Raw genomic sequence first — 57,671 nt, 5'->3', positions numbered from 1 at the left:
CAGCGGAGGCAACGCTGAAAATGGGCGCGCTGGTGGATGTCGAATTCTCTGGAACCACCAATGTGAATGCTACTGGCGATGACATCACGGGCAGCGATGATGAAGACGGTGTGGTGCTGCCTTCGCTGGCTGCTGGGGCTTCTTACACCATCCCAGTCACGGTAACAAACAACCGGGGAAGCAGTGCCTTCCTCAATGCCTGGATCGACTTCAACAACAACGGTTCCCTGACGGACGCGGGCGAACAGATTGCCAGCAACACCCTGGTGGCCACCGGGAGCACGAACGTCACCCTGAACCTGACTGGTACAGTTCCATTCACGGCGACAACAGGGACAAATCTGGGCGTGCGTTTTCGTCTTTCCTCCATCAGTTCGCCTGGGCCCATCGGGACTGCCGGGCAGGGCGAAGTAGAAGACTATGTGGTGAACATCATTGCCCCAACCCATGACTTTGGCGACTGGAGTGGCATCGGCGACGCCTCCAATGGGATGAGCGCTAACCTGAAACTGGGCGCCTTGGTGGATGCAGAAATGACCTCCACCCGAAATGCCACGGCCACAGGGGATGACCTGACGAACGTGGACGATGAAGACGGCGTCTTGTTGCCCTCCATGACCGCAGGCGAACTGGTCGTGCTGCCAGTTACCGTCACCAACCTGACGGGTGCGGATGCTTTCTTGAATGCCTGGATGGACTTTAATAACAACGGAGTGCTGACGGATGCAGGGGAGCAGTTTGTGGTTAATCGGCCAGTAGCCACGGCCAGCAACGGAGTGACCCTCAGCCTGAATCTCCAGGTGCCTGCAACGGCAGTGACTGGAAGCAATCTAGGCTTGCGGTTTCGCTTGACCTCAGCCGCCTCTCCTGGAGTGACGGGATCGGCGGGCGGAGTGGGTGAGGTGGAGGACTATGTGGTGAATGTCCAGGTGCCAACCACGGACTTTGGAGATCATTCCGGACTGGGTTCTGCGGCAAGTACTCGCAATGCAAACTTGCGGTTAGGTGCACTGACAGATACGGAATTCAGTGCGGTGACAAACGCGGCTGCCAATGGAGATGATATCAACGGAGTGGATGATGAAGATGGCGTGACGATGCCATCCCTGATGGCGGGCGCTCCTGCCAGCATCCCTGTCAAAGTAACCAACAATCGTGGATCAGCTGCCTATCTGAATGCCTGGATTGATTTCAACGGCAATGGTGTGTTGACGGATGCCGGGGAGCAAATCGCCACCAATGTGCTGGTGGCCACCGGCATTACGGATGGGACGCAAAATCTCAGTTTCACGGTGCCGGCTTCGGCCTCCACCTCGGTGAACCTCGCGGTTCGTTTTCGCCTCACGGATGGGCAAAATCCGGGGGCCACGGGTGTGGTAGGTATTGGCGAGGTGGAGGACTATGTTGCTCTCATCTCTGTGCCACCTTCAGATTTCGGGGACTGGAGCGGCACAGCAGATGCCTATTCAACCGTGAGCGAAAATATTCGTCTTGGTTTGCTGACGGACACAGAGTTTGTTTCCACCCTGAATGCGACGGCGACGGGGGATGACAACACGGGTGGTGATGATGAAGACGCCGTGACACTGCCAGGTTTCATTGCAGGCGCACCCTCGACGATTCCTGTGGTGGTGAGCAACCTGTCCGGTGCCAATGCCTATCTCAATGTGTGGATGGATTTCAATAATAACGGGAGTTTTGCCGATGCGGGAGAACAGGTGGCTACCAATGTGGTCGTGGCAACTGGCCAGACTAACGCCACCCGAAACGTGACACTGAACGCGCCCGCCAATGCGGTTACTGGATCCACCATCGGCCTCCGTTTCCGCCTGACGGACATGCTGAATGCTCCGGCTACTGGCAGTGCAGGCAATGGAGAGGTGGAAGATTACACCACCACGATTGCGGTGCCGGTGAATGACTTTGGCGACTGGGACGGAGCGGGAGATGCCTCCAGCATTGCGAGCAGCAACCTGCGCCTGGGGGCTCTGGCCGATACAGAATATGTGTCCACACGCAATGCAGCCGCTACGGGCGATGATGCGACTGGCAGTGACGATGAAGATGGGGTGACTGTCCCTGGCAGTCTCAATCAAGGGCAGGCAGGCACGGTCACGGCCATGCTGACCAACAATCTGGGTGCCAGCGCTTACCTGAATGCATGGATTGATTTTAATGGCAACGGCAGCTTTGCTGATGTCGGGGAGCAGATCGCCACCAACACTCTCATCGCTTCCGGCTCCAACGGAGTGGTCAGAAACTTGAGCTTCACGACTCCGGCTGCTGCCAAACCTGGTCTGCGCGGCGTGCGTGTGAGGCTGACCAATGTGCAAAATCCGGGCGCCACAGGTGCTGCGGGAATTGGTGAGGTGGAGGACACCCTTGTGACGGTCAATTGCCCGACGCTGACCCTGAGTCCGACGAGCCTGGCTGTGCCTGTGGTCGGTGTAACTTATGCGCAAACGGTCACGGTTTCTGGCGGCACGGCCCCTTACGCATTCAGTCTCTCTGCAGGGGCTCTGCCTGCGGGCATTGTCCTCGCCGAAGGGGGGGTGCTGCAAGGGCGTGCCACGGGCACATCGTCGGCTACATTCACATTGTCAGTCACAGATGCGAACGGCTGCGCAGTCACCCGCGAGTATGTGCTGGCCCCTGTCTGCCCGACGATTGTGATCGGGCCTACTACGTTGCCTGTTCCCACCGTGGGCAGCCCTTACAGCCAGACCATCACCGCATCTGGCGGCAGCGCAGGTTACAACTTCGCCGTGATTAGCGGCACTCTGCCGCAGGGTTTGAACCTGGCGGCAGACACAGGTGTTCTTAGCGGCACCGTGACCCAGGCTGGCTCTGTGACTTTCACGATCAGGGCCACAGATCTTTACGGTTGCCTTGCCACCCAGAGCTACACCGTGACGCCCGCTTGTCCGGCGGTGACGATCACGCCTTCGTCGCTTCCTGCCCCTGTTGTGGGCACTTTTTACAATCAGAGTGTCGTCGCTTCGGGTGGTGTGGCAGGTTACACTTACTCCATCGGTTCAGGGGCGTTGCCTCAGGGCCTGGGCCTGAGTGCCGGGGGCATCATCAGTGGCACGCCGGTTTCGAATGCCTCGGCAGCTTTCATTGTGCGGGCTGTGGATTCGCGCGGCTGTGCAGGCACACGTGCCTTCTCTTTGACACCGGCTTGCCCAGCGGTGGTGGTCAATACCGCCAGCCTGCCCTTTGGTTATCAGGGTACGTCTTACAATGTCACATTGAGTGCGGGTGCAGGTACTGCCCCATACCAGTGGTCGCTATTGTCGGGCTCCTTGCCTGCTGGCATCAGTCTGAGCCCCGAAGGGATATTGTCCGGCATCCCGACGGGCCAGACGAGCAGCAGCTTCACCGTGCAGGCACGTGATGCCAATGGTTGCACGGCATCCCGCCTTCTCACCTATGTGCCCGGCAGCCTGTCTCTGGGTAATCGGGTCTGGCTGGATAATGACAATGATGGTGTCCAGGACAGCGGAGAAAATGGTGTCGCCGGTGCCACGGTACAGTTGTTTGCGACGGGCACGGACAATGCCATCGGCGGCACGGGCGGTGCGGCGGACAGTCAAGTGGGAGCCAGCCTCATCACCGCTGCCAACGGTGCCTATAACTTTGCCAATCTGGCACCAGGAAACTATTATGTGAGGGTGACTCCGCCCGCAGGCCACACGCACAGCAGTGGCACGCCTGCCCTGGTGGATAACAATGTGGATGGCAATAACGATGGTTCCCAACCGGGTGGTCTGGGCACGGCTCTTTTAAGCCCCGTCATTGCCCTACAGCCGGGAACAGAATCCACCACCGATGGTGATGCGGATGCTGATACAAACTTCACTGTGGACTTTGGCTTGTGGGCGCCTTTGGCGGTTGGAAACCGTGTGTTCATGGACATCAACGGAGATGGCCGGATGAATCCGAATGAGGGCGTAGAGTATGCTTTCGTTCAGATCTTCAAGGCTGGGGCCAATGTGAACACAGATGAAGCCGTGGGGGCAGCGATCTCGGATGAAGGCGGTCGTTATCTCATCACAGATCTGAATCCGGGCTCCTACTTCCTGCACCTGGCTTCCGTTCAGTTTGAATACGGCGGTGTCCTGCAGTGGGCCAAGCCGATGACCAGTGTGACTGCTGGAGACGATGATGCTGGGCAGGATCTGATCTACAATGACACGCCGATCGTCAATGGGGCAAGCTCGGCGGTGTTTACGATTTTGCCGGGTCAGCTCGCCGCAGGCGGTGCCGAGTCTGGCGCTGAGGGCGTGGCGGATGATGAAGGTCTGGATGTGAACACAGACCTGACTTACGACCTGGGATTGGAGTGCGTTGACTGTAACGGTTTCAATCTGTCCATGAGCGAGACAGCGCCGCCACCAGAACAGGAACTGCTGCGGCCACTGCCCGAAACTGGCGTGTTCCCGGTCACGTTTGCCTCCTGGCAGGCACTGCATTCCTTGGGAGATGATAGCCTAGCTCTGGACAATCCGGATGCCGATCTGTATCCAAACCTGCTGGAGTACGCCCTGGGGACAGATCCTTGGAGCGGAGCCAGCGGGGCCGGACGTTTTATACTGGAAACCCAATCTGCTACTGGTGCAGTGGATGCTGTGGTGAACGTGCCAACGACAGGCCGCCGTGACATCACGCTGAATCTGGAGACGAGCACCGATGGTCTAACTTGGAGTGCTGCAAAGGTGGCTGCGCAAAGTCTCTTCGGCACAGATGGCAGTCAGACTCTTCGTTATGCCCAGGTGGATGGTTCTCTCTTCGCCGGGGCCGCGCGGGGCATCGTTCGCCTGAAGGTATCACTTGATGCAAATTTGGACGGCCAGACGGAAGCTGTGGCGACGACCCCCGCATGGATGTTCAGCCGTGAGACCTTTGCCAAAGGCACACGCAGTTTCTCCATGCCGCTGGAGCAGCCCGAACTTTATGTCGGAACCATCCGGCAGGTGGAAGGTGGGCAAAGCCTGCGTTTGGCGGCAGCCTCTGATTTGTCATTCGATGGAGCGGCTGTTCTGGAAGTTTTGAACGGTGTTCATGAGGGGGATCACTTCGAAGTGATCTCTGCTGGAGACAGCGTGGTGAGGGCTGCCTCGACGGTTCCTGCGGATCTCTCAGGGGCACGTGTGGCTCTACGTCGAGTCTGGCGTCTGGACCAATTGCTGCCGGTGGATGTGTTTACCGGGGGAACTTCGGAAAGCACCTCAGACCGGGTCTTGCGTTATGATGTGGCAGCGAATGATTTTGTCCCAGCCTGGCCACAAGCTGAGGGGTGGACGGGTGAGGATGGTCAGCAGCTCATGCTGCGCAGCGGGGAAGCCCTGCTGGTGCAGACGCGAACGCAGGACGTCAGCATCGTCTTGTCAGGGCAGTTGCCTTTGTCTGGTGTGGCTTTGAAACCTGTCGCCGGGACTCGCTTTATCGGCAGCCGTTGTGCTTTGGATGGTTCACCAGTTGGGTTGGGATTGTTGCCTGAAGCTGGATTCACGGCTGCTGCGGATCCTGTATCGGCGACCCGGCTTCGTCTATGGAAGGCTGACTCAGGCGGCTCGGAGTCGGGTTACGACAGCTACTATCTGCACCTCTCGCCGACTGGCTCCCTGTGGCTGGGTGAAGGAACTGCAGCGGGTGCTGATCTCGGTGAAGCTGGATTCCTCCTTCCCTTCCACGGATTCTTCCTGGTGGAGCCGTGAGTTAGGCACCCTTGTTTGAACTGACGTCTTCATTTGGACTTTGCCGCAGCCTGGGGCACGGCAAAGCGGACTTCGACTCCAGGAATCGTCTTGGCCAGGGCGGTACCCTTTTCGATTCCCAGGACGCACATGGCCGTGGCCAGAGCATCGCTGGTGGTACAGTCATCGGCGATGACGGCGCAGGCGATGCTTTGTGTTAGGCCGAGACCGGTCTTCAATGAGAGGATGTGCGAGTAACGTGTGCCGTCGATTTCGATGAACTGATACAGATCTCCGGATGTGGAGACGGCGCGGTTGGCCAAAGTGATGGCGGTGAGGTCGTCCTCAGCTTCAGACCGCGCGAAGGTGCGCAGTTTGATTTCCCAGCCTGCCTTTCCAGGTGGGGCATCGCCGACGGCGGTATCGCCCCCGGCGATGACCACTGCCCGTGACAGGCCGTGCTGGCGAAGAACGCGCAGGCAGTCATCGGCGGCATAACCTTTCGCAATGCCCCCCAGGTCTAGCAGGGTGCCGGGTTTGAGGGTGATCTGCTGGTTCGGGGGATCAATCTGGATGCGGTGCCAATCGGTGGCCGCAATCGCAGCCTGGAGGCGGGGTGGGGTGGGCAGCTTTCCTTGCCTGCGGGTGCGCCGCCAAAGCTGAGTGAGATGCCCGCAGGTGGGGTCAAAGGCACCGTCTGTGAGCTTCGCGAAATGTAAGGAACGCTCCAGGAGTTCCAGCATCGGCGGACTGACCTTCACCGGGTAGGCGGCCTCCGGCGCGCAAAGGCGCATGAGCTCGCTGGTGGGATCGTAGTCGGTGAAAATCTGGTTCAGTTCGGCGATGCGGACGAAGCAGGCGGAGGTGGCTTTTTCGGCTTGCTCCCGGCTTTCGGCATAACAAGAAATGCGGAAAGTTGTGGCCATGCCAGGACCGCTGAAGTCGAAACGCTGCGGAGTGGCGGCTGAACATGAAAGCGCCCCGAATGCCAGGAGGCAGACGGGGCGCAGAAGGTTCATGAAGAACGTGCAGTTAGGCCACCAGGGTCTGGTCGCGAGAGGGGCCGACACCGAGAAGGCTGACACGGGCACCGGTGAGTTCTTCGAGACGCTTGAGGTAGGCCTTGGCCAGATCCGGCAGATCCGCAAAGTTTTTGATCTGGCTGAGATCCTGTTTCCAACCCTGGTGGGTTTCATAGACAGGTTCGCAGGCCTCGATGTCTTCGATGGTGCTCGGTGGGTAGTGGATGGTCTCCCCACGCAGCTTGTAGGCGGTGCAGATCTGGATGGTTTCCAGACCGTCCAGGCCGTCGAGGTTGGTGATGGCCAGTTCGTCGGCACCGTTGATCATCACGGCGTAGCGCACCAGCACCGCATCCAGCCAGCCGCAGCGGCGGGCACGGCCAGTGGTGGCACCGTATTCACGGCCCATGTTGTGCAGCATGTCGCCGATGTCTTCGTTCTCGGTGATGAAAGGGCCGGAGCCCACGCGGGTGGTGTAGGCCTTGGCGACTGCGACCACTTTATCAATCATGCGCGGAGGCACGCCGGAACCTGTGCAAGCACCGCCGGAGGTGGTGTTGGAACTGGTGACGAAGGGGTAGGTACCGTGGTCGATGTCCAGGTAAGTACCCTGGGCACCTTCAAAGAGCAGGCTCTTGCCGGCACGGATGGCTTCGTGGCAATAGACGGCGGTGTTGGTGATGTGCGGGGCCAGCACCTTGGCGGCAGCCAGCACGCTGGTAATGGTTTCTTCCAGAGGAACCTCAGCCACGCCAGCGGCGCGGAAGGTATCGTTGTGCATGAGGATGCGGGAACGCAGTTCTTTTTCGAGCTGCTCCGGACGGGTCAGTAGGATGGCACGCAGGCCACCACGCTCGACTTTATCCGCATAGGCGGGGCCGATGCCGCGACCGGTGGTGCCGATCTTCTTGTCGCCCAGCTTGGCTTCGCGGGCCTGGTCCAGGCCTTTGTGATAAGGCAGAACGAGGTGGGCGGTTTCGCTGATCTTGAGATTTTCAGGGGTAATCTTCACGCCCTGGGCGCGCAGCTTGGCCATCTCTTCCAGCAGGCCCAGGATGTCCATGACCACACCGTTGCCGATGACGCACATCTTGTCTTCCCAGAGGATGCCGCTGGGAATGAGGTGCAGGATGTATTTGGTGCCGTTGTTGATGACGGTATGCCCAGCGTTGTTCCCGCCTGCGGCGCGGACGACGACATCTGTGTGTTCTGTGAGGTAATCAACGATCTTACCTTTTCCTTCATCGCCCCACTGGGCACCGACAACAATGGTATTGGACATTACTTGAGCTTTTTCGCGGCGCATGGAGGCCGCATCCTTGTTTGGTTGTTTATGACAAAAATCCATTATGGCGGCAGGTCATGCCGCCAGGGATCGCGATTGAGCGATCACCGGACCGTGGATTATGCGGTCATCTGATTAAAGGAAAACGCCGCGTAGGCGCAGACGAGGAGGGCAAACACGCCCAGGGCGTAAAGGGGGCCGTAACCGTGGCTCTTGGGCTTCGCCTTCGGGCCAAAACCAGTGCGGCGACCACTGTCAATCTGCGTGGCACCGTAGCCGCTGCTGGACATGGTGCGGGAAGGGGCGGAGTAGGCCGGAGCTTCTTCGAAGTCGCCGACGAACACGCAATCCACGTGACCCAGCGTGAAGCTGCCGCCGTGGCCGAGCTCCAGGCGTTCGACACGCTGGCCATCGATCTTGGTGCCGTTGGTGGAACCCAGGTCGGTGAAAACCCACGCATCGCCCTCGATGGCGACTTCACCATGATGGCTGGAAACGGAGTCATGAGAGATGACGATCTGATTGTCATCTGCGCGGCCCAGCGTCATACGCTCAGCGGTCAGCTCAACTTCGCCAGTGGTGCCTTCGGGGGTGGTGTACTGAATTTTTGCCATAGCGTGGGAGGATTTAGCAGGCTAGCGCCCGACTGGCAAGCCGCAATCCTCAGGGTGGGGCAGGGGAATTTGGGCGGAAATGGGGCCGAGAGGCATCCGGCAGACCGTGTGTCGGTGACTTTGCGGCCTGGGTTCGCACTCGCGCAGGGGGCCGGAGTGTGCCAAAGAGGGCGTTGTGATACCCCCGACCTTCGTTTTTGCCACCTGCCGTCCCGGCGCTGAAGCCTCTCTAAAAAGGGAGGTGGCTGCTCGCCACGGGGGGCTGCTGACCCCGGCTTTCATGCGGCCGCAGCTCATCACCTGGAAAGTTCAGGGGGAGCTGCCCGGAAATTTCCGGTTGGGGGCGCAGTTTGCCCAGGTTTCCGGTGTTTCCCTGGGGATGGCCAAAACGGTGTTAGAAGTGGCGGAACGCGCTGCCCCGGCCCAGGCGGCTGTTTGGCACATTTTGCCTCGGGAAGTCCCGGAAGATGGGTCGGCTGCCGAAACCTGGGCACGGGTGGATGGGATAGAGACAGAAATCCGTGCCCTGCCCGATGGGCCCCAGAGGTGCCAGCCCAAGCCCGGGGACACCGTGGTGAGTGTGATCGTGGGAGCAGAGGGGGAACCGATGCTGGTGGGCTGCCACCGCCATCAGCCGGGCGATTTGGGCGATCCGGCAGCCTTGCTGCGTCTGGCCTTGCCTCCAGAGGCTCCCTCCCGGGCCTGGATGAAGATGGAGCAGGCCCTGGACTGGCTGGGGATTCAGGAAGACTTGAAGGGGCGGACCGTGCTAGAGCTGGGCTCTGCACCGGGCGGTGCATCGCTGTCCCTTCTCTCGCGCGGTGCCACGGTTTACGGCGTGGACACGGGTGCGATGGATGCGCGGGTGCTGGCGCATCCCTCCTTTCATCATCTGAAAGTCGCCGCTGGGGATCTAAGGCCAGGCATGGTGCCGGATCAGGTGGACCTGCTGGTTTCCGACATGAATCTGGAGCCCCGTGTGGTCTGCCAGTATGTGGAGAAATTTGCCTCTCGTTTGCGTCCGCTGGGGCTCATTTTGACCCTGAAAATCAACTCGGCCAAAGTCGAGGCCGAGCTTCCAGATCTCATCCACCGCATCCGTGACTGGGCCCCGGGCCCGGTCTATGTGCGCCAGCTCCCGGCCAATCGGCAAGAGGTCACGCTCGTTTCCTGGCAATAAAAAGCCCCGGGCATGTTTGGACACACCCAGGGCTGAAGTCAGAGGCTCGAAATCAGCCGAAGAGCTGCGTCAGCGGTTTGCCCTTGTCGGCAATGGTGAAGGGGCGCTTCGTTGACGAATAAAGCACCTGATCCAAAGGCAGACCTAGGGCATAGCCGATGGTGGCATTCAGATCTGGGATGGTGGTGGAGCCATCCACCACTTTGTCGCCTTTTTCATCGGTGGCTCCATAGACTTGGCCACCCCGGATGCCGCCCCCAGCCAGTACGCAACTGAACCCGGCAGGGTGGTGGTCGCGGCCATCGTTGGTATTGATTTCCGGCGTGCGGCCAAATTCCGTGGCCAGCACAATGAGGGTGTCATTCAGCATGCCACGGGCTTCCAGATCGCTGATGAGAGTGCTCATGGCGGAGTCCAGTTCGTCGCAGAGTTCCGGAACACGGGTGAAGTTGGCATTGTGAGTGTCCCAACTGCCAAAGCTGACTTCCACGTGGCGCACGCCATGCTCCACCAGACGGCGGGCCAGAAGGCAGCCCTGGCCGAAGCGGTCGCGCCCGTATTTTTCGCGGAGGGCATCGGGTTCGGCATCCAGGTCGAAGGCTTTCAGCTCCTCGCTTTTCATCATCTTCACGGCATCGTCGTACATATCGCTGTAGGCACGCACGTTTTTGACATCGTAGGTGGCGGCGAATTTTTTATCGAGTTGCTTTGCGATGTTCAGGCGGCTGGCAAAGCGTTCCTCGGTGAACCATTCGTTAGGCCGCACATTGGAGATGCCGCTTTCCGGATCATTGATCATCAGCGGGGCAAAGCGGGATTCAAAGAAGCCTGCGCCGGGGTGGCGGCTGTCATTGCCGATCATCACACTGCCGGGTAGCGTGGGATTGCCACGGTCCTGAAATTTCTGCAGCCAAGCGCCCATGGAAGGGTGGCGGATGCTGCTGCGCAGTGTGTAGCTGGTGTGCATGAAGTAGTTGCCCTGCTCATGCGCACCCTGGGTGGAATTCATGCCGCGGATGACGGCCAGCTTGTCCGCCTGACGGGCCAGGAGGGGGATATTTTCGCTGAGACGCATGCCATCCACCTTGGTATCCAGCGTTTTGGTGAGGCCCATGACGTCGCCGTTGTCAGGTTTCGGATCCCAGGTGTCCAGGTGGCTCATGCCGCCATTCATGTAGAGGTAGATGACATTGCGCGCGGTGGGCACCTGCTTCAGCGGGCTGGTATTTTCCCCAGGGATGGCGAAGGCCTTGCCGCCGAGCTGGCTCAGCGCGGTGACGCCTAGAAAGGACTGCGCTGCGCCAGCAATGAACTGGCGGCGGCCAAAGGGGGTAGAGGTGGGATTCATGAGGGGGAGCAGGGGGTGACTTGGCTTTCTACCGCCGAAACGAAGGCACATAATTCGACCTTGCAGAAATTTTCCGGCATTTCCAAGTGGTGGCCCCGATCAAGCCCTTCGCCGCACAATCCTCAGCGAATAGATACCGGAGGTTTTTTCCGACAGACGTCTCGGTTCTTTATCCGTCTCGGTCGGATCGTAGATGAGGTAATCCTGGCCTTCTTTGCCCACCACGATGACCCAGTGGGGGATGCCCATAGGCAGGAAGAACTTCACCACCGAATACTGCCCCGCCTCCAGGGCCCGGTCCATCGCTTCATGGGAGGGGCTGCTGAGAACATTTACCTCGATGCGTTGGCCAAAAATCTTGGCGATGGCAGACCACACCAGCCAGCCTTGGTCCGTGTAGCCGCCATTTTCGGCCAGGGCCCGGTTCAGGGTGGGGGGATCGGTCGTCTCTCCGAGATACTGGGCGGCACTGGCCACGCTGCACATTGCGCAGCCCACGCTCTTGATCGTCTCTGCGGTACGGCCCAGTTTCTCAGCGCCCCAGCGCGGATCATTTTGCCGGAAATGCGCTGCTTCGGCAGGTAAGCGGATGGACAGACTCCGCCCACCCCGCGCTGCGATGTGTGGGGCAGATCGTGCCTTCCACCACACATAACCACACAGCCCCGCGCCACCGATGAGGAGGGTCAGAAGAGCGATGAAGATGAGGCGTTTCATAGGCTGGCTGGCTAGGGTTTGTCCATGATCACGACTTCGCCAGTTTTGAAATAGTCTGCCAGCATTTGGTTAGGGCTGACCCAATGCCCGCCCACTCGGCATACATGTGTTTGAGCCTAGCAGGCATCTGCCTGGAGATATAAAACGCGAATCCAAGGAAGATGATGGGGCAGGCAGGAGTGCCCGCCTCACTTTAGATGGCAGACGTTTTCGCTTTCCGTCCGAAGAACCGTCTCCAGGCCAGGGCGAAACCGGTCCAGACGAGGAGGGCGGCGGAGAGGCTGCAGAGGGCGGCGAGGGTTTGACCCAAGAAACCGAAGAGCTCGCCGGTATGGAGATAACGTGAGTACATGCGCAGGCGGCGGCCCAGATTTTGCCGGGTGATGTCCTCGGGGCTTGGTAGCACTTTTTGTTGGGCGGTGTCGAGATTCAGCATGGTGCGCAGATGCACCTGACCCCGGCCGCCACGATCCACCATGATAGGGAAGGGGTCGCCCGCTTTTTGAGGCATGCGCAGGCTGAGGCTGGCCCAACCAGGAGTTTGTTCACGCGCCTGCTGCAGAAGTGGCGCAAGGCCGGTGAACGAAACGGGGGCACTGGCCATTTGGGGTCTGCCTTCACCACGAGGGCCGCCTTCACCACGGGGGCCGCCTTCACCACGGGGGCCAGCTTGGGCCATGCTGCCGCCTGGGGCTGCGCCTGGGCCACCTGCTTGGCGGGTGCGGGGCGGCGGTGGCTCATTTCCAGTGGCGCGGAAGAGGAGGTTGTTGGCCCAGGTGTAGGACATGATCAGTCCGGTGAGGATGATGAAGAGCATGGGAAAAGCGCTCCAGAAACCGAAGACGTTGTGCCAGTTCCAATCACGGGCGCGGCCTTTCAGTTTGCGGTTAAAGAGGAGAACGGCGCGCACGTTGGTCCAGCGCCAGTGGCGAGGCCACCAAAGGTAAATGCCGCTGGCCAGCAGGATGCCAAAAATGAGGGTGCCCGCGCCTGTGATGGCCTTGCCCACTTCACGTGGCAGGCCGGTGCCGGTGAGAAATCGGTGCCAGTCGGTGGCAGCATGGAAAAAGTCATGCCACGCATGGTTGCCTTCACCCAGAAATTCGCCGGTGTAGGGATTGGCAAAATAGGTGCCTTCGCGGCCCATGCTGAGGATGACAGGCAGGGCAGGATCTGCCTTCCATGTGATGCCGCTTGGCTTCAGATCCGGCTTGGTTTCATGCACCTTGGCCAGTAGGGTTTCGATGTCGAGATGGGTTGCAGTGGCGGTAGGCGGGGTGACTCGCAAGTCTCGGTTGGCCCAGTCCATAAGCTGGACTTCATAGGCGATGAGGAGGCCCGAGATGGCCATGGACAGAATGACGATGCCAGCAAGAATGCCGCTGATGAGGTGGGCCCAGAAGATGGAACGGTGAAACGTGAGATGCATGGGGAAAACGGGCGGAGGGAAACCTGGAGTGGGTCGATTGGTCGCAGATTATTTTTGAAAGGTGTGGGCTTGGACAAATTTACATTTCAGCCCATTGGCGGAGCAGATTGTGATACACACCGGTGAGCTGAACGCTGGTCTTTTCAGCCACGGGATTTCCGGCGAGTTCCTGGGCAAGGCGCTGGATGGAGAGATCGAGGTCAAACAAGAGTGACCTCTGGCCATTGTCGCGGATCATGCTTTGCAGCCAGAAAAACGAGCATACGCGGGCACCGCGAGTGACGGGAGTGACGTGATGCAGGCTGGTGGAGGGATAAAGAACCATGTGGCCTGGCGGCAGCTTCACGGTCTTCACTCCATAAAGGTCTTCAATGCAGAGCTCGCCCCCTTCATACTCTTCCGGGTCAGAGAAAAAGAGAGTGGCGCTGAGATCGGTGCGGATGCGCACAGGTGAATAGGGTATCTGGCGAATAGCGTTGTCCACATGCGTACCGAAGGATTGACCGCCCGCATAGCGATTGAACATGGGCGGCAGGATGCGCAGGGGCAGAGCGGCGGCGACGAAGAGAGGGTTCTGTGAAAGGGCAGCCAGGATCATGTCTCCCAGCTCCCTTGCCACGGGGCTGCTTTCGGGAAGCTGCAGGTTGTCCTTGGCTTTGGCGGACTGATAGCCCGTGGTGGTCTTGCCATCCACCCAGTCCGTGGCATCGAGCAATTGCCGAGCATGGGCGATCTGGTCTGGCGTGAGGACGTCTGGAATGGTGAGGAGCATGAGGGATGAGACGGGAAGAGGCCGGGGGCGAAGCACGCACTCGCGTGTCCTCACCCCCGGCCAGTTGCACGGCGGAGAAGGCTTAGAATTTGTAGCTGGCTGTGAGCGCGGCCGAGCGGCCTGCGCCTGGGACGAAGTGACCACCACCGACGCGGTCGATGTAGCGTTCGTCAGCCAGGTTGTAGACATTCAGACGGACGTTGAACTTGTCATTGACCTGGTAGTTCAGCATGGCGTCGCAGGTCCAGTAGCCTGGAGCCGTGCGGGAGGTGTTCGAATTGCCGTTCTGGCGGTCCCCCACATACTGGGCACCGAAACCGACCTGCACACGGAAGGGCAGATTGTAGGTGGTCCAGATGTTGAAGGAGTGGTCGGGAGTGTTGCCCAGGGACTGCCCCAGTTCGGCCACCACGAAGGAGTCACGCACTTCGCTCTCCATGTATGCATAACCAGCAAAGATACTCCATTTGTCAGTGATTTGACCGGCTAGGCCAAATTCCACACCTTGCACCACTTGATCACCCGCCAGCGCGGTACCCAGGATCGCGTCTGTGGTTCGGGCGTTGGTTTTCTCGGAGCGGAACAGAGCCGCGCTAAGGGAAAGGCGCTCGTCAAGGAGGTCCCACTTGGTTCCGAGTTCGTAGTTGCGGTTTTCCTCAGGGCTGAGCTGGGCGTTGGCGGCGGTCAGGCCCAGGCCTGTGTTCGTGTCAATGGAAGGGTTGAACGAGGTGCCGTAGGCAAAATAGATACTGCCGTTTTCAACTGGCTTGACGTTGATGCCTGCCTTCCACGAAATGAGGTCGTCAGAGCCACCAAATCCGGCCGTGCCATTGGGGCCGCGGGAATCATACTCCAGGTGGTCATAGCGGATGCCACCGCTAAGTTCCACAAAGCGGGTGATCTCGATAGTGTCGAAGGCATACAGGGAGAACGTGTCCAGGTGCGATTCGGCACCGCCTGGCAGCACTGGGCGGCCCCGGTAAATACTGTCGTTCAGATTTGGATCAAAGATATCCGTTCTATGAGGTGCAAGTTGGGCATTTGGAGTCGCCGCGTTAGCATTCACCTGACGTTCCCAGCTTAGCTCCATGCCAGTGACCAAGGCATGCTTGAGCAGGCCTGTTTCAAAGTTGGCAGTCAGGATCGTCTGGATGGACAGGATTTCCTGGGTCTGCTCGCGCGCTTGCAACTGACGGTTGAGGCTGCTGGTGTACTGGTTGCCGACTGTTGCCGGATCATTAATGGTCTGGCCTGGGTTGGCTGGATCGGGAATTTGAGCAGTAGGTACCGTATCAAAAAATCGAGGAGCCGTAATGACCGAGTTGCGATAGGTTCGTCCATATCGCAGGACGTTTCTCAGCTTGAGATCATCTGAGAAATCGTGTTCTAAGATAGCCGTTAGGATGTCACTCTGGACGTCTTCAAAGTCGGTGTTTTCACGGCCATAGAAACTGTCGAAGTCCACTGGGGGAGCTTGGTCACCGTAGTTATTCAGTCGTGTGCCGCTGCCGCTGAAGGTTCCATTGGAGGGCACCCACGGGATACCATAATCTGGAATGTTGTTTTCCGTCAGGTGCTGGTAGTTCAGGAACAGGCGGGTATCCGTGCCCAGACCCAGGGCCAGGGAGGCGGCAAGGCCATAACGCTCCTGGTTGGCGATGTCGCGCCCTGGGGTATCGGCGCTGTGGTACAATCCGTTCACACGCAGGGCCATGTGGTCAGAGATGGGCTGGTTGTAGTCCACCGTGGTGCGGTAGAGGTTGTCCGTGCCAAAGGATTGGGAGATACTGCCACCGCGCTGCTGGTTGGCCATTTTGGTGGACAGGTTGATGGACCCCCCTGTGGCACCACGTCCGCTGGTTGTGGAGGAGGGGCCTTTGGCCACTTCCACCTGTTCGGTGTTGAAGGGATCGCGGTTATACGAGCCGGTGTCGCGCATGCCATCCTGGTACATGTCGCCACGGGCGTTGAAGCCACGAATGGAAAGATTGTCTCCTGGGAGACCGCCGCCGCCTTCACCGGCCTGCATGGAGATGCCAGGGGTGTTGCGCAGCACGTCGCGGAGGCTGAATGCGCCCCGGTCTTCGATCACGGCCTTGGGAATCACGGTGATGGTCTGGGGAACATCGCGAAGCGGCTCCGTGTATTTCGGCGACTGGAGGCGCTCCGGCTTATAGAGTTTTTCGGTTTCGGCGGTGACGACGACTTCAGGCAGCTCGGCTGAGGCTTCGCCTTTGGGCTTGGTTTCCGGAGCTGGGGCGGGAGCCGCCGTCTGCGCTGCGAGGCTGCCGAGGAGACCGAGAGTGGAGGTCCAGGCAAGGCCCTGTGGCAAGAAGCGGATGGGGGAGGGAGTGAGTTTCATGAATTCGGGATAGACGTCTCGCGGGTGGAAACGGATATGAGTATCAGTCGCAATAGAGGCATATGCGAATAAGTCTCATCATCAATGACGTCAAACTCCTTTTTGAGATTTCGTCTCCATAGGTCGAAAAGTGTTCGATCCAAAGGGCGTGGCTAGCTGGATGGCGGTGTTTAACCGCCATTGAAGGATGTTTGAGAACTGAGGAGGTCTTGTCTTGATACTTCTGTGCCTTTCACGGCGGCCCTGGCGGTTCGTGGCATGTGCACTGCTTCGATGGATGCCTCCCCCCCGGAGCATCATTCCAAAAACAGACCTGTGCTGTTACGGAGAGTCCACGGCCTGATGCCGAGGGGGAGCGACGCCCTCTTATGAAAATCAGACCTTCTTTTCACCGATTCCTCGCGGGCCTTTTGGTCTATGTCGGCCTCAGTCTTCAGGCGGCGGCCCAAACGGCCACCTGGAATGGCACTGGCAGCGGACTATGGACGGAGACCGCCAAGTGGAGCTGGACTGGCACTGTGCCTGGTACCGCCCTGCCAGATGCGGCCACCTCCATCATTTTGAGCAATGGCGGTACGATCTCGCTCAAGGACAGCACGCAGTCGATTCTGGGATTGACCATGAACAATGGCCGTCTGGAAGTCACCAAGGAATCCACAGCCGGTATTTTGGGAGTGGGTGGGGCCATCATCTTTAGCAGTAATGCCGGGACGAGCAGTTCCATCCTGGTGGATGGCCTGGGCAGTGAGCTCAACAAAACGGGGACTACCCAGCTTCATCTGGGCAGCTCTGGCACGGCCACGATGACGGTGAGCAATCAGGGCAAAGTGACATCTTCAGGCACCATCCATGTGGGGCTGGGAAACAGCGCCGGTGTGGGCACGGGCATTTTGAATGTGAACACACAGGGCCAACTCATCACGACGAGCACCTTCATTCTCGGCTATCGGGGGAACGGCAGCATGAATGTGGAGTCAGGCGGTTTTGTGAAGTCGCCCAACGGGTTTATCGCTGGGTATGGGCAGGATGCGAACCGCGTGCAGGGCACCGCCGCCGTGAAGGTGAGCGGCACTGGCAGCAAGTGGGAGGTGGGCATCCTGTATGTGGGCCACACAGGCACGGGATCCATGACGGTGGAGGACAATGGCGTGGTAGCTGGCAGCAGCACCGCCGCGATCGGCTTTTACAATGCTGGCAATGCGACAGGGGCCACGGGCCCGCCGCCCCTGACGAAATATGGCACGGGAACGGTGACCGTGAAAACGAGTGGCCAATGGCAAAGCACCGCAGTGAGCATTGGGACAACCGGGGGCACTGGGACCCTGAATGTAGCCAGCCAGGGGCGAGTGAATGTGAATGGGGGGACTGGGACGATCACGGTCGGCAGCACAGGGGTGATGAACATCGGTGGCAATCCGCTGCTGGATGCCGCTCCACTGGCCCCTGGCATTGTGTTTGCCGGGGCCATCAGCGGCGGGGGATTCTTCGGCACAGCGCTGAACTTGTACCACAGCGACTTTTCCGGTGGCTATCACCTGACCAAGAGCGGTCTGTCCAATGGTGAGCATGTGGCGCTGACGAGTACGCTTAATCTCAATGTGCTGTCAGGAAGCACAACATTGATCGGTGCCAATTCCCTTTCTGGAGCCATCACGGTGGGTGGCCTGGCGGAGACCCCCGCCCGGCTGGTGGCGCGGCATTCGCAGGCACTGGGCACTGGCCAGATCACGGTTAAGGAAAACGGCACGCTGGAAATCGCCCCCACCCTGTCCATGGCCCTCATGGGCACCCTGTCCCTGGAGGGTGGCGGTGCTTTGTCCCTCAAGGTCAATCCTGCCGGTGGGGAGTTTGCACCTCGGCTCAATCTCTCAGGCTGGCTGGATGCCCTGGTGGATGAGGGAGAAAAGATCACCCTTTACCTCAGTGGTGGTTCGGCGATTGAAAATCCAGAGCTGTATGACTGGACCTTTCTGACCGCCCAGCAGGGCATCTATGCCGATGTGACCCATCTCTTTGAGGTGGTGTCGGATGTTCCTGGCTTCTATGTCTTCCAGCGGGAGGACAGCCTGGTGCTGGGGATGACGAGCCTCGTCCCGGAGCCCGGTCGTCTTTTCCTCTGTGGACTGGGACTGTCCTGCCTGGTGCTGCGTCGCCGTCGTGGGGGCATCTGATTCCGGCATTTCACTCGTCGGCAGGCATTCTCCGTGCATAAGTGGAGCCGATGGTTTGCAGACAGTTCCTCCTCTTTCTTCTTTGCCTGCCCGCACTCAGTTCCTGTGTGGCCGTGGGTTTTCAGCGTGTGTCGAAAAATCCGCCTCCCGTGCGGTCTGCGGCTTTTGCCACTGAGCTGGCGCAGGTGGCCCAAACTCCCTGGACGGAAGGAAACGCCATCCAGACACTGGAAAATGGTGGAAACTACTACCCGGCCATGCTGAAGGCGATGCGGGAGGCGCGCAAGACCATCACGTTTGAGTCCTACGTCTGTGTGGACAGCGAACCGACGCGCAAGTTTACCCAGATGTTTGTCGACCGCGCCCGTGATGGGGTGCGCGTTCATGTTATTCTGGATGCCTTTGGCTGCTCCAAGTACGGCGAGGCGAATCTACAGGCCATGAGGGAGGCCGGGGTCGAGCTGCATCTTTACCGTCCCATGAATGTGCTGCTGCCCTGGCGGTTCATCCACCGCACGCACCGCCGGGTTTTGGTGGCGGATGGCAAGGTGGGCTACATGGGCGGCGCGGGCTGGGCCTATTGCTGGGACAGCCATGCGGAAAATGTGCATCGCTGGCGCGACACGCAGTATGAGCTGCGCGGGCCTGTGGTGGCGCAGCTTCAGGACAACTTCAATGACAACTGGGAAGAGATGACCAGGAAACGGCTGGCCGGCCCCGACTATTATCCGCCGCTGGCTGCCGCCGGGAAGCTGAAGGCGCAGATGGCGCTGGGTTCCCCTGAGAAGCTGGGGGACACCCTGGGCAGCACCTACCTGCTGGCTTTTCGGGCTGCGCAGAAATCCATCGTCATCGCCCATGCCTATTTCATCCCGAATGCACCGCTGATGGAGGCCCTGCTGGATGCGCGCAAACGTGGTGTGCAGGTGCAGATTGTCATCCCAGGCAAGCACATCGACTTCCCGGCTTCACGTTCGGTCAATACCCGCTACCTGCGCACGCTGCTGGCAGCCGGGGCGGAACTGCATGAGTTCCAGCCCACGATGACGCATGGCAAGCTGGTCATTGTGGATGGCCACCTGAGCATTGCTGGCTCCACGAACCTGGATCAACGGTCTTTTTTCATCAATGATGAGAACAATCTGAACGTGTTGGATGACGGCTTCAGCGCGCGCCAGAGGGAGATGGTCGGGCGCGACCTGCGCCGCAGCAAAAGGCTGGAGCGCAAGGACCTCAACCTGCCCCTGAGCCGCCGCCTGCAGGGGGCTTTCTGCCGCCTCTTCGAGTATCAGATGTGAGGTTTCCCTGCGGCTACTCCATCAGGGTCTTGGCTTTTTCGATCTGTTCCGTGCTGCCGATGAGGAGCACGGAATCACCGATGCGGACTTCTTCAGAGATGCCCGGGTTGATGAGGTTTTCGCCATTGCGCTCGATGCCGACAATGCTCGCACCGGTGAGGGTGCGGAGTTGCAGTTCGGAGATGACCTTGCCCGCTGCAGCCGAGGTGGGGGAGATCGTCAGTGACAGCAGTTCGGCATGGCGGAGCAGGGAGGGCAGGGGGTGGGACTCCGGTGCATGATGCGGGAGCGGCGCCTCATTCAGCGTTTCATAAAGAGCAAACTGGGCCTTGGTATGCACCCGCACGAAAGTCCGCCAGAGGAGGAAGGTCAAAACCACCAGCACCAAGGCGAGAACAATGAGGAGATTTCGCGAGGGCAGGATGGCTGAACTGAGCAGGAGAATGATGAGGAAGAGGCCCGCACAGCCGGCGATAAAAACGATGTTGGAGATAATGCTCCGCAACGGCACGGTGTTTTCCCTGGCAGCATCACTGGTGACGCTCATTTCGCTGACGAGCATGCCAAAGGCCTGCCACTTGCGGACGATGGCGATGAGCATGGGCAGGCTCAGGATCATGGCTCCCAGCCAAAGCATGCCCTTGATCCCATTGTAGCCGCCAGGAGCATCGGGCCAGGCTTTCTCCACATGCTCTTTCATGAAGGCGGCCGTGATGAAGACGCCGGCGATGAGAATGACATTGAGCAGGATCTGCCAGCCCCATTTGCGCAGAAACATGGAGGGAGATTTTTTCCCATTGCCGCTGCCCAGCTTGCCCACCCAAGTGGTGTAGGCATCCAGAACGTTCATGACCCCGCTGGGCATGGCGCGAGTCATGCCATTGACCACACTGTCAGAGCTGCGGATGAGGTAGGGGGTGGAAAGGGTGGTGAGGGCTGAAACGGCCACCGTGATGGGGTAGAGGAAATCGCTGGTGACTTTTAGCGTCAGACCCAGTGCTGCGATGATGAAGGAAAATTCACCGATCTGCGACAGGCCCATGCCCACCCGCATGGAGGTCTTCATGTCATTGCCTGCCACGAAGGTGCCCAGGCCGCAGGAGAGCACCTTGCCCACGATGACGACGACCGTGATGATGAGAATGGCCACCCAATGAATCATGAGCACTTTGGGATCAATGAGCAGGCCGATGGACACAAAAAACACGGCGCTGAACAGGTCACGCACCGGATGCATGAGCGTCTCAATGTGCGCAATGTGCCGGGCTTCGGCAATGATGGCACCAATGAGGAAGGCCCCCAGTGCCACGCTGTAGCCCAGCTTGACGGCCAGGAGTGACACGCCAAAACAAAGACCGACCACCGTCACCAGCAGCATCTCGTTGCTCTTAAACTTGGCCACCCAGTTCAGCAGCCGCGGCACCAGGATGAGGCCCAAAATCAGAAGCACACCCAAGAATGTCGAGAGCTTGCCAAGGGTGAGGGCAATATCCCCCATGCCCAGGGAGCCAGTGGAAGCAAAGCCGGAGAGCATCGCGATCATCAGGATGGCGAGGATGTCTTCCACAATGAGGGTGCCGAAGATCATCTGGGCAAAGCGCTCCTTGGTTTTGCCGATCTCTTCCAGGGCCTTGATGATGATGGTGGTGGAGGAGATGGAAAGGATGGCCCCGAGGAACACGCTGTCCATGGTGCTCCAGCCAAAGGCCTGCCCCAGGTGGTATCCCGCCCAGATCATCAGCACGATCTCCGCCGAGGCGGCGATGAGGGCTGTGGCACCGACCTTGGTGAGCTTCTTCAGGTTGAACTCAAGGCCCAGGGAAAACATCAGAAAGATAACCCCCAGTTCAGACAGGGTTTCGATGGTGTGCTTGTCTTCAATCAGGGCATACGGCGGTGTATGCGGACCGATGATGACCCCGGCAAGAATGTAGCCCAGAACTACGGGCTGCTTCATCTGGCGGAACAGGATGGTGACCACCGCCGCGATGATCATGATGACGGACAGGTCCTGGAGAAAGGTGATGTGATGCATGGAGTTTAGCTCAATGGGGAAAAGGGTTCACTCGTCGCCGGCACACCAGGCAACCGGACGAACTTTCTTACCTGCACACTGATGGAGGAGGGGTCAACCCTGGATGTCCTTTAGTCGGCCTTTTAGGCTTTCCCAGCCTCATCCTGCCGGAGTTTGAGGCTTGCTTCGCTGAGTGATTGCAGAGTCAGGATGAGGCGATCCAGACGGGCTGGTGTGTAACCTGAAAGGCTCTCCTTCTGAATCTGCAGAGCGGCGTGGGCCACGGATTCGCGGGCTGCATGGGCCATGGCTTCAGAAGCCTGGCCCGAGCCCAGGCCTTCATCGAGAAACTCCGCGAGGAAGTGTGGTTGAAAGGCGCGGTAAATGCGGCAGCCGAAGTGGAAGAGCTCTTCCCGCAGCACCATGAACCGTGAATCATGATTGGTTAGGCGAATGACGTCTTCCACGGCATCGCTGGCTTCCAAAATCCATTCATCCGCCAGGGCTGGATCCACGCAGGGGGCTTCCAGTAAATGGGCGAGGGCACGGCACAGGGCATGGCGGGCCTTGATGCCGATCTCAGTCGCTGTGGCATTGGTTTTTTCAGCAATGGAGCAGTGGCGCAGGGCACGGCGGGCCGAGGCGGCTGCGAGGAGCCACTCGGGCGAAGGTTGCCTCAGCAAAGCATTGGCGCGGTTCATCCAGGCGGCGGCCTGCACTTGCTGGTAGTCAGGCCGGGGATTGTCCTCATGACCTTGCATGACCTGGAGGGCGGTATCAAAATGGCGCAATGCCAGTTGCTGCGAAGGCCCATCGTCAATGGTCTGCAGGGTGATGCCCCGATTCATCCAGGCCAGGCTCAGCCGCCAGCGGAAGAGGGGTTCGGTCTCCAGCGGAAGTTGATGCAGGTGAGCGATGGCGATGTCGTAGCTGCGCAGGGCCTCTTTGATACGTGCTGAGCCGCCGAGCTTTGTCAGGGCATCGGCTCGATTCATCCAGCCTGCGGTCAGTCCCCACCGGTAAAGGGGATTTTGTTCCAGAGGCATTTCCTGCCGAAGCGCGATGGCCTGCTCAAAACAGGCCTGCGCTTCCATGAGGGAATCTCGATCTCCTCGCTCCAGCAGGGCGATGCCGTGCAAGGTCCATTGGCTGGCCTCGGCGTGGGCGGAATCGTGTGGAGATGATCGGGTGTCGGGCATGCTCAGAAAAAAGAAATATTGTGAGAACGGGTCGCAATAGCTGCTTGACGACCTTTGATCAATCGCCATTGTCGCTAACGTATCTCAATTTCACCCGTCACCATGTCGAATCTGGCCTACCTCGGATCTGCCTCGATGAGTCTGCCCACCCAGGCTGGACCGAAGGTGCAGGCCCGGCCGGCAGGGGGCTGGCAAATACGACGGCAGGAGGAAAGCCTGAGCGGCCTTTCCTGGCTGGTGGCGATCTCGGGTCTGTTTTTGGTGATTGGCGTCTCGGGCCTGCTGCGGTTCCAGGAATTTGAACCCATCACTTTCTCTGGTCGTGCTGGTCTGGGCGCTGTGGAGAGTGAGTCCACGGACGTCTCCATGGCCGAGCTTCTGGCGGATACGGAAACGCTGCAAGAAAACCCGACCGAAACTCCGGTGGAAGAGACGCTGGAAGTGCCTGTGCCTGTCGAGGTGCCTCTCGAAATGCAGGAGGTTCCGGAATTGACGGAAGCCTTGGTGCCTGAAGATGTGTTTACCATCCCTGCGGCGCCGAAGATCGAGGTGGCCTTGAAGCCTGTGGATCCTGCGGCACCCAAGCCCAAACCCAAACCTATGGCGGCAAAACCCCGTAGCAGCCGCGCCGCCAGCACGGTGACTACTACCGGCGGGACCGAAGGCAGCGGCGGCGGCGGTGGTGGCAGCGGCCGCACGGGATCCGGCGCAGGCAAAGGCAAAGTGCCCACTCCGCCCTATCCTTCAGGGGCACGTTCCCGCAAGGTCAGCGGCACGCTCACCTTCAGCCTGAAAGTCAGCCCCGCTGGAAAGGTGGAATACGCCGCCGTGGTTTCCAGCAATTGCATCAATGGCGGCTTCACCGCTTCCGAGCAGAGCCAGATCGCTTCCTACATCTGCCGAAACTGGTTTCTTCCGGGCCGGATGGGCACTCTCAGTCTGCCAGTCCGCTTCCAGCTCCGGTAAAGGTGAGCTGACGGACGCGCTACACTTTTTGGTCGTCTCCTGACATTGCTCGGGACGTTTCTTTTTCCCTTCAAATCAATGCATCAACTCCCCCTCGCCAACGCAGTTATCGAATTCATTCATGATGGCGGCCCCATCATGTATCCTATCCTGGTCGTGGGCATCTTTGCTGTCGGCGTGTTGGTGGAGCGCATCTTTTGGTGGATCCGTTTCAGTGCGCAGCGCAACAGCCGCCAGCTTGAACAGGTGTATGCCACTCTGGAAGCTGGTGATCTTGACAAGGCCATCGCTCTGTCCGCGAAAACCAGTGATCCTGTGGTGCGTATGGTGCACCACGGACTGAAACATCAGCACAGTTCCATGCAGGGGGCCCTGGAAGTGGCGGCAGGTCACGAGCTGCAGGCAGCAGGCCGCTTTCTTGGGGCGATGGATACGGTGGTGACCCTTGGGCCGCTGCTAGGTCTTCTGGGCACGGTGACGGGCATCATGGGCTCGTTTTCCTCCATCGGAGATTCGGAACTGGCCGTGGAAAAAGTCACCGGCGGCATTGGGGAAGCGCTCATCGCCACCGCAGCAGGTCTGGGCATCGCCATCGCCACGCTGGTGCCGATGAACTACTTCCACAGCCGTCTGGCCAAGCTGCAGTTCGAGCTTGAGGCGGCCGCCAACAATGTGCTCATCCTGGCAGCCCAGCATGGTTTTGATCAGGTGATGAAAAAGCCCTGATGCCATCTCAGGATGACAGACCGGATTGTCCGCTCGGAGCGGCTCCATCTGCCCTCCAACTCCCTTTCGCCCATTCGTGAAAATCCACTCTCCCATTGCTCATAAAAAGACGCGCTTGGAGATCATCCCGTTGATCGACGTGATGTTCTTCCTGCTGGCCTCTTTCATGATGGTGAGCCTGACGATGACCAAGCAGAAGTCCATCAAGGTGAAACTGCCCATGGCCGCCGCCACTCAGTCTGACCTCAAGCCTGACACGATCAATCTAGGCGTGAACCCGAAAGGAGACGTGTTCCTGGACACCACCCAAATATCCCTACCCGACCTGGAAACTCGGTTGAAAGAGCGTTTCGCCAAGGACCCAGCGACGCCTGTCTACATCAGTGGTGACGCAGATACCCGCCATGCTGATATGGTCAAGGCCCTGGATGCTGTGCGCCGTGCCGGATTCAGCCAAGTGGCCTTCAATGTCAAACCTATGGAAGCGGCCCCGGCCGCTTCTTCTCCTGCGAAATGAAGGCCTTTCTTTATTACATCCTGGCGTTCATCGTCTTTGGTCTCTGCGGCATCTGTGTGGACCAGTGGCGGCGCGAGTTCAAGCTGAACCGGCGTATCGAGGAACTGACCGCCATGCTCGTGGCTGAGAACAAACTGCGCATTGAGTTTGAAGATAAGGCCTTTCGTTTTGAAAAGGAAATCGCCCGCATCAGCCATCTCCGTGGAGAGACTGAGGCTGCCCTGCTGGACGCTACCGAAAAAATCATGCTGATGACCGAAGACCAATCGGCACGGGGCTACAGCATCGCCCTCTGGATGAACGAAGCGACGCTGGTGAAAAGCGAACTCGCGGCCTACAAGCAGCTCGCTGGCAAGGGCAGCGATGCCATCAAGGACCGCAACACGGAAGTGAGCGCGCAGAATGAGGCCATCGAAAAAGCCAATGCCAGCCTGAGGCAACTCGTCAGTGAACGGGATGAGCTCATCGGCAAGCTGAATGCCAGGACCCAGGAGTTCAATGAGCTGGTGGACAAGTATAACAAGCTGGCCAAAGAGCGCTCCTAGCCTTTTCTCTTTGAGCGTCAGAGGGCTTTGATAGCCAGGCGCTGAAGGCGAAAGAGCTCTCCTTCGGCAGGCATGGTCTTGGGGCGCACTTGCAGGCGGTAGATGCCTGGCTGGTCCACTTTGACGGTTCCGACCACAAAGCCCTTGTAGTCGGTTTTGCTGCCGGTGTTCACCGCGGTGGTGAGCAGCGTCTGCCCGGCCAGGAGGACTTCATAGCTGCCCAGCTGATCGCTGTCGTGCGCCTGATAGATGGCGATTTCGTAGGTCCCATTGGTGGGTAGTTCCACGAGCCAGGACGCCCAGTCATCGCTTTGGTTCCAATTGATCAGAGCATTCTGGTCGAGAGCCAGGGTGCCATCAGGCCGGTAGTCGGCCTTTTCTGCAGGCAGAGATGTCGCGGCATCGCCGGGGGCGACGGGCACCACGCGGCTGAGGCGGGCGCGGAATGTCTGGCCCAGCTCGCGGGCTTCACGGGTCAGCTCACGGTCGGTCTCATCCTGGAAGGTTTCGAAAAAACTGGCTGTGCCTGGTGCGATGAGGCGGCTAAAAACATTGAGCACATAGCTTTTTTCGTCACTGCCATTGGCATTGGAATACAGGCTTTGGGCATGCAGGAAGAGGCTTTGCTGGGAGCTGGGGCCCGGTTTGCTCACCAGTTCCCGAGCAGCTAGCAGCAGGAAGACCCGGCAGGTGAGGTCGGTTTCCTGAGGAAAGCGGGAAGTGATGGCCTGCAGGGGCTCATGGGTGGGATATTTTGACAGCACGGTGATGGCTGCGAGACGGACGTCCTGGGCAGGATCCGCAATGGCCTCATTGACCAGTTCCACCACGCCCTCGCCTCCGACGCGGGTCAGCACATTGAACAGCATGACCCGTGACTTTCCTTTGGAGCTGCCCCGATAGGCCTTGAGGAGCTGGGTGGTGGCCAGGGCGCGGTCATCCGCTCCTTCTACTGCGGCGACCAGATTTTTTTCGATCATTTCTTCATCGCTACCCTGGCTGCGCAGCGCCAGTTCCAGGAGTTTCGGCAGCTCTGTGGCGGAGGTGATCCGGCCGAGGGCGCCCCAGGCGGCCTGACGTACCTCGCGGCGGCTGTCTTCTGCCAGGGGCAGGACAATGGGAAAAGCCCCGGCGCTTCGGCGACGGCCAACGACCTCCACCATGCGCGCGGTGGCGGAGTGACCGCCCATATTTCCCAGCCGATCAAGAATGAGCTCGTCAATGTAGCTGCCGCCTGTCAGGCGGGTCAGCGTCTGCGCGGCCTGATCACGGGTGGCGTTGGCCTCCACGTTGTCGAGAAGCAGCTTGGTATCCAGATCAGAGCCCTGAGGATGTTCGCTGGCTGCGAGTTGGGCAAATCGTTGCTCGCGTTCTTCACGACCCGCAAATTTGAAATAGCTGATGATGGCAAACTGAAGGGCGATGATGCCGACAAAGGCGGCGATGATGACGTGTAGGCCCAGTTTCCTGCGGGGCCGAGATTTGCCGTGACCGGGGATGGGCGGGCGTTTGGTGGTGGGGGCGTCGATGGCCATGTGCGCCGGTGCGGGCTGAGGAGGGAGCCGCAGGGCGGGCGGCTCTTCCTCGGCGAAATCCACAGCGGAGATCTGCTGAGTCACTTCTGGGCCAGCCTGGGAGACGGGGGCTTCTTCCTCGGCATCGGGTGCCATGATCTCCGGACTTTCTTCCGGGGCGGCCAGTAGTGCGGCTTCTTCCTCCTCTTCTTCTGCTACGCTCAGCGCAGCAGGCATCTCTTCTTCCTCAAGGATCATGACGGCGGAGACTTCCGGCTCAATGGCGCTGGCCGTGTGGATTTGGAGGTTACCGGCAATCTTGCGAAAGCTAGCGAGCGCTTGGGCTGCGCTGGCCGGGCGGCCCGCTGGCTGTACGCAAATGAGTTGCTCAACCCAGGCGCAGAGTTCGTCGCTGAGGTCAGGGCGCAATTCTGCCAGAGGTGCTTTGGGCGGATAGAGGTGGGCGGTGATGACCTGGATTTTTTCTTCGCCAGGGAAGGGGAGCTGACCTGAGAGGGCCTGGTAATAAATGCAGCCCAAAGCATAGAGATCGGTACGCACGTCCACACGCCCACTGCCAAATTGCTCGGGAGCCATGTAGTGGACGGACCCCTGCATGGAGTCCTGTGAGGCACCTTCTGGAGGCAGCATCTGGGAGAGACCAAAGTCGATGAGCCTGATCTCAAAATGACCGTCCCGGTTCCAGGGGAGCATGATGTTCTCTGGCTTGAGGTCACGGTGAATCAGGCCCGCGTCATGTGCAGCGCTGATGGCCTCTAGGGTTTGTGTCACCAGGGCTTTAAAGCTGGGGATGTGCAGGGGGCCATGGATCAACCGATGATCGAGCGTCTCGCCTTTGATCAACTCTATCACCAGATAGGCACCTTCGTCATCACTGCCATATTCGAGGACGGTCACAATGCCGGGATGACGTAGGGCATACAGGGCGCGGGCCTCGCGGAGGAGGGAGTCCTTGTTTGCCGTATTCGTGTGCAGTCGTTTGATGGCCACGTCCCGATTTTGGGATTTGTCCCAGGCCTGCAAGATGCTGCCGGTGCCGCCTGAGGCGAGCGTGGAAATGATTTGATAACGGTCGTTCATGATCGGGAACAAACTGACTGCCGCGAAGGAATGGAACATCCAACCCGGACTGCAAGGCGGACGACTATAACGAAGCCAAACGGGCAAATTATGCTCCGTGAAGCAGGCGACGGGTCATTCATCTTTCAGCATGACCACGTCATGGGGAAGCGCCATGGCACGCACCAGGGTGCTGGAGGGCGGGCGAATCTCTCTGGGGTTGGTCTCGCAGACTTTGATCTCCGGGCCATTCGGAATCTGCAGGGCATACTGGACGGAGGAGCCGAGGTAGGTCGTGTCAGCAATGTGGCCGGGGAATTGATTGGGAGAATCTAGCAGGTGGCCGAAGGTCAGTGCCTCAGGCCGGATGGATAGAACGACCTTTTCACCATGGCGTGGCTGCCAGCCGAGCTCACTGGGGCGGGCCCGCAGGGTGCTAAAGGCGGTCTTAACCTCATAAAGACCTTCGCCTGCCGTGGCCTGCACCAGGCCTGGAATGAAGTTGGTTTCTCCAATGAACTCAGCGACTATCCGTGAGGCAGGGTTCCGGTAAACCTCCTCCGGGCTGCCCACCTGTGCCAGACGACCCCCATCCATGATGGCCACCCTATCCGCCATGCTGAGGGCCTCGTCGCGGTCATGGGTGACGTAGATGCCTGTGAGGCCAAATTCTTTGCAGATGCGGCGGATCTCCGAACGCATCTCATGGCGCAGCTTGGCATCCAGATTGGAAAGGGGCTCATCCAGCAGCAGGCAACGCGGGCGGATGACGAGCGCACGGGCCAGGGCCACGCGCTGCTGTTGCCCGCCGGAGAGCTGGGCGATGCGGCGTGTGCCCAGGCCTCCGAGTTTGACTAAGTCCAGGGCCTCGGCCACCCGTTGCTCGATTTCCGGGCGCGGGCGTTTGCGCTCCTCCAGGCCAAAGGCCACGTTCTGGGCCACGTTGAGATGCGGCCACAGCGCATAGCTCTGAAACATCATGCCGGTGCCGCGTTTGTGCGCAGGCAGCCGGGTGACATCCTCTTCCCCGAAGAAGATCTGGCCGCTGTTCGGCTGATAAAAGCCGGCGATGTGCCTGAGCAGCGTGGTTTTGCCGCAGCCGCTGGGACCGAGGAGGAAAAACAGCTCCCCCTGGCCGATCTCCACATTCACCCGGTCCAGAACGGTCTGTGCGCCGAAGTGTTTGGTGAGATCGCGAATGGAGATTTGGACCATGCGGGCATTGTTGTATGTCACATCACGAGGAGTGGCAAGCCATGGAAACGGCTTTCCTTCAACTCACCTTCGTCTGCCTGCCTGCGCCTTAACGAAAATAGCGCTCCTGGAAGTCTTTCCGGGTTTTGATCACCGGGGCCTCTCCCACTCCATCCACATCGCCACTTTCAGCAGCGGCTGCACGGCGCTCGCGGGCCTGCATCTCTGCCCGTGGGAAGCTGATGCAGGAGGCAAGCACGGAGGAGGCGATGAGGAGCAGGAAGAGGCTGCGCATAATGTCCGGATGGGAATTAGGTTTCGAAATACGTGTAGCCGCGTAGACCGGCATCGTAGGCCCCCATGATCTCACGGCGCTCCGTGGCGGTGATACGTTTGGAGACAACGGCGCTTTCGGCTAGATTGCGGAAACGAGTGGCCAGGTCCTTCGGATCGTACTCCACGTAGCTGAGCACTTCGGAGACGCTGTCACCTTCCTGCTCGCGGCGATACTTGAGCTTGCCGTTTTCGATGCTGACGCTCACCACGTTGGTGTCGCCTAACAAATTGTGCAAATCACCCAGGGTTTCCTGGTAGGCACCGACGAGGAAGATACCCAGCATGTAGTCCTCACCTTTTTCAAAGTCGGGATCGTGCAGGGGCAGGCTGCCGCAGATCTCGCCACCGTGGGCGAATTTATCAATCTTGCCGTCGCTGTCGCAGGTGATGTCGGAAAGCACGGCGTTGCGGGTCGGCTTTTCCTTCAGGCGATGGATCGGCATGACCGGGAAGATCTGGTCAATGGCCCACAAGTCAGGCAGGCTCTGGAAGACGCTGAAGTTACCGTAATAGTAATCCGTCATCACGGTGCTCATGCGCTCCATCTGGCTGCCGTCATGGCCTACGGATTCCAGTTTGCCGGAAATCCAGGTCATGATGGACCAGTACATTTCTTCGCCCTGGGAGCGCTCGCGAAGGCCGACTTTGCCGTAGTTGAATTCGGTGCGCAGCTTGTCGCGGTAATAGACGGCGTCGTTGTAGATCTCCTGCACGCGGTCGCGGGTGAGCTTGGAGGCATCCTTGCCGAATTCTTCGCGCAGTTCGGCGAGGTTGTGGAGAAGCTGAGGAGAATCCTTGTGCAGCTCGATCTTGCCACGGCCTGGCTCAAAGCGGTTCACATCCAGGATGTTGATCACCAGGACGGAATAGTAGGCGACAACGGCGCGGCCAGATTCCGTGATGATGTCCGGATGCGGCACGCCAGCTTCAGCAGTGACTTCGGTGATGGCCTCGATGACGTCGGCGCAGTATTCCTTGGTGCCGTAGTTGCTGGAGGCTGAGGTCGCGCCCTTGAAGCCGTCATAGCTGATGGCGAGGCCGCCGCCCAGATCCAGAATGCCCATGCGGGCACCTTCTTTGACGAGGCCGCAATAGACGCGAGTGGCTTCGGTCACCGCTTGGCGGATCGCGCGAATGTTCGGGATCTGCGAGCCCTGGTGATAATGCAGCATGCGCAGGCAGTCGAGCATGCCCTGATCACGAAGGTGATCCACCACGCCCATGAGCTGGCTGATGTTCAGGCCGAAGACGCTGGCGTCGCCGCCTGAGCCGCTCCAGTAACCGGCGCTCTCTGCGCTGAGGCGGAAACGCACGCCGAGGGTCGGGCGCACGCCCATCTTCTTCGAGCGTTCCAGAATCAGGGCCAACTCGCTGGGCATTTCGAGCACCAGGATGACCTGCAGGCCCATTTTTTGGGCATTCAGGGCAAGGTCAATGAACTCTTCATCCTTGTAGCCGTTGCAAACGATGTAGGCCTCAGGGTCGTGCATGTAGGCCAGGGCTGCGATGAGTTCCGGCTTGCTGCCGGCTTCGAGACCGTAATGATACTTGCGACCGTAGCGGGTGATCTCTTCGATGACTTCCTGCTGCTGGTTCACCTTGATCGGATAGACGCCTCGATACAGGCCCTGGTACTTGGCCTCCTTGATGGCGGAGTGGAAACCTTCATTAAGTTCGTCAATGCGCCAGCGCAGCAGATCGCCAAAGCGGATCAGCACCGGAAGCTGGGTGCCGCGTTCGCGCAGGCCTTTGACGATTTCAGACAAGGAAACCGGCTTCGGTTTCTTGCCATCCTTCAGGTTAACGACGACTTCGCCTTTGGGAGAGACATCGAAGTAACCATGACCCCATTCACGAATGCCGTAAAGGTCGGCGCTGTCGTTGATGGTCCAAGGGGCGGTTTTAGGGGGTCGGCGTTCCATGTAAGTCTGAGCGCGCGATTATGGGGGCAATCTGGCGGATGAAAAGTGAAACTCTTGGGGGAAAGGGAATCCTTTCTGCCTTCGGAAGGTGCAGACACTGTCTAAAAGCAAGTCTGTAGAAATGAAAACGGGTGGGAAATGCGGCCTCGAAGGCTACGATTTCCCACCCTTTGGAGCTGTATTTAAGCGGCTAAACTTACTCCGCCTGGCGCATGTAGGCTACGATGTCGGCCACGTCCTGGGCGGTGAGGCCGAGCTGGGTGCCGCTGAGCATGAGGGAGCGGTCCATTTTCTTTTTGCTGGCGATGCGGCTTTTCGGCACAAACTGCGTCTGGCCGCCCATGCTGCGGACGATGAGCACATCGCCTTCGGTCAGGACCATGCCGTGAATTTTGATGCCGTCCTTGGTGACGATCTCCACACCATCAAAGCCGTGGGCGATGTCCTTGCTCGGCTCCAAAATGGCCTGGGCGATGATGTCGGTAGGCTGGCTGAGGCCCCATCCCTGCAAGCTGGGACCGAATTCGACGCCCTGATTGTTGATCTGGTGGCACATGACGCAGCGGACGACGAGGGAGGAGCCGTTTTTGGCATCGCCCTTGAGTTTCGTCACATCTTCCAATTTCACGAGGCTGGGGGTTGCCGGTGGGATCTCGATGGTGACGAGTTTGGCGGCTTCAGGATCGAAGATGCCCTGGGCCTTGAGTTCGCCTGCGATGTTGTAGTCTTTCCAGTCGTTGGTGCTGCGGTTGATCAGCCACCACATGGCGTCGCCATGGATGGGGGACTCTTTGTCCTTGGCCACGGCCAGCATGGCCTGGGCGGCACTGGCATCCTGGGTGAAGGCGAGGGTGTCGAGGGCGAGCTTGCGCTGCTGTGGGCTGAGCTTGGCTGAAACGGCTCGGGCCTTCACGGACTCAACGGCGGCCGCGGGGTGCAGGCGCCAGGTGGCCTGGGCAAAGGCATCTGTCCACTCTTCGGCAGGGGTGCCATTGCTAGCTTTTTTCAGCGCGGCCCAGACTTCGTCTTCCTTGCCTGTGCAGCCGATGCCCCAGGCTTCGAGGTAGGAGCGGTCCTTGCCACTGTAGCGTTTGGCCAGTTCCACCAGGATGTTGCCGCTTTGGGCGACGGGCACATCGCGCATGGCGACGGCGACTTCGCGGCGGACGGCAGCGGAGCCATCGGCAGACATGCTGTTGAAGAGATCCATCAGATCTCCACCGGCGGCACGCAGGGCACGGAGAGCAACGAGGCGCTTGTTTTCATCGTCGGATTCCAGCCAGGGGCGAATGCGCAGACTGGCTTTTTCACCCATCTGGGCCAGGAGCCAGATGGCACGGGCTGCGAGGTAGGGATCCTTGTCTTCAGCCAGGGTAGCAACGGCAGCCACGGCATTGTCTCCCTGTTCCTTGAGCTTCACAAAACCCGTATGGCGGACGTTGTTGGCCGGGGACTTCAGCGCGGCGATCTGGCCTTCGGTGGTGTCGAAGCTGATCTTCGCGGTCTGGGGCTTGGTGCCTTTCGGGGCGATGCGGTAAATGGTGCCGCTGCAGGTTTCGTCCGTGTCCTGGTGGCCACCAGTGCGTTTGTCGAACCAGTCACTGACATAGATGGCACCGTCTGCACCGACGCATACATCGCTGGGGCGGAAGAGGGTGTGGCTTTCGTCGGACAGGTTTTTGCCACCACCGACGAAGTCGCTGCCTTTGAAGACACCGGTCGTGTTGGAGGTGCAGAAGTCAAAACGCTCCAGCTTGAAGCCTGCGCCATCGGGTTTGGGCAGGTAGCCAAAGACCACGTTGCGGCCAGTCTCGCAGCTCAGCAGCAGGCCCTTCCATTTGTCGCCTAAGGCACCGTTTTCATAAAAGCACATGCCGGTGGGGGCACCGCCGCCATAGACATCGCCAGCAGGGATGCTGCCGGGATCATCCTGCCGCCATTCGGCCACGGGGATGGTCTGGCCGGGGCGTTTGTCGGCACGCCACTGGCGCTTGCCATCGGGGGAGAAGAAACCAAAGCTGCCGCCTTCGATGAGGTGGCTGACGCGGCAGGCCGGTGGATCGTCGTTATCATTCAGGAACATATCCCCGAAGGAGTTACGCACGCCTTCGTAGCTGTTGCGGTAGTTGTAACCCATGATGCGGGCATTGTGGCCGCTGGGGTCGATGCTGGCGGTAAAGCCACCGGCATACACGTGCCCGTCGTCGCTCTTTTGGCCGACATAGGGGTTGTTCAGGTAACCGCTGCCGATGCGGAAGGTGTTGCCGCTTTTGTCGCTGAATTGGGCACCGCAGTTGCCATGGCTAAAGTACCAGCGGCCGTCTGGCCCGGCATAAACTGAGTGCAGGCTGTGATCATGCTGAGCTTGCTCAAAGCCACTCAGGAGGACTTCCCGCTTGTCCACTGCGGGATCAAATTTTAGGTCCCGGTTCACGTCGGTATAGACGATCATGTTCGGGGTGTTGGAGACGACGATGACGTTGTCAAACACGGCCACGCCCAGGGGGCACTCCAGCTCCTTCTCACGCACAAAGACGTGGGATTCATCGGCCTTGCCATCGCCATCGGTGTCTTGCAGCACACGGATGGCATCCCCCTCACGGCTGCGGCCACTGTGGCGGCGGTAGTTCACGCCTTCAGCCACCCAGATGCGGCCCGCGTGGTCCACATCCATGTTGGCCGGATTGAAAAGCATGGGGGAGGTGGCCCAGACGGTGATCTCCAGGCCCTCGGGCACCTTGAACATGCTGGTATCCAGGTGCTGTGGGGTCACCTTGGAGGGATCAAATGCAGGTGTGTCAGCACTCGGGGTGAAGGCCGGTTTGGCCGCGACGAATTCCTTTTCTTTCTTGGCAGGCTTGTCGGGCTTGGCTGCAAAGACGCTCACCGTCAATCCGGCGAGGAGGGCAAGGGCAGTGGATGGTCGGAGCATGGGGGCGTAAGGAACGGGAAAAAGAATCCGCATCTTACGCAGAGTGATACCTTCGTGACCAGCCGGGAGTTTTTCACAAATCGAAGAAAGTTATACACAGCTTGCTGTGATTGCATTGCCCCCTCCTTTCTCCATGGTTGCGGGGACATGGCAGAATCCGTTTCCAACCTTGTCCAGGCCGCCGCAGCTCCAGGAGAAATCCCTGACAAAGCTGCCGCCAAACCGCAGGCCAATCCCTTTGGCCGCAAGCGCAATGAGATCCCGACGGCCGAGGAATTGCTGGCGAACATCAACCGTGCGCTGCCCTTCAGTGACGAGGCCGAAAAAGGGGTCATCTCCAGCCTGTTGCAGGACCCGAACGAGCGGCTGAGCGAAAGCCGGGTGACTTTGCCTGCGGCGGCTTTTTATCACGAAGCGAACCGCACCGTGTATGAAATGCTCCTGTCATTCTATGACAAGAACCTGCCGGTGGATCCGGTGATGGTGACGAATGCCCTGCGTGACCAGGGGCTGCTGGATCGCGTGGGCGGTCCGGCGATGATCACGGAGCTGTTCAGCTTTGTGCCGGTGCCCTCACACTACAGCTACTACAAAAAGATCGTCCAGGACAAGCACGTGCTGCGCCAGATGATCCATGCCTGCTCCCTCAATATCGAAGCTTCTTATGAGCATGGGAAAAGTGACCTGGAGGCGGATATCAACACCCTCATTGACCACAGCGAGCAGCGGGTGCTGGCCGTGCGTGAGGCCACCAATGGCAAGAGCGACGGGGTGAAGTCCTTGTCCGCCCACGTGGCGGAGGCGATTGATTCCATCCAGTACATGCTGGAGCATCCGGGCCAGTTACGCGGCCTTTCCACTGGCTACAGCAAGCTGGACCAAATGAGCAGCGGCCTGCAAGGCGGTGAAATGTTCGTCATCGCGGCCCGTCCTTCCATGGGCAAGACCTCCCTGGCCATGAACTTGGTGGAGCACGTGGCGGTGGACTGTGACAAGGCCTGCGCGGTCTTCAGTCTCGAAATGAGCGCGACCATGCTGGTGCGACGTCTGCTGGTCTCCCGTGCGCAGCTTTCCATGCAGGATCTTTCCCGCGGCCTGATGTCGCGTGCGCAAATGGAGGCCCTGACCAAGGCGACCCGTGAACTGCAAAAGGCGAACATCCTCATCGATGACACTCCGGGTCTGGACGTGCTGGAGATGCGTGCGAAAGCGCGGCGCATGAAGAAGCAGCACGACATCCAGATGATCATGATCGACTACCTTCAGCTCATGACTTCCAGCAGCCGCCGTGCGCAGGACAACCGTCAGATCGAAATTGCCGAAATTTCCGCCGGGATCAAAGGCATCGCCAAAGAGCTGAACGTGCCTGTCATCGTGCTGGCCCAGCTCAACCGTGCGGTGGAGTCCCGCAAAGGGCAGCGTCCGGTGCTTTCAGACCTTCGTGAGTCGGGCTCCATCGAGCAGGACGCCGACATGGTGGGCCTGCTGAGCCGTGAAGACTATGCCGGCGGCAAGATGGAGGTGGGCACCGAAGAGGAGGAGGAACGGAAGAAAGGCCAGGCTGTGCTGATCCTGGCCAAAAACCGTAACGGCCCCACCGACGACGTGCCCCTGCGATTCATCGACTACGCGATGCGCTTCGTGGAACGCTTCCCTGAAGAGGGCGAGGCGGAGTCACCGTAAAGGTGTGGCAAAGCCGGATTTCCGGATCGCGAAACACGGACACAAAAAAACGGCCCTTCATCGCTGAAGGGCCGTGACATTAAACAGAAGCAGTTAGGCCAGTTTGATGGCCTCGGTCTTCTCCATGGCAGCCGTCAGGCCAGCCCAGCCTTCGGTGCGCTGGAGCTGAAACATGTGCAGATAGAGGGCTGCTTGCTGAGGCGGATACAGGGCGAGGAGGGCATCAATCCCGGCCTGGGCCTTGTCTTCGGAGATCTCTTCTGGCAGTTCATCCACCTGGCCTTTGCCATCGTGCTGGATGCCGACGGCATCGAGGAAGGTGATGAGCATGGCACCCTGGGACTTCAGCAGCCAGATCTGGAGGATCTGCTCGGCCACCGGGTCATTGGTCTTCATGTAGAGCTGGCTCAGCAGCCACTCGGCCTGCTGGGCGCGGGATTTTTCCAGGATGAACTGGGGGCGCAGCTTGCGGGCCTGGGCCAGGGACTGGATGACGGCGCGGTAGGCCGGGCGCTCGTCGGATTGCAGGTAGGTCAGAATCTGCTGGCGGAGTTCGGGTCCGATGGCCTGGAGGATTTGTTGGGCTTTCATTCGCCTGAGTTCAAATAAGGGGTTGGAATTGGGCGTGGTTGCTACCATGCAGCCGGGAGGGAGGCAACAGGCAATGTCACCCCCTGGGTCACGCGGTTTTTTGTGCCCTCAGCTTCCGGGCCACAAAAAAAGGCGCATAGAGCACGCTGTAAAACACGGCGCAGAGCAGCACGAGGCTGCCGATGTACCAGGGCCAGGGGCCCAGCACATTCATCAGGCTGGCCTGGGCAGGCTTTTCACAGAGGAAGGCAAAGTTGGCCTTGGTGACGGTGTTTACCAGCCCCACCACCAGTGCGTAGAGCAGCGTCAGCCCGACCATGCGGGGCACGCTGCCCTCCCGTGGTGGGCAGCCCAAGGAGGTCACCACATGCAGTGCCGCCACCACCACGCCCCCGTGCAGAACGAAAAAAGCATAGAAGCGGAAGGCTGGGTAGTCCTGATCCAGATTGGGCGTGATGAGCCCCTGCAATGTCCCGGCCAGACCGAAGAAATAGACAATTTCCGCAGCGAGCCGGTTGCGCGTCAGCAGGGCGATGCCACCGCTGATGCCCGCTACATCGCACAAATGCAGGGGCAGGCTGTTGCCCCACTCCGACGTGCCCTGCAGCCAGTGATTCAGGGCCACAAGCGGCCAGTGAGTCAGCAGTACCAGGGCGAGTGCCCGCTCTGCCCACACGGCCACTTCCGGCTTTAAACGACGCAGCCCTGTCAGCAGCAGCAGCAACCCGAGACAGATGCCCAAAACAGCCAGATGACTGGGGCCAAAAGCATGAAAATCAGAGGTGGGCATGCGTAGAGGTGAAGAGGTGTGACCAGGGTGTAAACCACAGTTTGGGGTTCGTCGAGGCCATCATCGCCGCAGGCAGGCTGTTGCGAGAATGAAGCCGCTGGTTAAGGAGGCTTGCTGCCTGCGTGGAGTGTAGGAATAGACAAAAATTGCAATCGCCATCCATCTGAACTCCTAGATAACATCGTCGCTTCAACAGGTGGAACAGTCTGTCCACCTTCATCCCCGTTCTCCCATGGCCTCACGTTCCAAGCCCGCCAGCAGTTCCTTCCTGTTGCTTTTTGGTCTGCCATTCATTCTGGGCGGGCTGGGGGTGGGGATCTTTTATTGGGGCATGTTGTGGGACTGGTATCAGGCCCGGGCCTGGGTGGAGGTGCCTTGCGTTCTGGAGAGCAGCACTTTGCGGGATCACATGGAGCGACGCAGTTCGGGCTCCAGCCGTGACACGCTGATGAATGAGGCGCAGGCCACCTACCGCTACACTTACCTGAACCGCCAATACAAAGGGGACAAGGTTTCCCTGAGCCTGGGTGCGGACAACTTTGGCGACTACCAGGAGCGGATCTCGAATGTGTTGATGGAGGCGCGAAACAATGGCGGAGCTTTCCGCTGCTATGTGAGTGTGGTTCGGCCTGAGGAGTCGGTGCTGTTCCGGGAGGCCCGCTGGACACTGCTGCTGTTCACCAGTCTTTTCCCGCTGCTGTTTCCTCTTGTCGGGGCGAGCTTTTTCTGGGCTGGGCTGAAGGGCCGATTGCTGCGTGGGAAAGTGCATGCCATCCAGAGCCGGTATCCGGACGAACCCTGGCGATGGAAGCCCGAGTGGGCGGGCGACTGGATCCAGCCGAAGAACCGCCCGATGCCGTGGGTGTGGACGGCGGTCACAGGCTGGATGCTGCTGGTCTGGGGGCCGATGCTCCATGTCCTGATGGTGGACAGTGATATGACACGGGCCAATCCCGTGAGCTTGCTAGGCCTGCTGCCAGCGCTGCCTCTAGGCGTGTGCAGCCTGCTGACTCTGCGTGCCTGGTGGCGGCATAGGCGGCCTGCGCCGCAGGTGCATGTGCGACCGATGCCAGTCGTCACGGGCGGACCGCTGAAAGCCGAGGTGGCCCTGCCCATGGCCGGAAGTCGGCTGCAGGGAAACCTGGAAGCGAGGCTGAGCTGCTTCAAAGAATGGACGGAGACGGACTCTGAGAACAGCACCATCACACGCCGGGAGGAGCGCTGGACCACGGTGCAATCGGTGCCGCTGGCTGCGGCCATACGGGAGGACCGAGGTCACCGTCTGAAGGTCGTTTTTGACATTCCTGCATCCCTCCCAGCGGAAGATCAGCAGCGTATCGGTTCGGCGGAGTTTGATTTTCTTTCCTGGGTGTGGGAGCTGGAGCTGCATGGTGGCGGGCTGAAACAAAAATGGTGCTACGACATGCCGGTGTATGCCCCCCACCAGCCGCTGGCCTGGGAGTCCCCGGAGGCGCAAGAGGCCGCCCAAGCGCAGAAAGAAACCGAAGCCGCCCAGGACGCGGCCTTTAAAATCTGGCAGATGCAAAATCTGGATGCCGATGAACTGCAAATGCACCTGATCCGCAGGCACATCGAATTCACCTTCGAAAGCCAGAGCCAGAGGCCCGTCAGTTTTGATCTACCGTTACGCCGATTTTCCAAACCCCGCCCGCTGCTGGTTTTTTTCACGCTCATCTGGGTGAGCATGTCTGTCGGCATGGCGCGGTCGGATCTGCCCTTCATTGTCCCCTTTTTGTTTGGCAGCACCTCGCTGCTGCTGCTGTGGTTGCTCACCGGACTTTTTAAATCCCGCACGCTGCACCTGGATGATCAGGGGCTGAAAGCAGGCTGGAAAGTGGGTCCTTACGGCAAGACGCTGCGTGTTCACCGGGAGGAGATCGTGCGGTTCCGCGTGTCGAATGCGGGCATGCGCATGAATGGTGATCATTACAATGCCGTGTATTTGCAGCGGCAAGGAGGGGATAAAATCGTCATTTTGGACGGACTTCCGGGAAAAAGGGTGGCGGAGAGTCTGGTGCTGCTGCTGGAACAGTGGCGCAAGCAGGCTTGATCCGGGTGCGGGTCTGTGGCTTGCTAAACTCTCATGAAAGCCGAACGACCTGCAAACGTGATTGAACTGTGTCAGGCCCTGGTCCGCATTCCCTCGGTGAATCCAGATGGGGATCCAGGCTGTCCGGTGGAACAGACGGGGGAGACAGCCTGCGCGGCCTATGTGGCGGAGTTTCTCACGGAATGCGGTGCTGCCGCAGTGCTGGAGGAGGTGGAACCTGGACGACCCAATGTGATCGGGCGTTTTCCCTCAAATCCAGCAACGGATGGCAAACCGAAGCCGCGCATCGTTTTTGCCCCACACACGGATACGGTGAGCGTGGGGGGCATGACGGTGGCTCCCTTTGGCGGGGAGGTACGTGAAGGCCGCCTGTGGGGACGCGGCGCGAGCGATACCAAGGGCCCGATGGCGGCGATGCTGTGGGCGCTGAATGAGATGAGCGCAGAGATCCCGGATCTGCCGGTGGAGATTCATTTTGCAGGCTTCATGTCGGAGGAATCTGCGCAGTTGGGCTCCCAACATTTTGCCCTTCATCACGGGCCATATGACTTTGCCATCATTGGCGAACCGACGAGCCTGAAGACCGTGCACAAGCACAAGGGCTGTCTGTGGGCAGACATCCACACCACGGGGGTGGCGGTGCATGGCTCCATCCCGGAGCAGGGAGTCAACGCGATCGTGAAGATGGCCTCTCTGGTGCAGGCGCTGGATGCAGACTTTCGCCAGCAGTTGAAGGATGTAGGCGGCGAAGACCGATGGCTGGGCCATAGCACCATCAGCCTGGGGATGATTCGCGGAGGGACAAGGTCCAACATCGTGGCCGACCACTGCGTGCTGCGGGTGGACATGCGCACCACCCCGGGACTTTCGCGTGCAGGCGGGGCCCTGAAGCTGTTGATGGACTTTGTGGCGGATCATGATGCGACAGCGCGCGTGGAGCCTCTGCCCGAAACTTTTCCACTGGATACCGATGAGCAGAACCCCTTTGTGCAGCGTCTGGTGGACTGTGGGGCGGAGGTGACCGGGGCACCCTGGTTCTGTGATGCAGCCTTCCTTGCGGCAGGGGGCACTCCTGCGGTGGCCATTGGGCCGGGCAGCATCGTTCAAGCGCACACGAAGGATGAGTTTATCGCCACGGGCGATCTGGAGGCCGGTGCGGCATTCTTTAAGACGTTTCTGAAAAGCTGGCAGGCCTAACCATGAGTGGTTGTTTTACATCACTTGTCAATTTACGCTTTTTGTTAGGCTTGGCGGTGATGATACTGGTGAGCTGCATGTCCCCCAGTTATTCGTCTGTGGAGCGCCGTCCGGATGCCTCTTTTTTTCATGCGGCCCAGCCACCCCTGGGTGGGACGCAGAAATGGAATCCTGTCTGGTGGTTAGGCAATGCCGATGATCCGGTGCCTCCGTCATGGTATCGACCTGGGCAGGGGTTGCGCGGTCCCTTATGGCAGTTGCGGAACCCTTTGCACAACTTCACTTTTTACGTCATTGGTGTTCATGACAAAGATTTTGTTAGGCTCGGGAAAGAGCCTGGGGCGGTGTTTCGGCGTGGTGGTGGCTGGAATTGGGCGGTGATTGAGCGTGGCTTCCTGAGGCTGCCTTTTGTGAGCTATGAAGGGGAGCATGTGCGCTTTTATGCCCTGTGGCGTGAGAAGGGGAATTTTGGCCTGAAGCTGCATCGGGTGCACAAGGATTAACCAAAGGTGTTGCGGGCCGAACAAGGAGTGTGTTTATTTTTTTGCTGTTGTGAATAACTTCACTGCCGAACATCAAGTGTGGTTGGTGTGGTAATTACATGGTTGACACAGGGGTGAAGGAAGGCACTGTAGCGGTCCCTTTGGCGGACAACCAACCCAACAAAGCGCGACTAAACAACCCAACTACGATTTGACACGATCCATCCTTCTTTGCCTGACAGCTATGTGCGCACAGTCCCTCGCGGGAGAAGTCAAGCTTCCAGCCACAACGCCAGCAGGCACAACAGGGCAGATCCTCCCAGGTATCCGCACCACCGCTTACACACACAGTGAAGCGGACCACATCAAATACGGTGCCCGAACGGCGGCTGGCACGAGCCTGAAATATGGTCAACTGCGCAGTGCTGCGGCAGACTGGTCTGTGTATCCCGTGGGGACGGTCTTTCAGATCGAAGGCGACAATGCCCTCTACATTGTGGACGACTACGGTTCTGCACTTGTAGGGACCCGAACGATTGATTTGTACAAGCCAAGCGCGAGTTCGATGCGCTCCTGGGGTGTGCGCAAGGTCAGCATCCGTATCCTGAAGTGGGGTTCGTATGCGAAGAGCCTGGCGATCCTGAAGCCACGCCAGTCGAAGGCTTCCCATGTGCGCGAGATGGTTTCCCGTCTGGTGTCCCGTCCAGCCTAACTGAGAGTGTGATTTTATTAACTGCGGTCAGATATGATGTCTGGCCGCAGTTTTTTTATGCCTATTGGGGGCAAGATCTTTTTGGTCATCACCGCTCCACAAGGCTGCGGACACAAAAAATCCCACGGACGTGAACCCGTGGGATTGGAAGGGAAGGGCTTTGGGGAGTGCTTACTTTTGCTTCGACTCATAGCCAGCCACAGGCTTGCCATCGTCGTTGAGCTTGCCGCAGGACCAGAGCAGGCCACGGGCAACGAGGTCGAGGAAGACTGGGGCGCTCATGGTTTCGTTGTTGTGGCCCATGGTGGTGCCAAAGACCTTGGATTTGCCGTAGCTGTTCACCCAGACGAGGAAGTGGTCTTTTTGGGTGTCTTCACCAAAGGCTTTGGCCAAGGGTACGAAGTTTTCCCAAAGCTTGTCGTTTTTGTAGAGTTCGTCCTTTTTGTCGAGCCACTCGTTCGGGAATCCTTTCATCACGGGATGCTCTGGGGCGACGTTTTTGACCAGGAGATCACGGTTCTTCTCATGGCTCATGGAGGTCTGGCCCAGGCACTTGCGCCACTCGTCCGTCTGGGCGGCGCGGTAGCTGTGGGTGGAGCAATGCAGCATGACGGCTGGCACACCGTCGTGATGGGCCTTGGCGATGCGGTTGACGAATTCCACATCGGTCACGCCGCCGAAGCATTCGTTGTGCAGGACGACGTCGTAACCCTTGGCCCAGTCTTCTTTTTCATAGATGCTGATCTTGTGCATCTTGTCCTTTTTGCCCTCGGGGCCTTCTTCATGGACGACGGTGAATTCGACATTCGCGCGGGCGCTGAGGCCCTCGGCGAGGATCATCTTCTGGTTTTCGTAGTCGTGGCAGCAGCCGCCGGTGACCATCAGCACCTTCAGGGGTGGCGAGGAGGCGGGATCGGCAGCCAGGGTGAACGCGGCGACGACGCCGAGCGCGAGAAGCGGGAGAAGGAGGGCTTTCATGGTGGGAACGATTAAACGCGGCAGAAGGCGGATTCTGGAAGAAAAAGGCACCCAGGATCAAGCTTCCTGTGCAGGGGCTTCAACCGGAGCTTCCTGAGCTTCGACGACAGGTGGTGGGGTGGGGGCAGCCGGTTTACGCAGCAGGCGAGCGGCGTAAAAGCCGTCGTGCCCCGTTTCAGCGGGATTGATTTTCAGTTCTTCCTCCAGCGTCCACTGGTCGCCATGGGCGGCGAGGAACTTTTGCACCTGCAGCTCATTTTCCCCAGGAAGGATGGAGCAGGTGGCATAGACCATCTTTCCACCGGGTTTCACCAGGGCGCTGTAGCGGGTCAAAATGTCCTGCTGTTCGATGATGAGGCGGTCAATCTCCTCGTTGCTGAGTTTCCATTTGGCATCGGGATTCCGGCGCAGCACGCCCAGGCCAGAGCAGGGAACATCCAGCAGCAGGCGGTCGGCATAACCGGCCAGACGTTTCAGCGTCTTGGTACCTTCGATGACGCGGGTTTCGGCCACGTCCACACCTGCACGGGCGGCACGGCGGCGCAGTTCGGTAAGTTTCCAGTCATGCACGTCCAGGGCGATGATTTTGCCCTTGTTTTGCATGAGGGCTCCCAGATGCAGGGTTTTGCCCCCGGCACCAGCACAGGCGTCCACGACTTTCATGCCGGGCTCCACCTGGAGGAAAGGGGCCACGCATTGGGAAGAGGCATCTTGGACCTCGAACATGCCTTCTTTGAAGGCGGCCATGCCAAAGACATTGTAGCGCTGGCGCATATGCAGCGCGGTGGGGATTTCCTTCAGCGTTTCGGTGGTGAAACCGTCCTGGGACAGACGTGTTTTGAGGCTGCGGCGTTCCGTTTTCAGCGTGTTCACCCGCAGATAGACATCGGCAGGCTTGTTCAGGGTTTCGCGGATGGCGGGCCAGGAGGCTCCGAGTTCACGGCCGAGGCGGGCTTCCATCCAGTCTGGAATGGAATGGCGCAGGGCAGGGGAGACCTCTTGCTTGGAGCGCTCGATGATGGATGCCCGGCGGACACCATTCACTTCATCAAAGAACGGCAGTTCGTTTTCCGCCATGATCCAGTAGGCGCTCCAGACGTGCCAGAGCTTTTCCGGAGTGAGGAGTTCTGGGTGGTTATGCTCAGAATCTGGCAGGCCAGCGAGGTGCCAGTACCAGCGCCAGTGGCGGACGATTTCGTAAATGGCTTCCGCGAAGAGGCGGCGGTCGCGGCTGCCCCATTTCGGGTGCCTTTTGAAGGCGAACTCCACCACCTTGTCGGCGTAGCGGCGGTCCACAAAGACGTCCCGCAGGGAGCTGATGATCTGGGCGATAAGGTGGTAGTGCAGTTTCACAGGTAGGACCGTTCCGTTCGCCTCGGATGGGGCGAAGTGCAAGCCGTCCGTGGGGCAATAGCGCACGTAGGGGGCCGAATGGGCCCTCTTCTCGGTGGTAAATGCGTGCGGGAGCCTGTGATCAAGCCCCCGATCTGGGCTAGCGGGTTAAGCCGGGACGACGCTGCGGATCTGTGTGGCGATGCCCAGGAAGGCTGCGGAAGCCGCAGAGTCCGTGACGTCTTCGAGGGCGATGGGGTGGCCTTCATCGCCAGCTTCACGCACGGTCATCTCGATGGGGATCTGGCCCAGCAGCGGCACGCTGAGGCGCTTCGCCTCGTGCTCACCGCCGCCTTTGCCAAAGATGTGGTAGATCTGGCCATCGCTGGGGCAGAGGAAGTAGCTCATGTTCTCGATGATGCCGAGGATGGGCACGTTCACTTTCTGGAACATGGAGACGGCTTTCCGAGCATCAATCAGGGCCACTTCCTGCGGGGTGGTGACGATGACTGCCCCGTCCAGAGCCACGGTCTGCACAATGGTGAGCTGGATGTCGCCGGTGCCCGGAGGCAGGTCAATGATGAGGTAGTCCAGATTGTCCCAGGCGCACTGGCGGAGGAACTGCTGGGTGTACTTGGTGGCGATGGGCCCACGCACGATCACGGCGGCGTCATCTTCCAAAAGGAAGCCCATGCTCATGAGCTGGATGCCGTATTTCTCGATGGGGACGATCTGCTGCTCCTCATTCTGAAACGGGCGCTCGGTGGTGCCGAACATGTGGGCAATGCTGGGGCCGTAGAGGTCGCAATCACACAGGCCCACGCGGGCACCTGTTTTGGCCAGGGCCACGGCGAGATTGGAGGCAACGGTGCTTTTGCCCACGCCGCCTTTGCCGGAGCCGACGGCGATGACTTTTTTCACGCCAGGAATGGAGGATTTCGGAAGCCGGTCGGCTGAGCCTGCCACGGGGTTTGGCGGCTCCTTGATGTCGAAATTCAGCTTGGCCTCAGTCACGCCGGGCAGCTTTTGCAAAACGTCCACCGCCTGTTCGTGGATGAGGCGCGGGATGTTGGGATCGCGCGTGGCGACGGAAATCTCCACGGTGACTTTGCCACCCTCAATGGTGATGTCTTTGACCAGGCCAAAGGAAATGATGTCGCGGCTGAAGCCTGGGTAACGTACCTGGGCCAGCGCCTGGCGGATGTCGGAGTCGGTGGGCATATCGGGGGTTGGGATACGCTTCGCTAACGGCGGCGGGACAAAACTCAAGCAGGTTTCCTTCTGACCTCGAGAGACAGATTGGGACATCCAAAAATCGTCTTGGTGACGTTATTATCAGTGAGACAACCAAAAACTCCCAAGTAAGAGGCGTAGGCTGGAAACAGCCTGCGCTTCTTCATTTTAAGGGATCACTCAAACAGATCCGGATACATCTCATGGGCCATGGTCCGGCTCAGGCCCAGGATTTCCTTGGGGCAGCCGAGGTGGCGGCAGGCATCGATGATGGAGCGGCATTCGGAGGCATTCAGCTTGCGGATGGCATGCTTCACTCGGGAAATCTGGCCTGTGGAGACGCTGAGTTCATCCAAACCGAGGCCGATGAGAAGCGGCAGCACTTCCACATCCGCCGCCATTTCACCACAAATGCACACGCGGATGCCTGCCCGCCGGGCGGCCTCCACCGTCAGCGCGATGAGGCGCAAGACAGCCGGGTGGGTGGGGCTATAAAGATCTGCCACACGTTCATTTAGGCGATCCACCGCCAGGGTGTACTGGACGAGGTCATTGGTGCCGAGACTGAAGAAATCCACCTCGGTGGCGATGAGGTCCGCCGTGAGGGCAGCGCTGGGAATTTCGATCATGGCACCGATTTCCACCTGCTGGGGAGGTGGGTAACCTTCGGCGCTGAGTTCATTGGCGCATTCGGCCAGCAGTTCCTTGGCGGCCCGCACCTCTCCCACGTCGCTGACCATGGGGAACATGATGCCGATGGGACCGTGGGCGGCTGCCCGCAGCAGAGCGCGGAGCTGGCGTTTGAACATGTCCCGGCGGCCCAGGGAAACGCGGATGCCCCGCCAACCGAGAAAGGGGTTCGGCTCCTGCTCGCTGGCCAGTTGCTCGTCCACCTTGTCCCCGCCGATGTCCAGGGTGCGGAAGATGACCTGCCCAGGGGCGATGATTTTGACGGCGCGGGTGTAGTTGTCCGCCAGCCAGTCCTCGGTGCCTGCGGGATCTTCCAGGTAGAGGAATTCGGTGCGAAACAGACCCACATGGGCAGCGCCGCTGTCGCGGATGTCGCCCATTTCTTCCACGAATTCCGCATTCGCGCACACCTGGATGGCCATGCCATCGAGCGTGACGGAGGGCTGATGCCGCGTCTCATGCAGGGCGTCATCGCGCTTTTCTGCCAGTTGCTCACGGGAGCGATATTTGGAAAGGGTGGCCGGGGTGGGATTGAGGATCAGGGCGCCTTCATCACCATCCAGCAGCACAGGGTCGCCGGAGTGGAGTTCATCCGTGATGCCATGCAGCCTCACCACGGCGGGCAGGCCCAGGGAGCGGGCGATGATGGCCGCATGGGAATTGCCACTGCCGGTTTCGATGGCAAAACCGAGCACCTTACTGCGGTCCAGTTGCACGGTGTCTGACGGTGTCAGATCGTGGGCGACGATGATCACGGGATCATCAAACATGGGGTGCTGCAGCAGCTCGCCGCGCAGATGCCGCATCACGCGGTGGGTGATGTCTTTGATGTCGAGAAAGCGCTCGCGCAGGTAAGAGTCCGCCAAGCCGCGCAGGGCGTCCATGTGCTTGCACATGAGGCGGTAGTAGATCGCATCCACGCAGATCAGCTTTTCCCGGACCGTCTTTTCCACATGCTTGCGGATGGACATGTCCTCCAGGATCAGGAGGTGGGTGTCAAAGATGTCCGCCTCGGCGCTGCGTTCCTCGGTGGAGACCATCTCCTTCAATTGCTCGATCTCGCGATGGGTGGCATCCATGGCGGTGTGCCAGCGGGCGAGTTCGGCCTCCACTTCCTCAGCGGTGATTGGGTCGGCATCCGGCTCATCGAAGTCTTCTCTCAGCACATGCACCACGGCATGGGCGACACCGGAGGAAACTGCGGTTCCCTGCCAAGTTCTCTCCTGTGTAAGCACTTCCTGAGTCATCGGCCCCCAGATTGGCGGGGACTGGAGGTTTTCGCAAATGAGAAACCAGTCACCGTGAAACTCTTACCAGGGTAGGGAAAAGGTCTTCACGGTGGACATGAACTTGATGGCTTCCACGACCCCCTCCTTGATGCCCAGGCCGCTGTCCTTCACTCCGCCAAAGGGGGAGAGCTCCAGCCGGTAGCCCGGGATTTCATTGATGTTCACCGTGCCAGCGCGGATGCGTTTCACGGCGGTGAGGGCGGATTCCAGGCTGCGGGTGACGACCGAGGAGCTGAGGCCATAGGGCGTGGCATTGGCCAGAGTCAGCGCATCCTCCAGGTCGCTCACCGGGAAAATCGGGGCGATGGGACCAAAGCACTCGTTTTGGGCGATGTAGGAGGTCCGTGAGACATTGGCCAGAATGGTGGGCTGAAAAAGGGCTCCAGTTCTCGTGCCTCCGGCCAAAAGCTGAGCGCCCGAGGCCAGCGCCTCCTGTACCGCTTTTTCCAGATTCATGGCCGAGCGCTCATCAATCACCGTGCCCACCCGGGTGGCCTCATCGGCGGGGTTTCCGCACACATACTCGGCGGCTTTGGCCACGAACCGCTCCGTGAATTCGGTCAGGACTGCCTGATGCACCAGCAGGCGGCGGGCGGAGGTGCAGCGCTGGCCGCTGTTGCGGAAGCTGCCTTCGCAGGCCAGCAGCGCGGCGAGGTCCAGATCGGCATCCTCCAGCACCAGCATGGGGGAGTGGCCTCCCAGTTCCAGGCATAGTTTTTTATAACCTGCCGTGGCGGCGATGTCCTTCCCCACGGCGGCGCTGCCTGTGAAGGTCACGAGGTCAATGCGCTCATCCCGGATCATGGGGCGGGTGATGCTCTCCAAATCGCCATGAATCACGCTGAGCATCCAGCCGGGCAGTCCGCTGGCATACAGAACCTCCGCCAGACGCACGGCAGTGAGGGGTGTTTTCTCCGAAGGTTTCAGGATCATCGGAGCCCCTGCGGCGATGGCCGGGGCCAGTTTGTGCGCCACTTGATTGAGCGGGTGATTGAAGGGGGTGATCGCGGCAATGAGGCGCAAGGGTTCGCGCGTGGTGAAAATCTTCCGAGCTTTGCCGCCCGGAGCAATGTCGCAGGAGAAGATCTCTCCATCATCTCGGAGTGCCTCCATGGCCGCAAAGCGGAAGACATCGCAGGCGCGGCCCACCTCATAACGCGTCTCACGCAGGCACAAGCCAGATTCGGCGGTGATGAGCTGGGCAAATTCTTCACTCCGCTCCTGCAAGGCGCTGGCGGTTTGCTGCAGGATGACGCTGCGCTGATAGCGCGTGAGTGCCGTGCCTGCTTGCAGGCTGGTTTGGATGGCTTCTTCAAGCTGGGCCGGGGTGATGCGGGCGACACGGCCCACCAGTGCGTTGTTCCAGGGGTTGAAGACTTCGAGACGGTCTTCGCTCTCAATGGCGACGCCGGCGACGTAACTGGGGAGATCAAGTGGCATAACAAAAAGTGTTTTAAGGGGCGATGGAGACGCGCAGCCAGCGGCGCGTTTCCGTGAGGGTGAGGGCTTCGTCCAGGGCAGCAAGCGGCAGGGCCGGACTCACTAGTTTTTCAAACGGCAGGCGATCTTGCTGAGCGGCGAGGAATTCCAGGCCGGTGGTCAGGTGACGTGGCGCATAGTTGTGCACGCCCCGAATGGTGAGGCACTTTCTCAGCACGGCTTCTCCGGTCAGGTTCAGCGCTGTTTGCGGATGCACCATGCCAGCCCACACATAGGTGCCACCTGGGCGGAGCAAGGCGATCCCGTCTGGGATCACAGCGGCAGAACCGGCGACCTCCAGGGCCAAGTCCACCCCACCGCCTGATTCTTCGAGGATGCGTTTTTTCATGCTCTCATTGGCCGGTATGGCGATGCCGCCAAACTCAGGCACCAGGGCGAGCCGCTCTTCCGAAAGGTCTGTGCAGAAGACTCGCTCGACACCGCGATAACGCAGCCAGGCACAGGCATAAAGACCCAGCAGGCCACCGCCTTGAACGAGGGCTGTGCGGAGAATGGAAGGATCTTTCAAGGGCTCTTCGAGAGCATTCACAATCGTTGCCAGCGCACAATTCGCCGGGGCCACCAGGGTATCCAGCAGGCTGTCAGGCACGGGCAGAACGAAGGTGCCAGCCCGCAGGATAATGTGGCTGGCATAACAGCCATTGAGGCCGGATCCATCGCCCAGGGCTGCATGCCCATACTTAAAGAGGTGGGTACATTTTTGTGGCAACCCCCATTGGGTGCAGGCGGGGCATTTTCCACAACTGTCGGCCAGGGTCCAGGTGACGCGCTGACCTTCGCTGAAACCAGCCCGTTCACTGGCCACGACGCGGCCAATGGCTTCGTGCCCCAGGACGCAGGGAGTCGGTGCACCTCGACGACCGGAGACGGTATGGAGGTCGGAACCGCAGACGGTGGCTAGGCTGATTTCCACCAGGATTTCTCCAGGATTCAGTGTGTCCGGCAGTGGGATAGTGCGGGATTCGAAGGGCAGGCCGGGGCCTTGAAAAAGCTGGATGCGGGCGTGATTCATCGGCGGATGAAGAGGGCTAAAAAGGCGCTGCACAGGGCGAAGACGGCGACGATGGGAAAGACGAGGGCGGTGTTTTCCACGCCCGGTGTGGCGGACCAGGGATTGTGCTGCACACACCAGCCCACCAGCGGCTCGCCCAGGCCAGCCATGGCATAAGCAAAGCAGTTCATGATGCCCACGGCTGTGCCAGCGCGTGCCCGGCCTAACAAATCAGGTGCCAAGGCCCAAAAGGCGGACTGGGGGCCATAGGCGAAGAAGCCGCATAAAAACAGCAGCGGGAGTCCCAGTGCATGACCACGTGGAAGCACATACATGGCAGCGGCAGAAATGGAGGCCAGTACCATGAAAGAGGCGATAACCCCAGACCTGCGCGACTGGCAAAATCGGTCCGAGATCCAGCCGCTGGCCACGGCCCCGAGTGCCATGCCCAGGGGCAGGGCCACGCTGATCCATTTGCCCGCCGGGCCGCTTTTAAAGTCCTCTCCGAGAAAGTGAACCGGCACCCAGATGAGCAGACCATAACGCACGGTGTTCTGAAAGCCGATGGCCAGCCCTGCCAGCAGCAGACGTCCATTCGTCAAGGCGCTGGCGTAACGCTGCCAGGAGGTTTCCTGGGTGGCGGGTGTCTGGGCATCCGGGGTTCCGGCATCATCCTCGAAGTCGGCAAAGCCTGCGCGTGAAGGCCGGTCGCGGGCAAAGATCCAGACAGCCAGCCCGCCGATGAGCATCAGGATGACGGGCAGGCGAAAGATCCAGCGCCAGTCCAGCTTCAGTACATCGAGAATAACTAAAGATGTGACGAAGGAGAGCACGGAGGAAAGGCCGGCGGCGAGCACATAAAAACCAAAGGCCTTGCCTCGCTCATGCGCGCCGAACCAGTTCGAGAGCAGGCGGCTGCCGGGTGCAAAGCCCATGCTCTGGGCCAGTCCGTTGAGCCCCCAGGCTGTGGCCAGGCTTTTAAAGCCGAGTCCAAAGCTCGTCAGCCAGTTCAGCAGAAACGAAGCCCCTGCACCCAGGGCCATCATCCGCCGACCGCCAAAGCGGTCTCCGAGATTGCCATTGATGGCCTGCCCCAGGGCATAGCTCCACAGCATGGCGGCACTGATCCAGCCCAGCGTTTCCTTGCTCAGGCCGAGTTCCTTTTGGATGCCGGGAATGGCAAACCCAAAGGTCTGCCGTCCTGTGTAGTAAAACAGGTAGCAGAACATCACAGCGCCCAGCACCCGCCACTGGGCATGCTTGAAGCTGGGATCGCTGTGGGGCGTGAGGCTCATGCTGCGTGAGTGCCGTTGCAGGTGATTTCGAAGATGTCGAAGTTCCGCACATCCGCTCTGGCTCGGCTGGCATAGGCGGCATTCAGAGGCTCGCTGAAAAGCAGCGGCACCATCTCTTCATAGCGCCCGCCATGGCTGCGCAGGCCGCCTTCGATGGCCTTCAAATCATGCCAGTCAGGAGAACGGCCCAGCACCACATCCCGACCGCTGGCCACCACGAGATCTCCCATGCGGTCTTCGGGCAGTTCCATCAGGCGTGCCGCCGTGCTGCGGTCATGGCATTCGGAGATGCCCTTTCGCAGTGCCAGCCAGCGCTGGATGGCAGGGATGTCGGCCCTCTCCGGCACGTGGACTTGGGCAAAGGAACCGAGGGCGCCGTGATGCACCACGTAAGGGTCCGTGATCGGCAGGATGACGCGGAAGCCTGTTCCAAAAGCGGCTTCCAGTTCGGTTTCCAGGTAGATGATATTGGGGGTTCCCTCGGCGGTCTGTTTGTCATTCATGCCGTGATCCGCGGTCACGCCCACAATGGCTCCCAGGGCCAGCAGCTTGCCGATTTCCGCATCAATCGCCGCGTAAAAATCTACCACCTCCGGTTCCTGTGGGGTGTGCTTGTGCTGCATGTAGTCGGTGGTCGAAAGATACAGGAAATCGGCCCGCCCAGCGGCCAGCAGCGCTGCCCCGGCGCGCAGGACATAGACACTGGCCTCACCGCTATAAATCTCCGGCTGAGGACCGCACAAGGCCTCCACATCCGCGATGCCGTGCGTCTCCATCACGGCGGAGCGTGCTTTCTCCGTGGAGAAGGCGATGCCGCCTTCTGAGATGAGGCCCGAAGCAAAGATGTCCCGCAGCTTTTCTTTTGCGGTGACCACGGCCACCTTCCGGCCAGCCAATTGAGCGTGGCGGAAGATCGTCTCCGCACGCAGATACTGGGCGGAGTTCATCATCACTTCCTGGCCGGTGGTGGTGTCGTAAAAGAAATTGCCGCCGATGCCATGCACGCTGGGTGGCACGCCCGTGACGATGCTGGAGTTGTTGACGTTGGTGAAGGTGGGCATGGCGGCCCGGGCAAAACCGCGCCAGCCTTGGAGGCTCAATTGAGCAAGATGGGGCATGCGGCCTTGGGCCAGGGCGACATCCAGGTATTCATCGGCAGAGCCATCCAGGCAGATGACGGCGATGGGGCGTGCAGGCGGAGTGTAGGTGCGCCCGTTGACGGAGAAAGAGACGGCGTTTGGCATAAGTGGTTAGGCTGGGGTGAGGTCGGAAAGGTTCAGGGTGTAGGTAAAGACGCGTTCTCCATCCTTGTTTACCAGCTCGGCGCTCAGGCGGGCGGGTGTCACGGTGGAGTCAATGTCCATGATGAGAAACACGTGGGGTTCCACGGCGCTGCGAACGAGGTCCGGGTGGTACACATTCAGTAAGGCGATGGTGCTGCTGTGGATGGGGGAGGCGATGAACTGCATGAGGTCATAGCCCACGGTTTTTTGGGTGGGATACTTCAGCACGCGGCTGGCATGGATGTCCCCGCCGATGTAGATCACGCCTGGGATCTTGTGGTCGCCGATGAACTTCTCCAGCGCCTTGCGTTCGTGCATGTAGCTGCCCCAGTCATCCAGCTCCTTGTTCTCCTTGTCATCCCAGATCATGCCACAGGCCAGCAGCTTGAAGGTGGCGGTGGAGGCCAGAAGTTTTTTCTGGAGCCACTGCCACTGGGCCAGGCCTAACAAAGTGGGCTTCGTGGGACTAGCGTAAGACACGGCGGTCATGGTGAACCAGCGCGCATCGATCATGAAGACCTCCACGGGGCCATATCGGAAGCTGGTATAGATGCCTTCCTGGCCATCGCCAAAGGAGGCTTGCGGACGGTAACGAGTAAAGGCCAGCCGGCTGTTTTCCTTCCCCACGGCCAGGCCTGAGCTGTCATTTCCGGCAAAGTCATGATCATCCCAGGTCCACCAGCAGGGGCGGTTGCGCAGCAGTTCCTGATACTCCGGCACGGCGGCAAACTCCTGATGCCGCCGGGTCTGCACGGCCAGATCGGTACTGTCGATGTAGGGCGTGTCCCCGATGAGCACGACGGCATCCACCTTTTCTTCCGCCATGCGTTTCCACACGGCGCGGCTGCCAGCATCTTCTTTGGCACAGGAGCTGATGGCCAAGCGAACTTTGGTGGGAGTGGAGGCTGCGGGAGCGGTGGCAAAAACTTGGGCGTCGGCTGCTGCGAGGGGTTTCCCTCCTGCCAGTACACGATAACGATAGCGGGTGCCTGCCTCCAGGCCAGCGACCTGCCAGTGCAGACAGAGATCGTTTTCGGCCTTGGCCTGGGCTTTGACGCGTGTGGCTTCGCCTCCTGCCTCTGGGGTGACTTCCAGCACATACTCTCCGGCCACTTGGGCACGCATCCAAAGGATGCTGCTGTTCTCTTCGGTGTGCCCGACGATGGGGCCTAGCAGCGGCACCTCTTTCTGGCTTTCGCCTGTGGCTGAAAAGGCCGTTCCCGCCCCGAAAGCCAGAGCCGAGGTCACGAAGTCACGACGGTTCAGCGGCGACTCAATGGGGCGGTTTGGAGGTGTCATGACAGGTTAAACTTAGAGATCATATTGTTTCTTTCAAGAAACAATGTTGGCACATTAGAAAGTGAAGAACTTTGGGCATCTCTTCAAAACATAGGCCAGTCGGCTGACGGAACGGCCTAACCGATGACGGATTTACTGCTCAATACCGCCGTCCCAAAAACACGCACAGCACACGCGCATCCTTCGCCGTCTCATTGAAAAGTCGGTGATTGGTCTCTGCATCAAAATAGAGGCTGTCCCCGGCTTCCAGGTGATAGGTCTCCTGGTCGAATTCGAAGGCGACCTGGCCTTCCAGGACAAGCAGAAATTCTTCGCCTTCATGTGGCATGGCCTCCACACGGCCACCCCGGGCGGGGATGCGCAGTTCAAAGGGGTCCATGGCTCGGTCGGCACGCCGGTGGGCCAGGGATTCATAGTCAATGTTCGACTGGGTGCGGTCGCGCTCGATGAGCTTCCTTTCACCCCGGCGAACGATGCTGATCCGGGGGCGTGCATCCAGGCCATCTAGCAGCACGGAAAGCTTCACCCCAAGGGCTTCGCTGAGTTTGGCGAGAGTCGGCAGAGTGGGGGTGACGCGAAAGTTTTCCACCTTGGAAAGGATGCCTTTGCCGACCCCGGAAGCGGCGGCGACTTCATCCAGCGTCAGCCCCTTGTCGAGACGGGTTTGACGCAGGCGTTGGGCGAGTTCGACCAAGTTCATGATTTGGGGGCGGCGGGTTTTTGACCACCAATCATGACATCCACCTGCTGGCCCACATAGAGCTGTTTGCCCTGGGGAATTTGCAGTTCGTAGATGACCTGGAGAACACGGGTGTCCACGCGCTCTGTGCTGGCTCCGGTGAGGGATTGTTTGGGAATCACAAAAGGTTCGATGCGCACAAATTTCAGCGGGAAGGCTGTCTTGGAGTCGCCCTTCACATAAGCCACCGCGTCCTCATCCTTGCGCACCTGCATGGCATTCTGTTCATCCACATCGGCGCGGATTTGCAGCTTGTCCAGATCACCTAGAATCATGGCGGCCAGGCGGTTTTGAATGGAGGCGTATTCGCCTTCGCGGATGTTCACCTGAAGGATGGTGCCGGGTCGGGGGGCGCGGATGGTTAGGCGCTCGATGAGCAACTGGATCTGTTTCACATCGGCCTGGGCCGCAGCCAGGGAGGCCTCGGCGGAGCCCACCTGGGCCTGAGCCACGGTGAGGTCATTGGTGCGGTTGAGCACATCATCCTGGCTCACGGCGCGCTGGTCGGTGATGGATTTCAGGCGATCCAGATTGTCCTGCACCTTGAGCTTTTGGGCCAGGGCGACATCGAGCTGTGCCTGGTTCACCGCAATGGCGGCCTGGGCCTGGATGAGTTGGGCCTGGAGTTCGCGATCATCCAGTTGCAGCAAGGCATCGCCCTTATGCACCTGCTGGCTCACCTTCACCATGACCTTTGTCACCAGTCCGGCAATGGGGGTGCCGATGGCCACGTTTTCTTCGCGTGCCTCAATGATGCCCGTGGCGGCAAGCCGGGTGCCCACAGGTTTCTCCGGCGGTTTGACCGGCGGCGGAGGGATCACGGTGTCCTGGGCTCGGATCTGATCCAGCACCTGCGACATGCTGAACACGCCAAAGACGGCGACCGCGATGGTGCCATAACGGACGATGAGGGGGAAGATGTTCATGGAGGAAACCGGAAGCTGTCTCAGGATACGCCTCATCCTGAGCCAGGATCAAAAATCGGCAAGCTGGTGGTCATTACACCAGTAGTTAAACATCACAATGGCACGCGAGTTCCCTTGGGGAAAAGATAGTCTGCCCGTATGCTGGGCTTCATCTCAATCTGAAGTTCATCGAGGATCCGTTGGAACAATAACAAGGTTGGCTCCCGGTCAACCCCCGACCAGAATTTACACAGAGGGATGCAGAGCCTGCGTCGGTCAGCGAACAGCACCATCATGCTCGCGCCAGTTTCGATGCGGTCCACTTCGTTCCATTTCATGCTGTAGCGTCCTGACCTTGTCAAAACGTCCATCCCCGATGCCGAGATTGAGATGGGTCCGCTGAGCAACAAGATGGGAAATGATATCAACACAAAGAACAAGAACCCCACGGCCACGCCTGTCTCACCACTAAACCCGGCCCCCAGCGCCATGGCTAAAAAGAAGACGAAGCCGAACCAGCCTACGGATTGGAACATCCAAACGGAAACGCTAAAGGTTCGCTCTCCGTTTTGCTGAATCAGATCTGGGTTCATGCAGCATCAGTACCGAAGCCTCACCAAGCAGGTCAATGCACAAAATGAATCTCTGGCAAAACCCGCACAGCGCTTTCTTCTTTTGCCAAAGCTTGGCCAGCCCTCGCCACGCTCCAAAATGGCCTTTCCGCTCACTTGCCTGAAAGATCCTGCCATCGAGGGACGGCTTTCTCTGCTCACCATGACACGTTCTTTTATCGCTTCTTTTCTCCTTTTGCCCTCGCTGCTGGCGGCGGCGGATTCTGCGGATGTCATCATTTATGGCGGGAGTTCCGGCGGGATCACCGCAGCCATCCAGACGGCCCGCATGGGCAAGAAGGCGATCCTCATTGAGCCCACGCAGTTCCTCGGCGGCCTGACCACGGGCGGCCTCGGTGCCACGGACATCGGCAACAAGAAGGCCATCGGCGGCATGTCGCGTGAGTTTTATGCGAATGTCTTCAAGTTCTACAGCGATGCCGCCAAGTGGAAGCAGGAGACCCGCGAAGCCTACTACGCCCGCAAGCCGCATGGCAACACTGGCACTGAAGACACGATGTGGACCTTTGAGCCGCATGCCGCCTCTGAAATCTATGATGCGATGCTGAAGCCTGTGGCGGGCAGTGTGACGGTGGTCAAAGGCGAGCGCCTGGACCTCAAAAAAGGCGTGGTGAAGGACGGTGCCAAGATCACCAAGATCATCATGGAAAGCGGCCGCGAGTTCATCGGGCCGATGTTCATTGATGCGACCTATGAAGGCGACCTGATGGCCAAGGCGGGCGTGAAATACCACGTGGGGCGCGAGGCCAACAGCGTTTATGGCGAGCAACTCAACGGCGTGCAGGTGGCCCACAGCCGCAGCCACCAGTTCAACAAAAACGTGGACCCCTATGTGAAGCCGGGTGATCCCAGCAGCGGGCTGCTGCCAGGCATTGAAAAAGATCCGGGCGAAGAGTTCAGCGGCGACCGCAAGGTGCAGGCCTACAACTTCCGCATGTGCACCACGGATGATGCGGCGAACCGTCGCGACTGGGAAAAGCCGGAGAACTATGACGAGCGCATGTTTGAGCTGGCGCTGCGCAATGTCGAAGCAGGGGATGATCGCATCTCCTGGGCCCCGGCCTGGATGCCTAACCGCAAGACGGACACGAATAACAACCATGCCATCAGCACTGATTTCATCGGCGCGAACTGGGA

43 protein-coding genes (2 of these 43 running past the window's edge) are annotated in these 57,671 nt (G+C 59.6%); 14 read left to right on the top strand and 29 right to left on the bottom strand.

Translation table 11 applies throughout. The features are described from left to right. Positions 1-5,720 carry the 3' portion of a GEVED domain-containing protein gene (locus ABEB25_RS20425; RefSeq protein ID WP_345738296.1) on the top strand. It extends 5,479 nt beyond the left edge of the window, so 5,720 of the gene's 11,199 nt are visible here — the last part of the coding sequence; its start codon lies off the left edge, out of view; it ends in the stop codon at positions 5,718-5,720. A 29-nt stretch (positions 5,721-5,749) separates the two neighbouring features. On the opposite strand, the gene ABEB25_RS20420 is transcribed toward ABEB25_RS20425, so the two are convergent. The 3 genes from ABEB25_RS20420 to ABEB25_RS20410 all read right to left on the bottom strand — a co-directional run bounded on the left by ABEB25_RS20420 (position 5,750) and on the right by ABEB25_RS20410 (position 8,620). Then, positions 5,750-6,718: an FAD:protein FMN transferase gene (locus ABEB25_RS20420; protein ID WP_345738295.1), complete on the bottom strand. Its 969-nt coding sequence runs from the start codon at positions 6,716-6,718 to the stop codon at positions 5,750-5,752. A 13-nt stretch (positions 6,719-6,731) separates the two neighbouring features. After that, complete coding sequence (locus ABEB25_RS20415; RefSeq protein ID WP_345738294.1) at positions 6,732-8,003, bottom strand: adenylosuccinate synthase; 1,272 nt, start codon at positions 8,001-8,003, stop codon at positions 6,732-6,734. Between the two features lie 122 nt (positions 8,004-8,125). Further along, a complete protein-coding gene (locus tag ABEB25_RS20410; protein ID WP_345738293.1) occupies positions 8,126-8,620 on the bottom strand; it encodes an FHA domain-containing protein in 495 nt (164 codons plus the stop codon). Between the two features lie 241 nt (positions 8,621-8,861). On the opposite strand from ABEB25_RS20410, the gene ABEB25_RS20405 reads away from it, so the two are divergent. After that, positions 8,862-9,800 (top strand): SAM-dependent methyltransferase, encoded by a 939-nt coding sequence (locus ABEB25_RS20405; RefSeq protein WP_345738292.1) that lies wholly within the window; start codon positions 8,862-8,864, stop codon positions 9,798-9,800. Between the two features lie 52 nt (positions 9,801-9,852). Here ABEB25_RS20405 and ABEB25_RS20400 read toward each other — a convergent pair whose 3' ends face one another. The 5 genes from ABEB25_RS20400 to ABEB25_RS20380 form a co-directional block, all read right to left on the bottom strand. Further along, positions 9,853-11,148 carry a DUF1501 domain-containing protein gene (locus ABEB25_RS20400; protein WP_345738291.1) on the bottom strand — a complete coding sequence of 432 codons (1,296 nt, stop codon included), beginning with the start codon at positions 11,146-11,148 and terminating at the stop codon, positions 9,853-9,855. A 99-nt stretch (positions 11,149-11,247) separates the two neighbouring features. Beyond that, positions 11,248-11,865, bottom strand: a complete 618-nt coding sequence (locus ABEB25_RS20395; RefSeq protein WP_345738290.1) for a cysteine peptidase family C39 domain-containing protein — start codon at positions 11,863-11,865, stop codon at positions 11,248-11,250. A gap of 193 nt (positions 11,866-12,058) precedes the next feature. After that, a complete protein-coding gene (locus ABEB25_RS20390; protein WP_345738289.1) occupies positions 12,059-13,294 on the bottom strand; it encodes a PepSY-associated TM helix domain-containing protein in 1,236 nt (411 codons plus the stop codon). A 79-nt stretch (positions 13,295-13,373) separates the two neighbouring features. After that, positions 13,374-14,066 (bottom strand): Fe2+-dependent dioxygenase, encoded by a 693-nt coding sequence (locus ABEB25_RS20385; RefSeq protein ID WP_345738288.1) that lies wholly within the window; start codon positions 14,064-14,066, stop codon positions 13,374-13,376. An 82-nt stretch (positions 14,067-14,148) separates the two neighbouring features. Beyond that, positions 14,149-16,428 carry a TonB-dependent receptor gene (locus ABEB25_RS20380; protein WP_345738287.1) on the bottom strand — a complete coding sequence of 760 codons (2,280 nt, stop codon included), beginning with the start codon at positions 16,426-16,428 and terminating at the stop codon, positions 14,149-14,151. A 368-nt stretch (positions 16,429-16,796) separates the two neighbouring features. On the opposite strand from ABEB25_RS20380, the gene ABEB25_RS20375 reads away from it, so the two are divergent. Together ABEB25_RS20375 and ABEB25_RS20370 are read left to right on the top strand one after the other, a co-directional pair. Further along, the gene (locus ABEB25_RS20375; protein ID WP_345738286.1) at positions 16,797-18,599 is read left to right on the top strand and encodes a PEP-CTERM sorting domain-containing protein; all 1,803 of its coding nucleotides are present in this window, start codon (positions 16,797-16,799) and stop codon (positions 18,597-18,599) included. 50 nt (positions 18,600-18,649) lie between these two features. Further along, positions 18,650-19,897 (top strand): phospholipase D-like domain-containing protein, encoded by a 1,248-nt coding sequence (locus tag ABEB25_RS20370; RefSeq protein WP_345738285.1) that lies wholly within the window; start codon positions 18,650-18,652, stop codon positions 19,895-19,897. A gap of 13 nt (positions 19,898-19,910) precedes the next feature. Here ABEB25_RS20370 and ABEB25_RS20365 read toward each other — a convergent pair whose 3' ends face one another. Next, the gene (locus ABEB25_RS20365) at positions 19,911-21,932 is read right to left on the bottom strand and encodes a monovalent cation:proton antiporter family protein (protein WP_345738284.1); all 2,022 of its coding nucleotides are present in this window, start codon (positions 21,930-21,932) and stop codon (positions 19,911-19,913) included. A 122-nt stretch (positions 21,933-22,054) separates the two neighbouring features. Beyond that, entirely contained in the window at positions 22,055-23,110 is a 1,056-nt protein-coding gene (locus ABEB25_RS20360) for a hypothetical protein (protein WP_345738283.1), read from the bottom strand. Positions 23,111-23,212: 102 nt separating this feature from the next. Between ABEB25_RS20360 and ABEB25_RS20355 the strand changes: the two genes are divergently transcribed. From ABEB25_RS20355 to ABEB25_RS20340, 4 genes are all read left to right on the top strand, one after another. Then, entirely contained in the window at positions 23,213-24,076 is an 864-nt protein-coding gene (locus tag ABEB25_RS20355) for an energy transducer TonB (RefSeq protein ID WP_345738282.1), read from the top strand. Between the two features lie 78 nt (positions 24,077-24,154). Further along, positions 24,155-24,802 (top strand): MotA/TolQ/ExbB proton channel family protein, encoded by a 648-nt coding sequence (locus ABEB25_RS20350; RefSeq protein WP_345738281.1) that lies wholly within the window; start codon positions 24,155-24,157, stop codon positions 24,800-24,802. A 76-nt stretch (positions 24,803-24,878) separates the two neighbouring features. Next, positions 24,879-25,319: an ExbD/TolR family protein gene (locus ABEB25_RS20345; protein ID WP_345738280.1), complete on the top strand. Its 441-nt coding sequence runs from the start codon at positions 24,879-24,881 to the stop codon at positions 25,317-25,319. Next, positions 25,316-25,864, top strand: a complete 549-nt coding sequence (locus ABEB25_RS20340) for a hypothetical protein (RefSeq protein WP_345738279.1) — start codon at positions 25,316-25,318, stop codon at positions 25,862-25,864. Before ABEB25_RS20345 ends, ABEB25_RS20340 begins: the two co-directional genes overlap by 4 nt. A gap of 17 nt (positions 25,865-25,881) precedes the next feature. Here the strand turns inward: ABEB25_RS20340 and ABEB25_RS20335 are convergent, their stop codons facing one another. The 5 genes from ABEB25_RS20335 to ABEB25_RS20315 all read right to left on the bottom strand — a co-directional run bounded on the left by ABEB25_RS20335 (position 25,882) and on the right by ABEB25_RS20315 (position 34,842). Then, positions 25,882-28,479 carry a protein kinase domain-containing protein gene (locus ABEB25_RS20335; protein ID WP_345738278.1) on the bottom strand — a complete coding sequence of 866 codons (2,598 nt, stop codon included), beginning with the start codon at positions 28,477-28,479 and terminating at the stop codon, positions 25,882-25,884. A 114-nt stretch (positions 28,480-28,593) separates the two neighbouring features. Beyond that, the gene (locus ABEB25_RS20330; protein WP_345738277.1) at positions 28,594-29,673 is read right to left on the bottom strand and encodes an ABC transporter ATP-binding protein; all 1,080 of its coding nucleotides are present in this window, start codon (positions 29,671-29,673) and stop codon (positions 28,594-28,596) included. 88 nt (positions 29,674-29,761) lie between these two features. After that, positions 29,762-29,947, bottom strand: coding sequence for a hypothetical protein (locus tag ABEB25_RS20325; protein WP_345738276.1), 186 nt, complete (start codon positions 29,945-29,947; stop codon positions 29,762-29,764). A 16-nt stretch (positions 29,948-29,963) separates the two neighbouring features. Next, positions 29,964-31,910 (bottom strand): biosynthetic arginine decarboxylase, encoded by a 1,947-nt coding sequence (gene speA / locus ABEB25_RS20320; RefSeq protein ID WP_345738275.1) that lies wholly within the window; start codon positions 31,908-31,910, stop codon positions 29,964-29,966. 196 nt (positions 31,911-32,106) lie between these two features. Then, entirely contained in the window at positions 32,107-34,842 is a 2,736-nt protein-coding gene (locus ABEB25_RS20315; protein WP_345738274.1) for a PVC-type heme-binding CxxCH protein, read from the bottom strand. A 147-nt stretch (positions 34,843-34,989) separates the two neighbouring features. Here ABEB25_RS20315 and dnaB point away from each other — a divergent pair, with 147 nt between their 5' ends. Next, on the top strand, positions 34,990-36,525 hold the full coding sequence (gene dnaB / locus ABEB25_RS20310) for a replicative DNA helicase (RefSeq protein WP_345738273.1): 1,536 nt from the start codon (positions 34,990-34,992) through the stop codon (positions 36,523-36,525). Between the two features lie 93 nt (positions 36,526-36,618). Here dnaB and ABEB25_RS20305 read toward each other — a convergent pair whose 3' ends face one another. Then, complete coding sequence (locus tag ABEB25_RS20305) at positions 36,619-37,116, bottom strand: hypothetical protein (RefSeq protein ID WP_345738272.1); 498 nt, start codon at positions 37,114-37,116, stop codon at positions 36,619-36,621. Between the two features lie 88 nt (positions 37,117-37,204). Continuing rightward, positions 37,205-37,906, bottom strand: coding sequence for a YwaF family protein (locus tag ABEB25_RS20300; protein WP_345738271.1), 702 nt, complete (start codon positions 37,904-37,906; stop codon positions 37,205-37,207). A gap of 232 nt (positions 37,907-38,138) precedes the next feature. Between ABEB25_RS20300 and ABEB25_RS20295 the strand changes: the two genes are divergently transcribed. From ABEB25_RS20295 to ABEB25_RS20280, 4 genes are all read left to right on the top strand, one after another. Then, complete coding sequence (locus tag ABEB25_RS20295; RefSeq protein WP_345738270.1) at positions 38,139-39,977, top strand: DUF3592 domain-containing protein; 1,839 nt, start codon at positions 38,139-38,141, stop codon at positions 39,975-39,977. A gap of 33 nt (positions 39,978-40,010) precedes the next feature. Further along, positions 40,011-41,174, top strand: coding sequence for a M20 family metallopeptidase (locus ABEB25_RS20290; RefSeq protein ID WP_345738269.1), 1,164 nt, complete (start codon positions 40,011-40,013; stop codon positions 41,172-41,174). Positions 41,175-41,251: 77 nt separating this feature from the next. Then, on the top strand, positions 41,252-41,677 hold the full coding sequence (locus ABEB25_RS20285) for a hypothetical protein (RefSeq protein WP_345738268.1): 426 nt from the start codon (positions 41,252-41,254) through the stop codon (positions 41,675-41,677). Positions 41,678-41,900: 223 nt separating this feature from the next. Further along, the gene (locus ABEB25_RS20280; RefSeq protein WP_345738267.1) at positions 41,901-42,368 is read left to right on the top strand and encodes a 3D domain-containing protein; all 468 of its coding nucleotides are present in this window, start codon (positions 41,901-41,903) and stop codon (positions 42,366-42,368) included. A 171-nt stretch (positions 42,369-42,539) separates the two neighbouring features. Here ABEB25_RS20280 and ABEB25_RS20275 read toward each other — a convergent pair whose 3' ends face one another. The 12 genes from ABEB25_RS20275 to ABEB25_RS20220 all read right to left on the bottom strand — a co-directional run bounded on the left by ABEB25_RS20275 (position 42,540) and on the right by ABEB25_RS20220 (position 56,495). Beyond that, a complete protein-coding gene (locus ABEB25_RS20275) occupies positions 42,540-43,346 on the bottom strand; it encodes a ThuA domain-containing protein (RefSeq protein WP_345738266.1) in 807 nt (268 codons plus the stop codon). Positions 43,347-43,403: 57 nt separating this feature from the next. Beyond that, a complete protein-coding gene (locus tag ABEB25_RS20270; protein ID WP_345738265.1) occupies positions 43,404-44,699 on the bottom strand; it encodes an RsmB/NOP family class I SAM-dependent RNA methyltransferase in 1,296 nt (431 codons plus the stop codon). A 147-nt stretch (positions 44,700-44,846) separates the two neighbouring features. Then, complete coding sequence (locus ABEB25_RS20265; RefSeq protein ID WP_345738264.1) at positions 44,847-45,899, bottom strand: Mrp/NBP35 family ATP-binding protein; 1,053 nt, start codon at positions 45,897-45,899, stop codon at positions 44,847-44,849. A 188-nt stretch (positions 45,900-46,087) separates the two neighbouring features. Next, complete coding sequence (gene ptsP, locus ABEB25_RS20260) at positions 46,088-47,848, bottom strand: phosphoenolpyruvate--protein phosphotransferase (RefSeq protein WP_345738263.1); 1,761 nt, start codon at positions 47,846-47,848, stop codon at positions 46,088-46,090. Positions 47,849-47,911: 63 nt separating this feature from the next. Continuing rightward, positions 47,912-49,330 (bottom strand): aldehyde dehydrogenase family protein, encoded by a 1,419-nt coding sequence (locus ABEB25_RS20255; RefSeq protein ID WP_345738262.1) that lies wholly within the window; start codon positions 49,328-49,330, stop codon positions 47,912-47,914. Between the two features lie 13 nt (positions 49,331-49,343). After that, positions 49,344-50,402, bottom strand: coding sequence for a zinc-binding dehydrogenase (locus ABEB25_RS20250; RefSeq protein WP_345738261.1), 1,059 nt, complete (start codon positions 50,400-50,402; stop codon positions 49,344-49,346). Further along, positions 50,399-51,676, bottom strand: a complete 1,278-nt coding sequence (locus ABEB25_RS20245) for an MFS transporter (RefSeq protein WP_345738260.1) — start codon at positions 51,674-51,676, stop codon at positions 50,399-50,401. Before ABEB25_RS20245 ends, ABEB25_RS20250 begins: the two co-directional genes overlap by 4 nt. Next, complete coding sequence (phnA, locus tag ABEB25_RS20240) at positions 51,673-52,920, bottom strand: phosphonoacetate hydrolase (protein WP_345738259.1); 1,248 nt, start codon at positions 52,918-52,920, stop codon at positions 51,673-51,675. The genes ABEB25_RS20245 and phnA overlap by 4 nt, the downstream gene beginning before the upstream one ends. A gap of 6 nt (positions 52,921-52,926) precedes the next feature. After that, the gene (locus ABEB25_RS20235) at positions 52,927-54,258 is read right to left on the bottom strand and encodes an alkaline phosphatase D family protein (protein WP_345738258.1); all 1,332 of its coding nucleotides are present in this window, start codon (positions 54,256-54,258) and stop codon (positions 52,927-52,929) included. A gap of 139 nt (positions 54,259-54,397) precedes the next feature. After that, on the bottom strand, positions 54,398-54,958 hold the full coding sequence (locus ABEB25_RS20230; RefSeq protein WP_345738257.1) for a cupin domain-containing protein: 561 nt from the start codon (positions 54,956-54,958) through the stop codon (positions 54,398-54,400). Then, on the bottom strand, positions 54,955-55,923 hold the full coding sequence (locus ABEB25_RS20225) for an efflux RND transporter periplasmic adaptor subunit (RefSeq protein WP_345738256.1): 969 nt from the start codon (positions 55,921-55,923) through the stop codon (positions 54,955-54,957). Before ABEB25_RS20225 ends, ABEB25_RS20230 begins: the two co-directional genes overlap by 4 nt. Positions 55,924-56,015: 92 nt before the next feature. After that, entirely contained in the window at positions 56,016-56,495 is a 480-nt protein-coding gene (locus ABEB25_RS20220) for a hypothetical protein (protein ID WP_345738255.1), read from the bottom strand. 181 nt (positions 56,496-56,676) lie between these two features. Between ABEB25_RS20220 and ABEB25_RS20215 the strand changes: the two genes are divergently transcribed. Then, positions 56,677-57,671 carry the 5' end (the start) of an FAD-dependent oxidoreductase gene (locus ABEB25_RS20215; RefSeq protein WP_345738254.1) on the top strand. 1,078 nt of this gene lie beyond the right edge of the window, so 995 of the gene's 2,073 nt are visible here — the first part of the coding sequence; the start codon lies at positions 56,677-56,679; its stop codon lies beyond the right edge, outside the window.

Origin of the sequence: Prosthecobacter algae (genome assembly GCF_039542385.1) — a bacterium.
Lineage (GTDB): Bacteria > Verrucomicrobiota > Verrucomicrobiia > Verrucomicrobiales > Verrucomicrobiaceae > Prosthecobacter > Prosthecobacter algae.
Note: the sequence above shows the minus strand (reverse complement) of the source record. Positions and strands in the feature narration are given on the sequence as shown.

Excerpts from the sequence above, each read along its gene's own strand:
- phnA (WP_345738259.1), bottom strand. The coding sequence starts at position 52,920 with ATGCCAAACGCCGTCTCTTTCTCCGTCAACGGGCGCACCTACACTCCG.
- ABEB25_RS20280 (WP_345738267.1), top strand. The coding sequence starts at position 41,901 with ATGTGCGCACAGTCCCTCGCGGGAGAAGTCAAGCTTCCAGCCACAACG.
- ABEB25_RS20230 (WP_345738257.1), bottom strand. The coding sequence starts at position 54,958 with ATGAACTTGGTCGAACTCGCCCAACGCCTGCGTCAAACCCGTCTCGAC.
- ABEB25_RS20225 (WP_345738256.1), bottom strand. The coding sequence starts at position 55,923 with ATGAACATCTTCCCCCTCATCGTCCGTTATGGCACCATCGCGGTCGCC.
- ABEB25_RS20265 (WP_345738264.1), bottom strand. The coding sequence starts at position 45,899 with ATGCCCACCGACTCCGACATCCGCCAGGCGCTGGCCCAGGTACGTTAC.
- ptsP (WP_345738263.1), bottom strand. The coding sequence starts at position 47,848 with ATGACTCAGGAAGTGCTTACACAGGAGAGAACTTGGCAGGGAACCGCA.
- ABEB25_RS20350 (WP_345738281.1), top strand. The coding sequence starts at position 24,155 with ATGCATCAACTCCCCCTCGCCAACGCAGTTATCGAATTCATTCATGAT.
- ABEB25_RS20340 (WP_345738279.1), top strand. The coding sequence starts at position 25,316 with ATGAAGGCCTTTCTTTATTACATCCTGGCGTTCATCGTCTTTGGTCTC.
- ABEB25_RS20355 (WP_345738282.1), top strand. The coding sequence starts at position 23,213 with ATGTCGAATCTGGCCTACCTCGGATCTGCCTCGATGAGTCTGCCCACC.
- ABEB25_RS20380 (WP_345738287.1), bottom strand. The coding sequence starts at position 16,428 with ATGAAACTCACTCCCTCCCCCATCCGCTTCTTGCCACAGGGCCTTGCC.
- ABEB25_RS20330 (WP_345738277.1), bottom strand. The coding sequence starts at position 29,673 with ATGGTCCAAATCTCCATTCGCGATCTCACCAAACACTTCGGCGCACAG.
- ABEB25_RS20255 (WP_345738262.1), bottom strand. The coding sequence starts at position 49,330 with ATGCCACTTGATCTCCCCAGTTACGTCGCCGGCGTCGCCATTGAGAGC.
- ABEB25_RS20295 (WP_345738270.1), top strand. The coding sequence starts at position 38,139 with ATGGCCTCACGTTCCAAGCCCGCCAGCAGTTCCTTCCTGTTGCTTTTT.
- ABEB25_RS20370 (WP_345738285.1), top strand. The coding sequence starts at position 18,650 with ATGGTTTGCAGACAGTTCCTCCTCTTTCTTCTTTGCCTGCCCGCACTC.
- ABEB25_RS20305 (WP_345738272.1), bottom strand. The coding sequence starts at position 37,116 with ATGAAAGCCCAACAAATCCTCCAGGCCATCGGACCCGAACTCCGCCAG.
- ABEB25_RS20335 (WP_345738278.1), bottom strand. The coding sequence starts at position 28,479 with ATGAACGACCGTTATCAAATCATTTCCACGCTCGCCTCAGGCGGCACC.
- speA (WP_345738275.1), bottom strand. The coding sequence starts at position 31,910 with ATGGAACGCCGACCCCCTAAAACCGCCCCTTGGACCATCAACGACAGC.
- ABEB25_RS20275 (WP_345738266.1), bottom strand. The coding sequence starts at position 43,346 with ATGAAAGCCCTCCTTCTCCCGCTTCTCGCGCTCGGCGTCGTCGCCGCG.
- ABEB25_RS20250 (WP_345738261.1), bottom strand. The coding sequence starts at position 50,402 with ATGAATCACGCCCGCATCCAGCTTTTTCAAGGCCCCGGCCTGCCCTTC.
- ABEB25_RS20290 (WP_345738269.1), top strand. The coding sequence starts at position 40,011 with ATGAAAGCCGAACGACCTGCAAACGTGATTGAACTGTGTCAGGCCCTG.
- ABEB25_RS20420 (WP_345738295.1), bottom strand. The coding sequence starts at position 6,718 with ATGAACCTTCTGCGCCCCGTCTGCCTCCTGGCATTCGGGGCGCTTTCA.
- ABEB25_RS20220 (WP_345738255.1), bottom strand. The coding sequence starts at position 56,495 with ATGAACCCAGATCTGATTCAGCAAAACGGAGAGCGAACCTTTAGCGTT.
- ABEB25_RS20315 (WP_345738274.1), bottom strand. The coding sequence starts at position 34,842 with ATGCTCCGACCATCCACTGCCCTTGCCCTCCTCGCCGGATTGACGGTG.
- ABEB25_RS20365 (WP_345738284.1), bottom strand. The coding sequence starts at position 21,932 with ATGCATCACATCACCTTTCTCCAGGACCTGTCCGTCATCATGATCATC.
- ABEB25_RS20325 (WP_345738276.1), bottom strand. The coding sequence starts at position 29,947 with ATGCGCAGCCTCTTCCTGCTCCTCATCGCCTCCTCCGTGCTTGCCTCC.
- ABEB25_RS20415 (WP_345738294.1), bottom strand. The coding sequence starts at position 8,003 with ATGTCCAATACCATTGTTGTCGGTGCCCAGTGGGGCGATGAAGGAAAA.
- ABEB25_RS20235 (WP_345738258.1), bottom strand. The coding sequence starts at position 54,258 with ATGACACCTCCAAACCGCCCCATTGAGTCGCCGCTGAACCGTCGTGAC.
- ABEB25_RS20390 (WP_345738289.1), bottom strand. The coding sequence starts at position 13,294 with ATGCATCTCACGTTTCACCGTTCCATCTTCTGGGCCCACCTCATCAGC.
- ABEB25_RS20395 (WP_345738290.1), bottom strand. The coding sequence starts at position 11,865 with ATGAAACGCCTCATCTTCATCGCTCTTCTGACCCTCCTCATCGGTGGC.
- ABEB25_RS20360 (WP_345738283.1), bottom strand. The coding sequence starts at position 23,110 with ATGCCCGACACCCGATCATCTCCACACGATTCCGCCCACGCCGAGGCC.
- ABEB25_RS20285 (WP_345738268.1), top strand. The coding sequence starts at position 41,252 with ATGTCCCCCAGTTATTCGTCTGTGGAGCGCCGTCCGGATGCCTCTTTT.
- ABEB25_RS20300 (WP_345738271.1), bottom strand. The coding sequence starts at position 37,906 with ATGCCCACCTCTGATTTTCATGCTTTTGGCCCCAGTCATCTGGCTGTT.
- ABEB25_RS20410 (WP_345738293.1), bottom strand. The coding sequence starts at position 8,620 with ATGGCAAAAATTCAGTACACCACCCCCGAAGGCACCACTGGCGAAGTT.
- ABEB25_RS20385 (WP_345738288.1), bottom strand. The coding sequence starts at position 14,066 with ATGCTCCTCACCATTCCAGACGTCCTCACGCCAGACCAGATCGCCCAT.
- dnaB (WP_345738273.1), top strand. The coding sequence starts at position 34,990 with ATGGCAGAATCCGTTTCCAACCTTGTCCAGGCCGCCGCAGCTCCAGGA.
- ABEB25_RS20245 (WP_345738260.1), bottom strand. The coding sequence starts at position 51,676 with ATGAGCCTCACGCCCCACAGCGATCCCAGCTTCAAGCATGCCCAGTGG.
- ABEB25_RS20375 (WP_345738286.1), top strand. The coding sequence starts at position 16,797 with ATGAAAATCAGACCTTCTTTTCACCGATTCCTCGCGGGCCTTTTGGTC.
- ABEB25_RS20400 (WP_345738291.1), bottom strand. The coding sequence starts at position 11,148 with ATGAATCCCACCTCTACCCCCTTTGGCCGCCGCCAGTTCATTGCTGGC.